Origin of the sequence: Fictibacillus arsenicus, assembly GCF_001999465.1 — a bacterium.
Taxonomy (GTDB): Bacteria; Bacillota; Bacilli; order Bacillales; family Fictibacillaceae; genus Fictibacillus; species Fictibacillus arsenicus.
This window is the reverse complement of record NZ_MQMF01000001.1, coordinates 115,343-173,013: the sequence shown is the minus strand read 5'-3', so window position 1 is coordinate 173,013 and position 57,671 is coordinate 115,343. Positions and strand designations below refer to the sequence as shown.

Below are 57,671 nucleotides of genomic sequence, written 5' to 3'. Positions count from 1 at the left end.
ATGCTAAAAGAGGGAATTGGCGAATATTATGATGTTCTTCAAATCTATTTAAGTATACTTGTCCAATTATCAGAATACATAACGGTCGTCTCAGTAATTGAAGCTGTTTTAGAAGAACAAAAAATTCCGGCTGATAAAGCAGAAACCTTCTATCAGCTTCTTCAATTCAGCAGAAAGGTCATCGAACAAGAAGGAGTTCCGGAAGTAAAGATCAATCCTGAAGAAACAGTTTCAAGGGAAAATCCTGATTTAAGCATTTTAAAGGATATGCTCCAAAGTGAAAGAGCGGACTCTCAATGGATGGCGGTTCAGCAGCTAAAAAAATTAGGACCCGAGTTAACTGTGCCTTTATTTGAATCTTTTTTGCTTGATGAATCTAAACACCCGGCTGTAAAAAGTTTAATTCTCCAGTATCTAAAAGAGAATGAAATTAAAAAAATCGTCAAGCTTGAAAAGTATGGGCAGATTGAAGATGTTAGTATCCAGGAATTAATGGATTGGAATGAACATCCTTTTTATAAGGAAGTAAAAGCTTTAATTCAAGATGAATTAGAACAAGAAAACCCATCTTTACTAGATATAGCATTGGCTGTATGGAAGGATTACACGTTAGCACTGTATCCATTCGTTCCACAGCCTGAAAATAAACTTTTATGGTTCGAAGCATCTGTAATAGCAGCATCTGTCTTATGCGGAATGGAAGAAGACGTGGAAAATGAAGACGCTGAAATACAGAAAGCAGTAAAGCTTCTGGTCGAACTGGAAAGATTTTATTTGCAGACTTAATGAGAAAGTGATGTAACTTGTTGAAATACAGTACGTCTATGCTATAATGGAATGGTTGTAATCTATATGATATTTATGGAAATACCGATGTTGGAGGGAATATATTAATGAGTGCTAAATGGGAAAAGTTAGAAGGCAATCAAGGTGTCTTGACTGTTGAAGTTGAGGCTTCTGAAGTAGATACAGCGCTAGACCAAGCGTTTAAAAAAGTGGTTAAACAGGTAAACGTGCCAGGTTTCCGCAAAGGGAAAATGCCGCGTAAACTTTTTGAACAACGTTTTGGTGTAGAGTCTCTTTACCAAGATGCTTTAGACATTTTATTGCCAAAAGCTTATGGCGATGCAGTTGAAGAAACAGGAATCGAGCCTGTAGATCGCCCAGAAGTTGATATCGAAAAAATGGAACAAGGCAGCAACCTTGTATTCACTGCAAAAGTTATTGTTAAACCAGAAGTTAAACTTGGTGAGTACAAAGGTCTTGAAGTTGAAAAGACTAAAACTGACGTAACTGATGAAGATGTTCAAAATGAACTTACTCGTTTACAAGAACAACAAGCAGAACTAGTTGTTAAAGAAGATGGCGCTATCGAGAATGGCGACACTGTAAACTTGGATTTCGAAGGATTTGTTGACGGAGAAGCTTTCGAAGGCGGAAAAGCTGAAAACTATTCATTAGAAATCGGATCTGGTTCTTTCATTCCAGGCTTTGAAGAACAACTAGTTGGTGAAAAAGCTGGAGCGGAAAAAGACGTTAACGTTACTTTCCCTGAAGAGTACCATGCTGAAGAATTAGCTGGTAAGCCTGCAGTTTTCAAAGTGAAAATTCATGATATCAAATCAAAACAGCTTCCAGAACTTAACGATGAGTTCGCAAAAGAAGCTGAAGGCGATGCTGAAACACTTGAAGACCTGAAGAAAGAACTTCGTACAAAGCTTGAAGAAAGCAAAAAACAAGAAGCTGAAAATCAAACACGTGAAACTGTGATTGAAAAAGCTTCTGAAAATGCTGAAATCGAAATTCCAGAAGCTATGGTTAACACTGAGTTAGACCGTATGGTACAAGAGTTTGGTCAACGTCTTCAAATGCAAGGCATGAACCTTGACCTTTACTATCAGTTCTCTGGAACAAGTGAAGAAGCACTTCGTGAGCAAATGAAAGAAGACGCTCAGAAGCGTGTTCGTACAAACCTTGTATTAGAAGCGATTGTTGAAGCAGAAAACATTGAAGTTTCTGAAGAAGAAATCGATGCAGAGCTTAACAAGATGGCTGAAATGTACAAGATGGAAGTTGAACAAATTAAGCAAATGCTTGCTATGCAAGGTGGAAACGATGCTGTTGCTGCTGACTTAAAAGTCCGCAAAGCAATCGACTTCCTTGTTGATAACAGCAAAACGGCTTAATTAAAATAATATTAAATGCAAGAAATGAAACAAGGCGCGATCCTTACTATCGTGCCTTGTTTTGCAATACATAACATTATTAAGGTAATTTCTCCTGCTATTTGAAAAATAGGTTTTAAAACACGCAGGATTGTTCATACTTATATAGAGCCATACCATACATATTGAATAAGGGTTTTTATTTCCGTTTTATAATGGAAGTGTGATACAATCCATTATAATCAACGGAATGCTTAAGCAGTAGAAATAAATACAGACCTGTACTATAGAAGTTGCAAAAAAGGTCAAGCGTTTCATCCATATTATCGTTTTAGGGGTGATATCATTGTTTAAATTTAATGATGAAAAAGGGCAATTGAAGTGTTCTTTCTGTGGTAAAACACAAGATCAAGTTAGAAAACTGGTTGCTGGACCAGGTGTATATATTTGTGATGAATGTATCGAACTCTGTACTGAAATTGTAGAAGAAGAATTAGGTACAGAAGAGGATGTAGAACTAAAAGAAGTACCAAAACCAGTAGAAATCCGTAAAATTCTCGATGAGTACGTAATCGGTCAGGATCAGGCGAAGAAATCGCTTTCTGTAGCCGTTTACAATCATTATAAGAGAATCAACTCATCTCAAAAATCAGATGAAGTTGAACTGGCAAAAAGTAACATCGCTATGATCGGACCGACAGGAAGCGGAAAAACGCTTCTTGCGCAGACTTTAGCACGAATATTGAACGTGCCTTTTGCTATCGCTGATGCAACATCTTTAACAGAAGCTGGTTATGTAGGTGAGGACGTAGAAAACATCCTTCTTAAATTAATTCAGTCTGCTGATTATGATGTTGAAAAAGCAGAAAAAGGAATCATTTACATTGATGAGATCGATAAGATTGCACGTAAATCAGAAAATCCATCAATTACACGTGATGTTTCCGGTGAAGGTGTGCAGCAAGCCCTTCTTAAAATTTTAGAAGGCACTGTTGCGAGTGTTCCTCCGCAAGGCGGAAGAAAACACCCACATCAAGAATTCATCCAAATCGATACTACGAATATTCTGTTCATCTGTGGCGGAGCATTCGATGGAATCGAGCAAATTATTAAACGCCGTTTAGGTAAAAAAGTTATTGGGTTCAGTTCAGATTCAAAACAAGCAGATTTAAAAGCAGGCGAATACTTATCTAAAGTACTTCCTGAAGATTTACTTCGTTTTGGATTAATCCCAGAGTTTATCGGCCGTTTGCCAGTAATCTCTAACTTGAATCCATTGGATGAAGATGCACTTATTGAAATCCTGACAAAACCTAAAAATGCACTGGTAAAACAATATCAAAAACTTTTAGATATCGATGGAGTAGAGCTTGAGTTTACAGATGAAGCGCTTCGTGAGATTTCAGCTCAAGCCATTGAACGCAAAACAGGTGCGCGGGGACTTCGTTCGATTATTGAAGGTGTCATGCTTGATGTAATGTTTGAGCTTCCTTCTCGCGAAGATGTTGTAAAATGTATTGTTACAAAAGAAACTATTTCTGATAAGGTTCCACCAACTTTAGAACTTGAAGATGGTACCGTTATCGAACAATCAAAAGAAACTCCTAAAGAGAGTGCTTAATAGAGGCTGGCTCATTGGCTGTTAATTTAACGGCTGATTGAGTCAGTCTTTTTTTCTTTGCCATATTTCATCGGCTAAACCAAATCAAATTTATTAAAATGGAACGAAGGATCAAAATTTTTTTTAAAGACCATAAATAAACTTTTACGGACCATAAAACTTTTTTAAGGCTCATAAGTTTTTTTTCGAAGGCTCGTAATTAGAAATTTATAGAATGAGCTTGTCTCTTTTACGTCATAACTTCTAAATTTATTTCCATCTACACGCAAACTTCCATATTAACAAAATTTGTTTTAACATTATTACCGTTTAGGTCCTTATATCCTCGGAGATACTATGGTTATCACTACATATGTATCGGGAGGAAAACGATGAACTGGACAGGGATAGCGTTAATCATTCAATTATTCTTTGGGATTATAATAGGTCTGTATTTTTGGAACTTGCTGCGAAACCAGCGGTCTCAAAAAGTGAGCGTAGATAAAGAATCAAGAAAAGAGATGGAACAACTAAGAAGACTGCGGTCTATCACACTCTCTGAACCATTGTCTGAACGGGTGCGTCCAGGCAAATTTGAAGATATTATTGGCCAAGAAGATGGCATAAAGGCGTTAAAAGCAGCATTATGCGGTCCTAATCCACAGCACGTGATCGTATATGGACCGCCAGGGGTTGGTAAGACGGCGGCAGCAAGATTAGTTCTTGAAGAGGCAAAAAGGAATAAAACGTCGCCATTTCGTTCAACAGCAGTATTTGTAGAATTAGACGCAACGACAGCACGATTTGATGAACGCGGAATAGCTGATCCGCTCATTGGTTCCGTTCATGACCCTATTTATCAAGGGGCAGGTGCAATGGGGCAAGCAGGTATACCTCAGCCAAAACAAGGTGCTGTAACAAATGCACATGGCGGTGTTCTATTTATTGATGAGATAGGAGAACTGCATCCTATTCAGATGAACAAACTATTAAAAGTATTAGAAGATCGCAAAGTATTTCTTGAAAGTGCTTATTATTCAGAAGAAAATGCAAACATACCGCACCATATTCATGATATTTTTCAGAATGGACTTCCGGCTGATTTTAGAATGATCGGTGCCACTACTCGTATGCCGGATGAGATTCCTCCAGCAATCCGTTCAAGATGTCTCGAAGTCTTTTTTAGAGAGCTTCAACCCATGGAAATAGAGCAGATCGCCAAACGTGCAGCAGATAAAATACAGCTTGGTATTGACGATGAGTCTTTAAAATATATGGCACAATATGCTAAAAACGGACGTGAGGCAGTGAATATGATTCAAATTGCTGCCGGGCTGGCTATTACAGAACAGCGGAAGAGCATTACAAAAGGTGACGTCGAATGGGTTACTCATTCAAGCAGAATGGCACCTAGACCTGAGAGAAAGATTGGCAGTAAACCGAAAGTCGGTTTAGTAAATGGACTGGCGGTTTACGGTCCGACAAGCGGTGCGCTTCTTGAAATAGAAACAACAGTACTTCCAGCCAAGAAGCAAGGATCCATTACGATTACAGGAATTGCTGAAGAAGAGAGCATCGGTAATCAGTCTAAGTCTATTCGAAGAAAAAGTATGGCTAAAGGATCTGTTGAAAATGTTATAACAGTCCTTCGATTTATGGGTGTTGATGCTTCCATGTACGACATTCATGTGAACTTCCCTGGAGGTGGTCCAGTGGATGGTCCATCTGCAGGTATCGCGATTGCTTCTTCCATCTATTCTGCAATCCATAAAGTGCGTGTTGATCATGAAGTAGCCATGACAGGTGAGATAAGTATTCATGGGAAAGTAAAGCCAGTTGGCGGAGTTATGGCAAAAATATTAGCTGCCAAGGATGCTGGAGCAAAACGTGTGCTTATACCATTTGAGAACAATCAAAAGATATTTGAGAGCATAGAAGATGTAGAAATTATTCCGGTAAAAAAACTCTCAGAAGTGTTTCAATATGTGTTTCTAGATGACAGCACTGAAGAATCAATTCCTGCTTCAGCCGCTTTAAATTCCCCTCCTTCTTCAGTTTAAGGAGAAGAAGGGGTTTCTTTTTTGTTTAATAAAAGTTTCCGGATAGCAAACATTAGACAAAGTTAAGCATTATCGGTAGAATTGTACAAAGACTATGCATATAAATAATGATTACACAGTAGTTTTCGGAGGTGTTTTTAATGGGGGAAAAACGAGTTCTTCCGCTCCTCCCTCTACGCGGATTGTTGGTCTATCCGACAATGGTGCTTCATTTGGATGTTGGAAGAGAAAAGTCGATTCAAGCACTTGAAAAAGTGATGCTCGATGACCAGATGATTTTTCTTTCAACACAAAAGGAAGTTTCTATCGAAGATCCAGCTGAAGAGGAAATTTACAATGTCGGGACTTTATCAAAAGTCAATCAGATGCTTAAACTGCCTAATGGCACGATTAGAGTATTGGTAGAAGGTATTCAACGTGGAAAAATTACTTCTTTTATGGATGAAAAGACACATGTTGAAGTAGAAATAGAGCTAACAGATGATGTGGAAGAGAAAGAAGCTGAAACGGAAGCGTTGATGCGAGCAGTTTTGGCGCAATTTGAACAATACATAAACCTTTCTAAAAAAGTAACTCCTGAAACCTTGGCGTCTGTACAAGATATAACAGAACCTGGCAGACTTGCTGACGTTATTTCTTCACATCTTTCCTTGAAGATTAAAGAAAAACAAAAGATTCTAGAGATCTTTAATGTTAAGGATAGACTCGAACACTTGCTGGCACTATTAAATAACGAAAAAGAAGTGCTTGGACTTGAAAAGAAAATTGGCCAGCGGGTTAAAAAGGCGATGGAAAAAACGCAAAAAGAATATTATTTGCGCGAGCAGATGAAGGCCATTCAGAAGGAATTGGGAGACAAAGAAGGCAAGATAGGTGAAGTCAGCTCATTAAAAGAACGAATCGAAGCGTCTGATATGCCTGAAAACGTTATGGAGATTGCAAAGAAAGAATTAGACCGTTATGAAAAAATGCCTAATTCTTCTGCGGAAAGTTCTGTAATCCGGACTTATATTGAGTGGCTTGTGAACTTGCCTTGGAAACAAGAAACTGTAGATAATCTGGATATCCCGCATGCTGAAACAGTTCTGAATGAAGACCATTACGGGCTTGAAAAAGTGAAGGATCGTGTTTTAGAGTATTTAGCTGTCCAAAAATTGACGAATTCTTTAAAAGGTCCTATCCTCTGCCTTGTAGGACCGCCAGGAGTTGGTAAAACTTCTTTAGCGCGTTCTATTGCCCGTGCCATCGGCCGCAACTTTGTTAGAATCTCTTTAGGCGGAGTCAGGGATGAAGCCGAGATCAGAGGCCACCGCAGAACATATGTAGGGGCAATGCCTGGCAGACTCATTCAAGGAATGAAGAAAGCTGGAACAGTAAATCCTGTGTTTTTGCTGGATGAAATCGATAAGATGTCGAGTGATTTTAGAGGTGACCCATCTTCAGCAATGCTTGAAGTGTTGGATCCTGAGCAAAACAGCACATTTAGTGATCACTACATCGAAGAGCCGTATGATCTATCAAAAGTAATGTTTGTGACAACTGCAAACTCGCTTTCTACGATTCCTGGACCGCTATTAGACAGAATGGAAGTTATTTCGATTGCCGGATATACAGAAGTTGAAAAGCTTCATATCTCCAAAAATCACTTGATTCCTAAACAGTTAAAAGAGCATGGTCTTAAAAAGAGCCAGATTCAGTTCAAGGATGATTGTATTTTAAAGCTCGTACGTAATTACACACGTGAAGCTGGTGTACGTAATCTAGAGCGTCAGATTGCTGGTCTATGCAGAAAGGCTGCTAAACAGATTGTATCGTCTGAAAAGAAAAAGGTTATCTTATCTGCAAAAAACATTGAAGATTACCTTGGAAAACCTCGTTTCCGATATGGTCAGGCTGAGCTTGAAGATCAGATTGGAGCAGCTACAGGATTAGCCTATACTACAGCAGGCGGAGATACACTTTCTATTGAAGTTGCCCTGTCTCCTGGAAAAGGCAAGCTTATTTTAACTGGTAAGCTAGGCGATGTCATGAAAGAATCTGCACAAGCAGCATTGAGTTATGTACGTACGAAAGTAGAAGAATTGGGGATTGCTCCAGACTTTTACGAAAAAACAGATATTCATATTCATGTTCCAGAAGGTGCTACTCCAAAAGATGGACCTTCTGCAGGGATTACAATTGCCACTGCCCTTGTTTCTGCCCTTACAAAGAGAGCGGTCAGGCGTGATGTTGGCATGACAGGCGAGATTACGCTAAGAGGGCGTGTTCTGCCTATTGGCGGTTTGAAAGAAAAATCTTTAAGCGCACACCGAGCGGGGATAAAGACGATCATTCTTCCTAAAGAGAATGAAAAGGATATTGAAGAAATTCCGGAGACTGTAAAAGAAGGTCTTTCATTTATTCTTGTCTCTCACTTGGATGAAGTGTTAAAAGTAGCATTAGCAGGTGATGAAAAGTGAAAGTAAATACAGCAGAGATCGTCATATCAGCGGTAGGTCCTAAACAATATCCGGAAGGTAATCTTCCGGAAATTGCATTGGCAGGCCGTTCAAACGTAGGGAAATCTTCCTTTATCAATAAAATGATCCACCGTAAAAATTTGGCGCGTACTTCTTCAAAGCCAGGAAAAACGCAAACTCTTAATTTTTATATTTTAAATGAAAGCTTTTATTTTGTAGATGTGCCAGGCTATGGATTTGCTAAAGTTTCTAAGACGGAAAGAGAAGCTTGGGGCAAGATGATCGAACAATACCTTGTTGAAAGGGATCAGCTGAAAGCGGTTGTTCAGCTTGTCGATCTTAGACATCCTCCTTCAAAGGATGATTGTTTAATGTATGATTGGCTTAAATATCACGAACTGCCCGTTATCGTTGTGGCTACCAAAAGTGATAAAATTCCAAAAGGAAAATGGGATAAGCACAAAAAGGTAGTAAAAGAAACATTAAACATGGATCCAACCGACAAGATCGTTCTTTTTTCTTCTGAAACAGGTCACGGGAAAGACGAAGCTTGGGGAATTCTGAACTCTTATTTAACAAAATAAAAGGCTGTTTTCTAAGAGGTTGCTACTTTTGAACGTTTTGTTGAGTACGCTTCATTGACTAGTTGATTGGAGTGCAAGGTGCGAGACTCTTGCGGGACTAGCGGGACAGGTGAGACCCTGGAGGCTTGAAGAGCCTAGGGGGCTCACCGCACGCCCCGCGGAAAGCGAGCACCTGGAGCGGAAATCAACATCTTTACATAGCTAACAATAGCCAAAAGAATAAAAGCAGCGTTCCTCTACAGGAACGCTGCTTTTATTTTTTCTTGAAAAATATGAAATAGGCTCCTAGAACCATTAGGATGATCGGCCAGAAATTCTCTGCTTTCGCAAATATATTCTCTACAGAAGGGGTATTATGGTTAAAAAAGATAAGCCAAAGTGACAAACTAGTTAACAATAGTCCAGGTATAAGACCCTCTTTCGCCTTTTTATACTGGATTAAGAAAGCAATCCCTGTAAGCAATGTTATCATTTGCAGCGGCTCTGGCCAGGAAGGAATTTTTGAAACAGCATGAAAATGGATGCCGAGTCCTGTTAGGAAAACACCTGAAAACAGACTTGCTGGGTCTTTTCCTGAACCTGCTTGCATTAGAAGTGCCAGTCCAATAATTAGAATCAAAGTTGGCCAGGTCAGATAAGGCTGTATCATTTCAATATTCATCTGAATTGCAAAAAAGAATAAACCGATACCAATTAATATAAATCCGCTGAATTTGCTCTGTTGTTTCATAAGTCCTCCAATATTGCGTATAACCTTTGCTAATTTGGTCGAAATTTGTTATTTTAAATAATGGTGCTAAGTTTTAGAAATTCAGGAAATCCTAAGACGGTTACATACCTTAAATTAATAACCCTATCATAGCATAAACGTTTAAATTCTGTTCACAATATACCGGCAATTTGCATTTTTGTCCATGGTATAATGAACATAGAAAACATACATAAAAAGGAGGTGAGCGCATGCATATCTTAGTGGTAGGACTTAATTACAAAACGGCTCCCGTGGAAATCAGGGAAAAAGTTGCGTTTCAGCCCGCTGAAATACAGGATGCGATTTCTTTACTCCGCAAACAAAAAAGTATACTTGAATGTGTAATCGTTTCTACCTGTAACCGTACTGAAATTTATGCGGTTGCTGATCAGCTTCACACAGGAAGATACTACATCAAATCGTTTTTAGCAGATTGGTTTAACATTGAAAAAGAAGAACTTTCTCCTTTTTTAAGCATAAGAGACGGTGAAGCAGCTGTAGAGCATTTATTCCGTGTATCAGCTGGCTTGGATTCGATGGTAATCGGAGAGACTCAAATTCTTGGACAGGTAAAAGACAGCTTTCTTGAATCACAAAAGCTATCGGCTACAGGTACCATTTTTAATAAATTAATGAAGCAAGCAATAACATTTGCGAAAAAATGCCATTCCGAAACTGATATTGGCGAAAATGCAGTTTCAGTCAGCTACGCAGCTGTTGAACTTGCAAAGAAAATCTTTGGCGGACTGCAGAATAAGACGATTTTGATCGTTGGCGCAGGGAAAATGGGCGAGTTAACGGCTAAGCACCTTCATGCCAGCGGCGGCAATGAAGTGCTGGTAATTAACCGCACATTCGAAAAAGCAAAAGAAGTAGCAGAAAAGTTTCATGGTGTCGCTCACCCTTTTAACGATTTAGATAAACTGCTAGTGAAAGCGGACATTGTTATCTCATCTACAGGAGCAAGTGATTTTGTTATCACAAAAGAAATGGCTGCGCCTGCTATTAAGAAACGAAAAGGGCTTCCGCTGTTTATGGTGGACATTGCGGTTCCGAGGGATTTAGATCCTGCATTGCATGATATGGACAGCGTTTTCTTATACGATATTGATGATTTAGAAGGAATCGTTGAATCAAACTTGGCAGAGCGAAAAAAAGAAGCGGAAAAGATTGAGATTCTCATTGAATCAGAAATCGTTGATTTTCAATCTTGGATATCAATGCTTGGTGTAGTACCTTTGATTTCTGCTCTTCGTGAGAAGGCATTGAACATCCAAGCTGAAACGATGCAGAGTATTGAACGCAAAATGCCTGATTTAACAGATCGAGAGAAAAAGATTTTAAGCAAACATACAAAGAGTATTGTAAACCAGCTTTTGCGTGATCCTGTTACGAGAGCTAAAGAAATAGCTGGACAAGCTGATGCAGAAGAGCAGCTGCAGTTATTTACTGAGATTTTTGCATTGGAAGATTATTTGGATAAACAAAAGCAGTCGGAAACAGGTTTTGCTGCAAACAGAGAAGACAAAGCATCATTAGCTGATGAGGCTGTCAATCCTTTTACGGCAAGAACATAACTTATTGTTTCCCTCGGGCTCATGGAGTGTGAGCAAAATGAATTGGATATATGATCTTACAATTGTCTTATATGCACTAAGCATCACGGGATATTTTATAGATTTTCTTCAAAACAACCGGAAAGCGAACCAGTTTGCTTTCTGGTTGCTTTCTATTGTCTGGGTACTGCAAACGGTCTTCTTTGTGTTACGGATGCTGGAAGATCAGCGGTTTCCAATCTTAACACCGTCAGAAGGCCTGTTTTTTTATGCTTGGATACTTGTTACTTTTTCTGTTGTAATGAGTAGGTTTTTCAGAGTCGACTTCCTCGTGTTTTTTACGAACGTACTTGGTTTTTTGCTCGTTTCCATACATTTATTTGCACCAACCGGTCAAGCAAGTGCAGTTATTGAAAAACAGCTCTTTTCAGAACTATTAATCATTCATATTACGATGGCTTTTATATCATATGGGGCTTTCTCTTTATCTTTTATTTTTTCTTTTATGTATTTAATTCAGCACGGTATGCTTAAAAAGAAAAAATGGAGTAAACGGCTTCAGCGCTTCGGAAGTCTTTCTTATCTCGAAAAGCTTTCGTTCCGTTTAAATACAGTAGGTGTTCCGCTGCTGCTGCTTAGTTTAATATTAGGCGTGATATGGGCATTCTGGAAGATAAATAACTTTACACTTCTTGATGTGAAAGTAATCTCATCGTTTATCGTACTTTTGGTTTACAGCACTTACTTATATCAAAAAGTAGCCAGGGGTGTTCAAGGTAAAACCCTTGCTCTCTGGAACACAGCAGCCTTTCTAGTAGTCCTTATAAATTACTTTTTAGCATCTACATTTACTGAGTTTCATCTTTGGTATAAGTAAAGAGATAGGAGTTTTATAAAATGAGAAAAATAATAGTAGGTTCAAGAAGAAGTAAACTGGCTCTTACTCAGACGAACTGGGTTATCGACCAGCTAAAGAACACCGGTCTTCCTTTTGAGTTTGAAGTAAAAGAGATTGTAACAAAAGGTGATGTCATCTTAGACGTTACCTTATCTAAAGTAGGCGGAAAAGGTCTTTTTGTAAAAGAAATTGAGCAAGCTATGTTAGATAAAGAGATTGATATCGCAGTCCATAGTATGAAGGATATGCCAGCAGCTCTGCCAGAAGGTCTAGAGATCGCTTGTACGCCTAAACGTGTAGATCCGCGAGATGCTCTTATTTCTGAAAAATATTCTTCTTTGCGTGAATTGCCAGAAGGTGCAGTTGTTGGAACAAGTTCTTTAAGAAGAGCGGCACAGCTTTTACATACTCGCCCTGATTTATCTATTAAATCTATTCGAGGAAATATTGATACTCGATTGGAAAAGCTGAAATCTGGTGAATTTGATGCTATTATCCTTGCTGCTGCTGGATTAGAGAGAATGGGCTGGTCTAAGAATGTTGTAACGGAATTTCTGGATACAGATCTTTGTTTACCTGCAGTAGGACAAGGATCGCTTGCGATTGAATGCAGAAGTGAAGATGATGAAGTAAAAGAGTTATTAGCCACTTTAAATGACTCGTATACATTTCAGACCGTTCTGGCGGAGCGGGCATTCTTGGATACTTTAGAAGGCGGATGCCAAGTACCTATCGCTGCATACGCAACTCTAACCAATGATGAAGTTACATTAACAGGGCTAGTTGCAGATCCTTCAGGAAAAAAAGTACTAAAAGAAGTGAAAACAGGAAAAGACCCTCAACAGGTAGGGGTTGAACTCGCTCAGGAATTAAAAGAAATCGGTGCAAAAAAGATTCTTGATGATGTGAAAAAGGACCTGGATATTTAATGAAGACAACAGAAGGTCCATTAGCAGGTAAAACTGTACTTGTTACCCGGCCTAAAGAGCAAGCAGATTCATTACTATCACTAATTAAAGAAGAAGGGGGCATCCCGCTCCCTTTTCCGGTTGTGACAATAACAGGAACGGATAATGTGTTTTCGATCCATCACATATCCCGCTTTAAGTGGATAATTTTCACCAGCAAGAATGGTGTTGATCATTTTTTTAGTATTATCAAAGATTATAATTTATCGTTTGATCATCATAAATTTGCTGCAGTTGGAGAGAAAACTGCGCAAGCGTTACATGAGCGAGGAATCGATTCAATCCTAGTTCCGAAGCGGTATGATGCTGAAGCACTAGTTGAACTTTTAAAAAGAGAAATTAAAGTTGGAGAAAATGTACTTTTTCCAAAGGGAAGTCTCGCTCCTTCTTACATTAAAGATCAACTAAAAGATAATGCAGAAGTGGAAGAACTGGTTGTCTACGAGACAAAACCCGCTGAGGACGTTGATTGGGGTTTAGTCTTAAAAGCGGATTGCTTCTTTTTCTTAAGTCCTTCTGCTGTCTCATTTATGACTTCGAATTATGAAAAGAAACAAAACAGCAGGATTTTGAAAACCCCTGCTTTTTGTATTGGACCGACTACAAAACAAGCAGCTCTTGAGATAGGGTTCCAACATGTTTTTATGCCTGAAAGATATACAGCTGAGGACATGGTGAAACTTGCTGCAAATTATTTTCAAGGAGGAAGCTAGTATGAATTTCCAGCGTCATCGCCGTTTAAGAAGAACTGCCTCAATGCGTTCACTTGTACGAGAAACACATCTGTATGTATCAGATTTTATTTATCCACTATTTTTTGTAGAGGGTGAAAATGTTAAGAAAGAAGTGCCTTCAATGCCAGGCGTTTATCATCTTTCACTTGATTTATTAGAAGAAGAAATTAAAGAAGTTGAAAGCCTAGGTATTCAATCTATTATTGCTTTCGGTGTACCTGGTGAGAAAGATGAATGCGGCAGTTCTGCATATGACCATAACGGGATTGTACAAAAAGCCATTCGGCTGATTAAAGAGATTGCACCCTCTCTAACTGTTATCGCAGATACTTGTCTTTGTCAGTTTACAGATCATGGCCATTGCGGAGTTATTGAGAACGGCTATGTACTTAACGACGAAACCCTTAAACTATTGGCAAAAACAGCAGTTTCTCAAGCAGAAGCAGGAGCTGATATTATAGCTCCTTCTAATATGATGGACGGGTTTGTTGCAGCGATAAGAGAAGGGTTGGATGAAGCGGGTTATACAGAAATTCCGATTATGTCTTATGCAGTAAAGTATGCTTCATCTTTTTACGGTCCGTTTCGTGATGCTGCACATAGCACACCGCAGTTTGGTGACAGAAAAACCTATCAAATGGATCCTGCAAACCGCCTGGAAGCTCTTCGTGAAGCAGAGTCAGACATTGCTGAAGGAGCGGACTTCTTGATGGTTAAACCAGCACTTTCGTATTTGGACATTCTTCGTGAATTAAAGGATAGATATCCACTTCCTCTTGTTGCTTATAACGTGAGCGGTGAATATTCAATGATTAAAGCAGCAGCCATAAATGGCTGGGTAGATGAAAAAAGTATCGTCCTAGAAAAATTAATTTCTATGAAAAGAGCTGGAGCAGATCTCATCATCACATATTTTGCTAAAGATGCAGCAAGATGGCTGAAAAATAACCATTAAACAGGAGAGGGTGTCAATATGAGAAACTTTGAAAAATCAATCGCTGCGTTCAAAGAAGCAAAGGAATATATGCCTGGCGGCGTAAACAGTCCTGTACGTGCTTTTAAATCAGTGAATATGGATCCTGTATTTATGGAACGCGGCAAAGGATCTAAAATTTATGATATCGATGGAAATGAATATATTGATTACGTTCTATCCTGGGGGCCATTAATTTTAGGTCATGCAGATGAAACAGTGGTAAAAGCTCTTAAAGAGACTGCTGAACGAGGAACTAGCTTTGGAGCTCCTAACGAGATGGAAACGAAACTGGCGAAGCTTGTTATTGACCGTGTTCCCTCTATAGAAGTGGTTCGTATGGTCAACTCCGGAACAGAGGCAACGATGAGCGCACTTCGTCTTGCTCGAGGATATACAGGAAGAAGCAAGATAGTAAAGTTTGAGGGCTGTTACCATGGTCATGGCGACTCATTGCTGATCAAAGCAGGCTCAGGTGTCGCCACACTTGGCCTGCCGGATTCTCCAGGTGTACCTGAAGGGATAGCACAGAATACGATCACTGTTCCGTACAATGATCTAGAAAGTCTGCAGATTGCATTCGATCAATTCGGAGAGGATATTGCCTGCGTAATCGTTGAGCCTGTAGCTGGAAACATGGGAGTTGTTCCTCCACAAAAAGGATTCCTTGAGGGTGTCCGCAAAATGACTGAACAGCATGGCTCACTATTAATCTTTGATGAAGTTATGACAGGATTCCGTGTGGATTATGAATGTGCACAGGGTTATTTTGGTGTAACACCTGACCTTACATGTTTAGGAAAAGTAATAGGCGGAGGATTGCCAGTAGGGGCTTACGGAGGCAAGCGTGAAATCATGCAGCAAATTGCACCTAGCGGACCTATTTATCAGGCTGGAACTTTGTCTGGAAATCCATTAGCCATGGCTGCAGGTTATGCTACTCTTTCTCAGTTGACAAAAGAAAGCTATGATTATTTTAAAAAGCTTGGTGATCAGCTTGCTTCAGGAATATCTGAAGCAGCAGAACATTACGGGATCGACCATACGATCAACCGGGCAGGTAGCATGATTGGTTTCTTCTTTACTAATCAAGATGTAATTAACTACGAAACCGCTAAATTATCAAACTTGGATCATTTTAATTCTTGTTTCCGCACAATGCTGCATGAAGGGATTTCTCTTCCTCCTTCGCAATTTGAAGGGTTATTCTTATCAACTGCACATACTGAAGAAGATATTAACAAGACAGTTGATGCATTCAGAAAAGCTTTTTCATTATTGAAATAGGCTGTTTTCTAAAAGATTGTTGCTTTTGTTTGTTTCTTTACTCACCAAATGCAAGTTGATTGGAGCGCAAGGTGCGTGCCTGCCACCTGGGAAGCTTCTCGCTAGGTATGCGACGAGGAAGCTCACCGCACGCCCCGTGGAAAGCGAGCAACCTGGAGCAGAAATCAACTACTTTCAATAGCTACAATTTATGCGAAATAGCGTCCGTTTATCAAAACGGACGCTATTTTTATTTTTACTGATTGAACTCTGAATCATATTTCGTCCTGTTCTCTCATACACCTATATTGTATAACTATATGCAACCTGAAAGGAGGAGAAGGGCATGAGTCAATCGAAGCTGCGTTTCTCCATTGAGGAGTCTGTTTGGCTTAAGAAAGGACAGGAAGTAGCTGAAGTTTTGTCGATGTCACTTAATCCTGAAATAAACATCAGTGAGGAAGCCGGACAGGTTTATATCAAGGGAGCTCTGATTTTAAACGGTAAATACCGTGGAGAAAAACAGGATGAAAACAGCGGGTCAAATTTAGAAGGGAATCCTTTATCAGAAGGTGTTTCATATCGTTCCCTTACTCAGCTGAATGTTGCAGAAGATGGGGTTACAGAACTGGTTCATCGCTTTCCTGTTGACATTACGATTCCATCTTACCGTGTTGAAGATTCAAACCAGGTAAAAGTTGAAGTAGAGTCTTTTGAATATGAACTTCCTAACTCGACTTGCTTTGAACTTTCAGCATCAATCTGTATTTTTGGAATAAAAGATGAAAAACAGCGCCAGGAAAGTCAAGCCTTTGAACTGCCTAAAGAGACAGTACGTTCTGCTGTTGAGGAACGTTCTGACCAAAATGAAGAAAAGTCAGAGATATTTACTCCTTTTCAATTTGAAGCTCGCCAAAGTGGAGGAGTACCTTCTCAGCCACAACAAAATGAATTTCAAGCAAGTTTTAGAGAGGAAGCCTCTGAAGTCCGATCTGAGAAGAAAACATCTTTTGAATTCAAACCGCATTTTGAAGAAATAGATGATACAACAATGGATGCTACCTTTGATTCGTTAAAATCAATTGCCTTCTCTAATGAGGATATGAGGAATTCGAATAATGAGGAAGAAGCAGAAGAACAAGAAACTGAGGAACATTACCTGCCGGAATATGAAGACGCTCATGAAGAATCTGTTTATAATGAGAGCCATTCAGATGAGCAGGAGTATGTGAATGATGATCAGCTGTATGCAGAGCAGAATTATCACGCTCAAGATGCCTATAATTATCAGCAGAACCCTTATCAGAATCAGCAATCCTACCAGCAGCAAGAAAGACCATATGAATATAATCCGTATCAGCAGCAGCAATCTTACTCGGCGCAAGAAAACAATTATCAGGAGTATCAGACGCAAGAATACGGAGATCGTCCATATAATGCTGAAGAGTATGGAGAACAAGCGTATCATGATGAACAGAATTACGATGATCAAAGCTATCAGTATACAGAAGAACAAGATCAGTCATATGAATATGAAGCAGAAGCCAGCAGCTACGAAGAACAAGAAGAGCAAGCCGAACGGGAAGAGGATGAACCTAGGGATGAAAATGCCTTGTATTTAACAAAGATGCTGTCAGGAAAAGAAGATCGCTTCTCAAAAATGAGAATGTATATTCTTCAGCGCGGAGATTCTTTAGAACATATTTGCGAAAGGTATGATATCTCCCTTAATACGCTGATGCGCATGAATCAATTGCAGCAGGGTGAAGTATCTGAAGGGCAAATTATCTATATACCTGTTAGTTCACGCTAAAATGAGGTGCTGCCATGGGGCTCATTAACCTCTTAGAAAATGAATATGATTTATATGGGGTAAGATGGAAGCAGGAGCCTCATATTATCATGACAGATTTTGGTGAGAAACGATTAAGGTATTGGAAAGATGAAGAGATGCTAAAATGGCATGTCAGATGGCGCGATGAGTCTTCAAAAGGCTCTAGCGCCGTTCCTGACAGAATGATCCGAACAAGAGACGGAGAATCAGCAGTGTTTGATGGCAAGCACTGGATTACCCTTCATGACTATGCAGAGACACTTTTTGGCTGTGAAGAAGTAGAACGGTGGGGACAGTTTATTGGTCAGCTTTTAACAGCTTCTGTACAAGGAAACTATAGAAAAGATCTATCTGTTGAATACCCTGTATTTGATTATAATCATTGCTTGGAACTAGCTCAAAATTACACAGATGGAACTTTCCAAATTTTAAATACAAGTTTAGCCGAAGCAAAAAAGAGGCTTCGTTTTGCGGATGCGCTTCATAAAAAAGTTCAAAACACACAAGTACCGATTTTGGAGAAAGAAATATGTATTGCCAATGGAAAACGAATCTTTCACTTTTTATTTTACCAAGGTGGTGATTCCAAACCGGTACAAAGCTACCTACCGATACGTAATTTTTTATTCGAATGGCTGGAACACAATTCACCCTTGTCATTAAAAATGCTTCTGACAGAGATTGATCGTATATTCCCGTTAAGTGGTGATAATGGGCTGCTCTTGTTAGCCGAAATTACAACACCGTGGGAACTAACTGATTGTCTTAATCGATTAGACAACACCAGTTTAGAAAAGATGGTTGAAGGAATGAATATGTACGAAGCCATTTGGGATGCGAACCGGACTTTTCTAAAAACAGTTACTGAATGGTTTGATGAAAAACGAAGGAAGGTGGCCCTATGACAACGGAAAAGGAGACACTAAATTACGGGCCCGTACTTTTTCATTATGATCTTTTTCCTGAAAAGCTTGAACGTCATGGGAAAGTTAAGAAGGTCATAACGAAAAGAGGAACTTTTGCACTTAAAGAAGCAGAAATGAACGAGGAAGAACGAAGCTGGTTCACACATGTTATTCAAAGGCTTTCAGAAATTGGTTTCCATCAAGTAGTACCCTTGTATCCAACCAAATTTGGTGACTATACTGTTCAGCTTGGACCAAAAACCTATTACCTCATGCCATGGTTCGCATCTGATGAGAGAAATGAAAGAGCAAAGGATGAGGTGCTGCTTGATCATCTTGGTAAAGTGCATGCTCTGACACTCAAAGAACAAGACTTTTCAAATGAAGTCGTTGAACATTCTTACCAATATTTAATGAACAGATGGGAAAACAGGCAGTTCGAAATGGAAAGATTTACGGAGGAAGCTGAGCAGAAAACGTATATGTCTCCTTTTGAGTTAACGTATTTAAGCCATTTTCATCAAATAATGAGAATGACTGAAGAAGCGAAAAGAAGATTGAAAGACTGGTACGATACTTGTCAGCGTGAAAAGCGATATAGAAGTGTCCTGTGCCATGGCAAAGTTTCCCGTAATCATTTGATATTTAATCCTACAGGGGAAGGCCATCTGCTGAACTTTGAAAAAGCTGTGCTGGACACACCAGTAAGAGATTTGGCTGTATATTTTAGGAGAGCTGCGCATCAGAGAGACTGGACGATTGAAGAAGGAAAGGTATTATTAGATTTATATGAGAAACATGTACCGCTTTTAAATGAAGAACGAGGATTATTAATTAGTTATTTATCCTATCCTGAACCGGTATTTAATGCAGTAGATCTATACAGCAATAAAAGAACACAATTTTCTCAAATCGAGTTGGTGCACAGACTTGAAAGCAGAATAAGAGCGATGAAAAAGATACGTGATTTTTGTGATGCTATTATGATAGCTCCTCCTCCTGCTTTTGAAGAAAATGCATCAAATAAAATTCATATAAATAATGAAGAAGATCACATATAGCACCATATATGTGATCTTCTTGTTTGATTTGAGCTGTTTAAAATGACCAAGTGTTATACGGGACAGGGTATATTCAGGTTTTATTACAGGGTAATTAATCATTTATCCACGGTAATTGTTATTTTATCAACGGTAATTCGAATTAATTCCACACATAAAAAATTTTAAACAAACTTCGACAACATCTCACAATGTTCACTTATCATATACCCTCCAGTTTCTAAACATAACCAATCATCAGAAAAAATCATTCGCAAAACCAAAATGCAATGCAAGGAGAATCAAGATTATGAAAAAATCTGCTGCTGAAGGAAATAATAAAGTCCGGATCAGCTGAAAGATAATAAGCGGAACTGTTAATTGTCTAATTGTGTTCTTAACGGTTAGAAGCCAGCCAGGAAAGCGGGCTTTCCTAAAATATCTCCGAGCCAAGAAGAAGCCCCCCATTCGCCCCTTTTTAATAACTTATGCAACACGGATAAAGACGTGAAAGACGGGCTTCACCAAATATATTTTTGTGCATAGAATAACTTTTACAAGTTAAGGTTATCCTATTGACTAAAATTAGCACTCTTGTATAAAATATAATCAGATTCTATATTGTGCGTAGACAGGGAATAGTACAAATGCAACACCTTTTAGAGAGAGGATTCATCTGCTGAAAGAATCCTTAAGGCCAGTTGGTTGGAAGTCGCCCTTGAGCATCTTCTTTGAACAATGAAGTAGAAGAAGACGGTAAATCCGTTATCAATTAAGAGTACAGCATGTTTATTTAAACTTGCCGTAAATTAAGGTGGTACCGCGGAACAGTCCTTTCGTCCTTTATGACGATTGGGCTTTTTTTGTTTTTTAGCAATAAAAGGAGGAGAAATGATGACGAACGAACAGAAAGAACTGACCATGCCGACAAAGTACGATCCGAAGGCAACAGAAGAAAACCGTTATGAATTCTGGTTGAAGGGTAAATTTTTTGAAGCAAAAGGCGAAAAAGAGAAAGAGCCATATACGATTGTAATTCCCCCGCCGAATGTTACTGGAAAGCTTCACCTTGGTCATGCTTGGGATACTGCATTGCAAGACATTCTTACACGTACAAAACGCATGCAAGGCTATGATGTTTTATGGCTGCCTGGAATGGATCACGCAGGTATTGCAACTCAAGCAAAGGTGGAAGGAAAGCTTCGTGAAGAGGGAATTTCCCGCTATGATCTTGGCCGTGAAAAGTTCCTTGAGAAGTCATGGGAATGGAAAGAAGAATATGCTGAATTTATCCGTCAGCAATGGGCAAAACTTGGTCTTGGATTAGACTACTCCCGTGAACGTTTCACATTAGACGAGGGCCTTTCAGAAGCGGTAAAAGAAGTATTTGTAACGCTATATGAAAAAGGTCTGATTTATCGTGGCGAATACATCATCAACTGGGATCCCCAAACAAAAACAGCACTTTCTGATATAGAAGTTATTCACCAGGACGTTCAAGGTGCTTTCTATCATATGAAATATCCTCTTGCAGATGGTTCTGGACATATTGAAGTAGCTACAACTCGCCCTGAAACAATGCTCGGTGATACAGCTATCGCAGTACATCCGAAAGATGAGCGCTATCAGCACCTAATCGGCAAGAAAGCAATCTTGCCAATCGTTGGACGTGAGATTGAAATCGTAGGTGATGATTACGTAGACATGGAATTTGGTTCAGGTGCAGTCAAAATTACACCTGCTCATGACCCGAACGACTTTGAGATTGGAAACAGACACAATCTGGAACGTATCTTGGTAATGGACGAAGGCGGAAAGATGAACGAAAACGCCGGGAATTATCAAGGGCTTGACCGTTTCGAGTGCCGAAAGCAAATTGTAAAAGATCTCCAGGATCAAGGAGTTCTGTTTAAAATTGAAGAGCATATACATTCGGTTGGACACTCTGAAAGAAGCGGTGCTGTTGTAGAGCCGTACTTATCTACACAATGGTTCGTAAAAATGAAGCCGTTAGCAGAAGAAGCAATCAAGCTTCAAAACAGCGAAAACAAAGTTAATTTCGTACCAGATCGTTTTGAAAACACGTATATGCGCTGGATTGAAAACATACGTGACTGGTGTATTTCACGACAGCTATGGTGGGGACATCGTATCCCGGCTTGGTTCCATAAAGAAACAGGTGAAATCTACGTTGGAAAGACAGAACCTAGTGACCCTGAAAATTGGGAGCAGGATACAGATGTTTTAGATACTTGGTTCTCATCAGCTCTTTGGCCATTTTCAACAATGGGCTGGCCGGATGAAGAATCGGCTGATCTTAAACGCTACTTCCCTGGCAATGTCCTTGTAACGGGATATGATATTATTTCGTTCTGGGTATCAAGAATGATCTTCCAATCGCTTGAGTTCACTGAACAAAAGCCATTTAATGATGTTTTAATCCATGGACTTGTTCGTGATTCAGAAGGGCGCAAGATGAGTAAGTCTCTTGGAAACGGTGTTGATCCGATGGATGTTATCGAGAAGTACGGTGCAGACGCATTACGCTTTTTCTTAACAACCGGAAGTTCTCCAGGAAACGACCTTCGATTCTATTGGGAAAAAGTTGAGTCTACATGGAACTTTGCCAATAAAATTTGGAACGCATCGCGTTTTGCACTTATGAACATGGATGGCATGCAATACGATGAGATTGACTTAAGCGGCAAAAAGTCACTTGCTGACAAATGGATTCTGACTCGATTGAACGAAACGTCAGAAAACATTACAAGACTTATCGATGCTTATGAGTTTGGAGAAGTTGGACGTCTTCTTTATAACTTCATCTGGGATGATTTTTGTGACTGGTATATCGAGATGGCAAAACTTCCGCTGTATGGAGAAGATGAAGAAGCTAAGAAAACTACTCGTTCTGTTTTGGCTTATGTGCTTGATCAGACACTTCGATTACTTCACCCGTTCATGCCGTTTATTACAGAAGAAATCTGGCAGCATCTGCCTCATGAAGGCGAATCTATCACTGTTGCCTCTTGGCCGGTAAAACGAGATGACCTTCATTTCCCGGAAGCTGCAAATGAATTTGCTCTTGTTACTGAAGTGATTCGTTCTGTTCGTAATATACGCTCAGAAATGAATGTTGCACCGAGTAAACCGATCGAACTTCAGATCAAGCCGAAAAATAAAGAGATCTTAAAAGCTCTGGATACAAATCGCAGCTATTTAGTACGTTTTTGCAATCCTAGCGAGCTGTTAATATCTGATGAGATCTCTGCACCAGAAAAAAGCATGAGTACTGTTTTAACTGGGCTTGAAATGTATCTTCCACTTGAAGGATTGCTGAATATTGAAGAAGAGGTTAAGCGTCTTGAAAAAGAAGCAGAAAAATATTCAAAAGAAGTAGAGCGTGTACAGAAAAAATTAAGCAACGAAGGTTTTATGAAAAAAGCACCTGAAAAGGTTATTGCTGAAGAACGTGCAAAAGAAAGCGATTATCAAGAAAAATATGATAATGTTCAGGCACGTATTAAAGAGCTTCAAAGCTAACAGCATTGATGATTATGAGGCGGATCCTTTTTATGCAGGATTCGCCTTCTTTTTAGGTTATGAAAGGCGGGCTTAAATTTGAATTCTTATAATGAAGCATTAACATGGATACATGGTTTATTGAAGTTTGGTATAAAGCCAGGATTAAAGAGAGTGGAATGGCTGCTGCAAAGAACAGGGAACCCTGAGGGGAAAATTAAATGTATACATATTGCCGGAACAAACGGAAAAGGATCTACTGTTGAATATTTACGAAGCATTTTTAATGAAGCTGGCTACAATGTTGGCACCTTTACTTCACCATACCTCATCACTTTTAACGAAAGAGTTTCAATTAATAAAATACCTATTAAAAATCAGGATCTGCTGGAATACGCAAAACTGCTTAAACCATTAGTAGAAGAACTATCTGAAACCTCACTGGGAAGTCCGACAGAGTTTGAAGTGATTACTGTTATATCATTGCTATATTTTGCAGATAAGCAGCCGGATATTGTTATTTATGAAACAGGATTAGGCGGTTTATATGATTCCACAAATGTGATTACACCGATCTTGAGTCTGATTTCAAATATTGGATATGACCATATGGGGATTTTAGGGAACACCATTGAGGAAATTGCCTTTCAAAAAGCAGGGATCATAAAAAAAGAAGTGCCGGTAATCACATCCGTTGAACAGATTGAAGCTTTAAAGGTGATAAAGAAAAAGGCTAATACAATGGATTCGGATGCCTTTATAATTGGCAAACATTTTTCAATCCATCACATGAAAAGTTCTGACTGGGGAGAAGAGTTTTTATACACAGGACTTGAGGAATCAAATTTCTCTGCGGAAATATCGATGAAAGGAATCCATCAGGTGAAAAATGCCGGGCTTGCGCTGGCTGCTGTTGAATATTTGGCAGAAAAGGATTTTTATAGAATTGATCACGAACAAATTAAAACCGGATTATTTCGTGCAAATTGGGCGGGAAGGTTTGAAAAAGTTTCTTCTTCACCCGATATAATCATTGACGGTGCTCACAACCATCAAGGGATACAAGCACTCAAACAAACAATTGAAAATCATTATAAAGACAGAAAGATCTATTTATTGTTCGCGGCATTGCATGATAAGGCTTATAAAAACATGATGATAGAGCTTGAGAACATTATATATGAGGCTTATTTCACTACATTTAATTTTCCGAGAGCAGCGTCTGCAGAACAGTTGCAGGAAGAAAGTCCTTTTCAAAGGTCATATTCAAACTCTAATTGGAATGCAGCTTTAGAAGAGATAAAGAAGAAACTCAAAAATGAGGATGTTCTGATCATTACGGGATCTCTTTACTTTATTTCAGAGGTTAGAAAAAGTTTTCAGAATATGGAATAACATTTATTGTAATTTTTTGAACTTTTGATAAAATAAAAAGATAAGATAAATGTACTAGTAAAATAGATGTGTATATAAACCTTAATAGGGGAGGGAAAAGCCATGGAATCACAGATGAACAATATGAGAAAACGCAAATATGTAATAGCTGCATGGCTGATTTTATTCCCTTTGGCTTGGTGGACTGCCGTTCAAATGACCAATAACCAGCCGGATTTAAAATTGATCGACTTGGGCATAATTGCGGTTTTAGCAATTATTGTTTCTATGTTTCCTATTAGGGTTCTTAATACAAATATCTCTTTTATGTCAGGTATAAATTTAGCTGTCTTTTTATACTATGGTTTAACAGTTGCTTTATCTATGACACTTATATCTGTAATTGCTATGTTTTTATCACTTAAAGTTCATATTTTCAAAGAGTATTACAGATATATGGCCAATACGCTTATGTTTTCATGGATTATCATTTGCGAAGCGAGTGTTTTTTACTTTCTTGGCGGGGAAACAGGAGCATTTGACTTAAATGAATCGATCAATTTAATACCTGTGTTTGGGTATGTTCTCACAGGATTAATACTGAATCATGTTGGATTGTACTTCATTATTACTGTGCTTTACGAGCAATCCAGTCGTTTTATTGAACGAGATGCATTATGGGATCTAGTTTCAGAAGTCCTTGCTATACCAGTTGGATTGATGCTTTACGTTCTATACTCCCAATTAGGACAGCCTGCTATTTTTTATGTAGGGCTACCGTTTGTATCACTTTCATTTATCATTAAACTCTATCATTCGAGTGAACAGATCAATGTTTCTTTGCAAAAAGCGAGCGAAATTGGACAGCAGCTTTCGGAACATTTAAAAGTAAATCCTATTTTAGATATTTTTATTGAAAAACTTGTTGCATTTATGTCTGTTGATTTTGCCTTTATTTATGACGCAGATGCGGGTGAACATTTGAAAATTATAAGAAAGTATGAAAGTGAAGAAGGTATTTTAGCTTCTGTCCCTATTAAAAAGCATGAAGCGATCAGCGGAAAAGTCTGGTCTACAGGTAAAAGTATAAGATACTGCAAAATCAAAGCCTGGAGAGAAATATCTGAAACCTTTTTTCAGAGTAAAGCAGAATCTGTAGTGGCAGTTCCTATGATCCGAAACCAAAAAATTGTTGGCATTATTACTTTTGCTTCTAAGAAAAAACATGCCTATCAAAAACATCACCTGATTATTTTAGAGATTTTAGCAAACTATTTAGCAGTTGCCATTGATAATGCTAGAAACTATGAATCCACAAAGCTCAAAAGTGAGCAGTGTCCATTAACAGGTCTCTATAATTACAGGTACTTTGAGGATCTTCTGGCAAATATGTATAACAACTACGAATATTTCAGAAAACAATTCTCTGTTATATTGCTAGATATCGATCATTTTAAAGCAGTAAATGATTCGTACGGTCATCAAAGCGGTAATGATGTACTCATAATGCTCGCTCGAAGGCTGGAGGATTTTATTGGTGAACGAGGAACAGTAGCGCGATATGGCGGGGAAGAATTTATTATTCTTCTGCCTGAATCTGGCGAAAAAGAATGTTTAGAAATAGCGGAACAGCTTCGTTCTGTGATTTCGGACAATGGATTTGAAATCCACAACGATTTAACCGATCAGAGTAAACATAAGATATACATAACTGCGAGTATTGGAGTAGCTACCGCCCCTCATCAAGGAGAAGACCCTTTAACATTAATAAGAAATGCCGACAGAGCCATGTATACAGGTGCAAAACAGCAAGGCCGCAACAAAGTGGCAGCTTATATAGGATAATAGTGAAGACTTCAGGAATTGATCTGGGGTCTTTTTTTATGCCTCTTTTTTAAGGCTCTTTTTTAAAAGATTGTTGCTTTTAAGTACTTTTGTTTATTTCCTTCACTGACAAGTTGATTGGAGTGAAAGGTGCGTGCCTACCACCTGAGAAGCCTCTCGCTAGGCATGCGACGAGTAAGCTCGCATCGGTAGCATTTACTTGTAGACGCAGGAGCCTGGATACTTCCATGAAGCGGTCAGGTGAGACCACTCAATGGCGCAAAGCGGCGAGGGGGCTCACCGTACGCCCCGCGGAAAGCGAAGCAAACCTGGAACGGAAATCAACTACTTATAAGAACAACAATGTTTACGAAAACAGCCTTTTTTTGAATTAGAATCTGCTTTTTCAGTTCTATTAAATTTTAATTTGCATATGATTTAGTAGATGCTAGAGAGGAGCGGATGAGCTTGAAACACGAGATTTCGATATTAATAAATGGGAAGGAACAACGATATAGTGAAAGTAAATCCCACAACGATCAAGAGCATTCGAGCAATGAGGTAGCAGCGGCTATTGAAGTTCTAGATAAAGATAAATACATGGTGCTTGCAGAACCGTTAAAGAAAAATGAAATAGTATTTAAAAGGAATAAAATGAATTTGTTTTCTAAAAAAGGGACAGGCTTTTATCTTCCTCAAAAAGGAAAAACATTGTCAAAACAGATCTTAGCAGCAGTTATGGCTGCCGTAGTAACAGGTACCGTTTTAGGAATTATGGTTTTGATGGTATTTTCAACTGATATAACAGAAGCAGGTAATCTTAAAGCAGAAACGGCTCCTGTTCAAAAAGAAGAGTCTTCATCTGGAAAAAAACTTGTCACATTGCCTCCCATCAACTTAGAATTCTCAGCCCTGCAGGCTGGTGTGTTTTCAACAAAAGAAAGAGCTCAAGACGTTGTGAAATCCATTGAAGATAATGGCTTTTCTGCAGTGATCATTCCAGCTGGTGATGAAAAATCTGCGGTAATTGTAGGGATAGCAAATGAAAAACACCAATTAGAAAGCTATGGTGAAATCTATCAAAATAAAATGGAAAAACCAATCGTAAAAAAACTGTCTTTCTCATTCGATAACCTAAAAACACCAAGCAGCTTAGACGAAACATACTTCACTAATGGCAAGATTCTTTTGCAGAATGTATTAACCCTTTCGCAAATGCCCGGCACTAAGGATTCCGGACTTGATCAAACTTTAAGTGGTTTTAATAAATGGAAACAATACGGACAGAACCAAAAGAAAAACTGGAAGGGCGAAACAGCTAAAGCTGCTTCAGATTTTGAAAAACAGCTTGAAGGTGCTTTTCTAGCATTGAAAGATACAAAGAAAGGCGAGCTTAACTGGGCGTTTCAGCAAAAGGCTATGGATAGTCTTCAATCTTATAAACAGTTGCTTCAAACATTAAAATAGAAAAGTTTTTTAGAAAAGCAGAGATACCTCCCCTTTCTCTGCTTTTATGTCTGCTGTAGTTTGTAACTGCTTTGTCTGTCTTTTTAGGCACTTTCGAGAAATTTGTCAAAAATCGTCTATAAATGTTGCCATTTGCCCACATAAAAAAGCCAAAAATGCCGAAAAACTAATAGAAGTAAGTTTTTGACGCTGTTTGTCTATTTTTTACAAGTTTGTTATTGTAAAACTGTACAAATTTAACATCAATGAACGAATTGAAAGGTGATTACATGAAACACCTCATTTTAGCCTCTTCTTCACCTCGGAGATATGAACTTCTGTCATTAACGCTTCTTCCATTTGAAACATATCCTAGTACACTCGAAGAAAAAATGGATCCTAATCTCAGTCCAAGTCAATTGGTAGAATCACTTGCAGAACAAAAAGCATCAGATGTACTTACATATAAACCAAATGATGTTATTTTAGGTGCTGATACAATTGTTGTTTATGGCAACAAGCGACTTGGGAAGCCTCAAAATGAACAAGAAGCAGCTGAAACGCTAAGGATGCTGTCAGGTCAGACACATGATGTTTACACGGGTGTTTGTATTATGGATCAAGAAAAGAAACGTTTATTTTCAGTTAAGACAAGTGTGGCATTTTATCCGCTAAGCGAAGAAACGATTCGCTGGTACATCAGTACAGGTGAACCTTTTGATAAAGCAGGAAGCTACGGCATTCAAGGTTCAGGTTCTTTACTCGTAGAAAAGATTCATGGCGATTATTTTAGTGTTGTAGGTTTGCCGTTATCCAAAGTGGCAAGAACACTTAGTGATTTCGGATTTTCTTTCACCGGGTCAGTCATAAAGACTGAATAAACGAGGGAGGAACGTAAGTGGCAACAAAACCGCTTATGATTAAAGATTATCCTTTACAGGAAAGACCGAGGGAAAGGCTGTTGCAAGACGGTCCTGATACCCTGTCCAACTATGAATTATTAGCCATCCTTTTACGTACCGGAACAAAACAGATGTCTGCCATACAGTTGTCACACCATATCATTCAGCATTTTGAAGGATTAAGACATTTGAAAGATGCTTCGATTGGCGAGCTGAAAGAAATTAACGGCATCGGGCCTGCAAAAGCAGTAGAATTAATTGCTGCTATTGAAATAGGCAAACGGATCAGCCGTCTTCAATTTGAAGAGAGGTACACGATCCGGTCACCAGAAGATGGGGCAAGATACTTAATGGATGAACTGCGCTTTTTGCACCAGGAACATTTTGTCTGTTTGTACTTGAACACAAAGAATCAGGTTTTGCATAAGAAAACAGTTTTTATCGGCAGTTTAAACACTTCTATCGTACATCCGCGTGAAGTGTTCAAAGAAGGCTTGAAGCGATCAAGTGCTTCTATCATTTGTTTTCACAACCATCCCAGTGGAGATCCTGCTCCAAGCCGTGAAGATATAGAAGTTACTAAAAGGTTAGTAGAGTGTGGAAAAATGCTGGGAATTGAAGTGCTGGATCACATTATTATTGGTGATCAAAAATACGTAAGTTTAAAGGAAAAAGGATATGTTTAACATTGTCTTTTGATTCTTTTATAGCGTATAATCAAACGTATGAGTTTTGCTTGATGAAAGGAGTTTACATAAATGTTTGGTGGATTTTCAAGAGATTTAGGAATTGATTTAGGAACTGCAAACACACTTGTTTACGTGAAGGGCAAGGGTGTTGTTGTGCGTGAACCTTCCGTTGTTGCTTTGCGTACTGACACAGGTTCAATTGAGGCAGTAGGTAATGCTGCTAAAAATATGATCGGACGTACACCGGGGAATATTGTAGCTGTAAGACCAATGAAGGACGGGGTTATTGCGGACTTTGAAACTACTGCTACTATGATGAAGTATTTTATTCAGCAAGCACAAAAGAACCGTTCTGTTTTCGCGCGCAAACCTTATGTAATGGTTTGTGTACCGTCTGGAATTACAGCTGTGGAAAAACGTGCTGTTGAGGATGCTACAAAGCAAGCTGGTGCTCGTGAAGCTTATACGATTGAAGAACCGTTTGCGGCTGCAATCGGAGCTGATCTTCCTGTATGGGAGCCAACAGGTAGCATGGTTGTTGATATCGGCGGAGGTACGACAGAAGTTGCGATTATCTCTCTTGGAGGCATCGTAACGAGTCAATCAATTCGCATCGCTGGTGATGAGATGGATGATGCAATCATTGCTTACATTAAAAAGCTTATAACTTAATGATCGGTGAAAGAACTGCCGAAACTCTTAAACTTGAAATCGGATCTGCTGGTACGCCTGAAGGTATCGAAGACATGGATATCCGCGGGCGAGATTTATTGACAGGTCTTCCAAAAACGATTACGATTACGGCGGAAGAAGTTTCCAGCGCGTTGCGTGATACGGTTAACAGCATTATGGATGCTGTAAAAGTAACTCTTGAAAAAACCCCGCCTGAGCTTGCTGCTGATATTATGGATCGCGGTATCGTTCTTACTGGTGGAGGAGCTTTATTGAGAAACTTGGATAAAGTGATAAGTGAAGAGACAAAAATGCCTGTAATCGTGGCGGAAAACGCATTGGATTGTGTAGCAGTAGGAACTGGCCGTGCGCTTGAAAATCTGCACCTTTTCAAATCTAAAGCTGGTATTACTTCTCGATCTAAATCCAAGTAAGTAGGTGTATTTTCATGCCACATTTTTTTTCGAATAAACGGCTTATCATTCTGCTAGTCAGTATTATTATTCTAGTAGCTTTGATTGGTTTTTCGATGAAAAAAAGGGAAAGCCTAACCTTACCTGAACAGTTTTTAAAAGATTCTGCAGGACTAGCACAAACGATTTTCTATAAACCCGCTAATACAATAGCGGGTTTCTTTGAGAATTTAGCTGAAATGAAACAGCTTTACAAAGAAAATCAAATGTTAAAAGCAAGGTTAGATGAGTACGCAAAGTTATATGTACAGTACGAGGAAGTTAAGAAAACAAATCAAACGTTAAAAGCGCAGCTTGATAAAGAAGAAGATCTAACAGACTTCAAAGTGCGGGAAGCAACAGTAATCGGCAGATCTCCTGATCAATGGAATCAATTTATTTATATCAACAAAGGGGAAAAAGACGGGATCAAGCCAAAGATGGCCGTAATTTCACCCCAAGGTTTTATAGGTAAAGTGACGAATGTTTCTCTGTTCCAATCCACTGTTCAGCTTATAAGTGATAATGATCGGACAAATCGTTTTTCTGCAATTGTTCAGGGAGAAAGAAATATTTTTGGAACGATTGAAGGATACGATCCGAAACGCCAGGCTTTGCTGTTTAAAAAAATCCCAGTAGATGCAAAGATTAAAAAAGGTCAAAAAGTTATTACTTCAGGACTCGGAGATGTTTTTCCTCCTAACCTTCTAATCGGTGAAGTTATTGATATTGAACCAGATGAAGTTGGTTTAACTCAAACTGCTTATTTGAAGCCTTCTGCTGATTTGTATGATTTGGATCATGTGATGGTTCTCGAAAGAGAGATGCCGGCAGTAGATGAAAGTTTAAAAGAAAAGGAGGAAGAATGATGAAAAAAATCTTTCTTCCTTTTCTTATCTATTTAGCATTTATTAGTGAAAGTTCCTTGATGCAAGCTCTATTGCCGCAGGAGAATAATATGGAATGGCAATTTATTCCTCGGTTTTCAATGGTAATGATTTTATTTATCGCCATGTATTTAAATTCAACATATGGACTGGTCTATGGATTAGGATTTGGACTTCTTACTGATTTGCTTTATACGGATATTATCGGCGTGTACTTATTTTCGATGGCTGCAACTGCCTATATAACATCAGTCTTTTCAAGATATCTTTTCGGAAATCTTATTGTTACACTCCTTCTTTCCATTGTGGGTGTTTCTATCCTGGAGTTTTTTGTCTATGGCTTAAACAGTCTTATCGGGATCAGCAATCAAATGATAGATATGTTTCTGTATAAAAGATTATTGCCTACCCTCATCTTAAACGGTTTCTTTGCGATACTCATTTATTATCCATATGTAAAGCAACTAAACCTGCTGAAGGATACTCTAAAAGAAAACTAACAGCAGCAAAGAGGAATTTAGACCTAGCTGTCGAATGTTAGTACGTTGAGGTGAACAATGCCAATGGTACAGAAACTGCAGCACAACGTAACAATTAAAGGTACAAAAGACGGCCTCATTTTGTTATTGGATGATAAATGTTCCTTCGAAAAGATTATTGAGGAACTCTATGATAAATTAACTGCAAACAGTGGACAGCTGCTTAATGGTCCAGTTATTTCTGTTAAGGTGAAGGCAGGAAAGAGATATGTTACTGCTGAACAAGAAGAGAAATTGCGGGAAGTTTTAAAACAAAAAGAGAATCTGGTCTTAGAACATATTGAATCAGATGTGATCACCAAGACAGAAGCTGAGGAACTGAGAAAAGATGCTCAGGTTGTAACCGTTTCAAAGATTGTTAGATCTGGACAGGTTTTAGATATTCAAGGCGACCTGCTCCTGGTAGGCGATGTGAACCCGGGTGGAACTGTTATCGCTACTGGTAACATTTATATTCTCGGAGCATTGAAAGGAATCGCTCATAGCGGAAGTAAAGGGAATGAAGAAGCAATCATTGCTGCTTCTGTTATGAAACCTTCTCAGTTAAGGATTGCACATCATATTAATAGAGCACCAGACTCGTATCCAGATTTGGGAAATGAGATGGAGTTTGCTTACATATCCAAAGAAGAACAACAGATTCGTATTGATCGGATCAGTGCTGTTCACCGACTTAGACCGACGTTGAACAGCTTGGTATAGAAAGGGGAATGAAGCATGGGAGAAGCGATTGTCATTACGTCTGGGAAAGGTGGGGTCGGGAAAACGACGACTTCTGCCAATATAGGGACTGCTCTAGCTCTTTCTGGGAAAAAAGTATGTCTCGTAGATACCGATATTGGATTGCGTAACCTTGATGTTTTAATGGGACTTGAGAACAGGATCATTTATGATCTGGTAGATGTTGCAGAAGAACGCTGCAAACTTAATCAAGCCTTGATTAAAGATAAACGCTTTGAATGTTTGTATCTGCTGCCAGCAGCGCAAACAAAAGATAAGTCTTCTATTCAGCCTGAACAAGTTAAGAAAATTGTGCAGGAGCTAAAACAAGATTATGATTATGTGATTATTGATTGTCCAGCAGGCATTGAACAAGGTTTTAAGAATGCTGTAGCAGGGGCAGATAAATCGATTGTTGTAACAAATCCAGAAATTTCATCTGTTCGCGATGCTGACCGTATTATTGGTTTGCTTGAACAAGAAGAAGTAGAAGCACCAAAACTAATCGTAAACAGACTGCGTAATCACCTGGCAAAGAGCGGTGATATGCTCGATGTGGACGAAATCGTATCAGTACTATCCATTGAACTTTTAGGTGTAGTTATTGATGACGAAAACGTAATTAAAGCAGCAAATAAAGGCGAACCGGTAGCAATGCAGCCGGATTCTAAAGCATCAATCGCCTATAGAAATATTGCTAGAAGAATTTTAGGAGAATCAGTTCCTCTTCTGTCTTTAGAAGAAGAAAAAGGATTCTTTGGCAAGATTAAAACACTATTAGGAATGAAATAAAGCATTGGCTCAGGCCAGTGCTTTTTTATTTCTATAAGGAGACAGAAAGTTTTATGGGTGGTGTGTCGTTTTAGACTGACATTTTTTATAAAAGTGTTTTTTTGTTCCTTTAATAGGAAAAAATGTTTGGTCGATCTGCTTTTTTGTACGGTTAGCTGCATTTTTGTTCGGTCTGTATTCATTTTTCCTAATAATCGCTCATACAGAATCTCATTTTACTCATAACTTCAGCGGACAAGTCATAGGATTACATATATATGAGAAAAAAATGGAGGAACGGTTATGAAAAATAGAGCAGATGAAATCCGTAAAAAGTATGGAAATTTATCCCGAAAAGGAACATCAAAAGAAAAAAATGTGTCTATTAGCAGAGATGACTCGGAGAAAAATCATCCTCTATTTAACCGTCATGCCCTATTAATGCAAGTGATGTTTTCTATTATTTTATTCTTGATCGTTGGCATTATCTTTAAAAATAATGGAGAACAGACGGCTAAAGCTCAAAATTTCATAAAGCATGTATATGAAGATGAATTCCATTTTGCAGCAGCAAAAGACTGGTATGAAAATCAATTTGGTAAACCACTTGCTTTGCTCCCGAAAGATAAATTAATTAAAAATGAACCAGAACAAGCCAGTGAGGTATACGCTGTTCCAGCTGATGGAAAAGTATATGAATCATTCAGTTCTAATGGCAAAGGAATATGGATAGAGACAGGCAGCAAAGAAGAGGCAGTAGAAACTGCAAAAGACGGATATATCGTTTTCGCGGGCAAAAAAGAAGATCTCGGATATACGGTTATCATACAGCATTCTGATGAACAAGAATCCTGGTATGGTGATTTGAAGGAAATCGATAAATCCATTAAACTCTATAACTATGTTGAAAGCGGAACAAAGCTAGGGAAAGTATCAGAAAATGACGGCGGTAAAACAGGAAAATTTTATTTCGCAATAAAAAAAGACAAAAGCTTTATTGATCCAAGCAAGGTGATTGATATTGATTAACCTGATTGTACAATTTATCCGAAAAATAAAGGTTAATCCTGCATTCTGGATTGTTATTTTCGGTGCTGTTTTTACAGGACATTTTAGGGAGATAATCGTATGGTTTTTCGTTGTACTTATACATGAGATGGGTCATTTCGCCGGGGCCCATCTTTTTAAATGGAGAATTTCTAGAATTGATCTGCTTCCTTTTGGCGGGGCCGCCGTTGTAGAAGAACATGGTACACGGCCCTTTCATGAAGAGATCTGGGTAGCTGTGCTTGGTCCGCTGCAGCATGTATGGATGACAGGATTGGCTTTGATTCTTAACAGTATGGGCATCATATCTCCAGACGATTTTACTTGGTTCCTGCTTTTGAATTTTACTTTATTCACATTTAACTTATTGCCTATCTGGCCATTAGATGGCGGAAAGATAGCTTTTGCGTTATTTACGAAGTGGATGCCTTTTAAGTTTGCGCAGCGTCAATTTCTGCTCTGGTCAGCATCCCTTTTAATAGCTGGGGGAGCTTGGCAGCTTTATCTGCAGCCAAACCATTTAAACCTTTGGGTGATTTGTGCCTTTTTATTAGTTGCTCATTTTTTAGAATGGAAAAGAAGACATTATGTGTTTATACGTTTTTTATTAAGCAAATTGCAGCAGAATCCCTCAAAGCAAACTCGTACACTTATCGTACCCCCAACAATGCCAATATCCAAAGTCGCTAGCCGATTAATTAAAGGAATATCACACTCCATAGTTGTCAAAGATCACAATCCGATAACTGTAGAAGAAAAAGAACTATTAGAAGCGTATTTTCATAAACATTCTCCTGAATGTGCAATTGGCCAGGTTTTTCGTTAAAATAGAGAAACGAACCATGGACAGGGAGATGGGTTATAAATATGCAACAGGTAGTAATCAATGCGGCTGGTCTGGAAAAAAGAACGGCGCTGCTTCAAAACGGAAAGCTTGTAGAATGCGGCTATCATAGACCAGATGAAAAGCCTTCAACAGGCAGTATTTATAAAGGAAGAGTTCAAAAAGTGCTTCCAGGCATGCAGGCTGTCTTTGTAGATATCGGAACGGCAAAGAACGGATTTCTGCATAGAGATGACCTGCCAGCTTTTCAGATGTTATCTAATGAAGATAAGAAGAAAATATCAATTTCCAGCCTGATCAAAGAAGGCGAATCTGTCCTCGTTCAGATTGCAAAAGAAGAAAGCGGCCATAAAGGGGCAAAACTTACTGCTCTATTATCTTTTACAGGACATCTCCTCGTATATTTCCCTTACACTCCGCATGTCGGAGTTTCAAAAAAAATAAAAGAAACTGAGCGAGAGACTTTATTAAACTGGGGCTCGGAACAAATTAATGAAACAGAAGGAATGATTATCCGTACCGGCTGCGAAACCTTTCCTGAAAAAGAAATGAATTTGGAATTAAAAAGCTTAAAGAAACAATTTTCAGAAGCCGTTAAAATGGCTGAGGGGATAAAAGCACCAAGCTTAATTATCCATCCGCCATTTTATTATACTTTCTTAGAAAGATGGCTTAATTCAAATGTGGAAGAGATCGTTGTAGATGATCATGATACATATTTCCGCATTAAAGAGTATGCAGCTACTTATCGTACACCTTTTGAAGTTAAGCTATATACCGGAAAAGAACCAATTTTTAAAAAGTATGGTATTGATGTAGAAATTCAAAAAAGTTTGCTGCCTCATATTTGGCTGAAAAATGGTGCTTCACTGTATTTCAATGTTACAGAAGCTTTAACAGTTATTGATGTGAATACTGGAAAATTCACCGGAAAAAAAGATCGGTCAAAAACTGTGGCAGAGACAAATGTTCTAGCTGCTAAAGAAATTATGAAGCAGCTGCGGCTGCGCAATTTAGCGGGAATGATCGTGATTGACTTTATTACTATGCAATCTAATTCAGACAAAGACATGGTCTTCACTTTGTTAAAGGAAGAAATCAAAAAAGATTCTTCAACAATTAGTTTGTACGGCTTTACAAAAATGGGGCTTTTTGAACTCACCAGGAAAAAAGAGCGGCCATCGTTATTAGAAACGCTTACCGAAAAATCAAGAAGTGATATTATGGATAGTCACCAGCTGCGGCCGGAAACTTTTTATTATGAGCTTGAAAGAATAGCTATGGAATATGAGTATCAGGATAATGAAGCAATTTGGCTAGAAGTTCCGTCATATTTTGCTGAGTGGCTCCAAAATCATCCGGATAAGCTCTCTTATATTGAGAAAAGATACGGAAGTTTGTTATTTGTCACTCCTGGTTCGTTAAATCGTGAAATAATTGTTAGGCAGACAGGCGCTGTGAATGATTTAAAAAAGCGATTTTCAGATTGACACAGCAGTCCCAAACATGGTAAACTTTTTTCGTTAGTGTTTGGAGCACCCGCTCCAACCGCACAGACTAGGTTTTAAGTATTTTATATACACCTAGGATGGCGAGTCTGAGTATAAGAGGAGGTGCACGTTGATGTACGCAATTATTCAAACTGGTGGTAAGCAAGTTCGAGTTGAAGAAGGTCAAGCAATCTATGTTGAGAAACTAGATGTTGAAGCTGGTGAAACAGTAACTTTCGAAGATGTATTGATGGTCGGTGGAGACAGCTTGAAAGTAGGAGCTCCTTTAGTTGAAGGTGCTACAGTTACGGCAAAAGTTGAGAAACATGGCCGTGGCGAGAAAGTAGTTGTCTACAAGTTTAAGGCGAAGAAGAACTATCGCCGTAAGCAAGGACACCGTCAACCATACACAAAAGTTGTGATTGACAAGATTAACGGGTAATTCTCATGATTTCAGTTTCTATTTTCAGAAACAGTAATCAAAACATACTTTCGTTTACGATGGATGGACACGCTGATTTTGCTCCACATGGCCAAGATTTGGTTTGTGCAGCCGCAACAGCCGTGTCGTTCGGTACAATTAATGCTATTGAAAAACTTTGCGGCTATGAGCCTGAAGTGACCACTCATGAAGATGGTGGGTTTCTAAAGTGCAAAGTACCGAATAATCTTGATGATTCGACCTATCAAAAAACGCAATTGCTTTTGGAAGGCATGATTGTATCTCTTGCTTCGATTGAAGAAGGATACAGTGAGTATATAAAATTGACTGAACATGAAGGAGGTGCAACGAATGCTTAAATTAAACCTTCAATACTTTGCCTCTAAAAAAGGGGTAGGTAGCACAAAGAATGGTCGTGATTCACAGTCTAAGCGTTTAGGCGCTAAGCGTGCTGATGGACAATTCGTTTCTGGTGGTTCAATTCTTTACCGTCAACGCGGTACTAAGATCTATCCTGGTACAAACGTTGGTAAAGGCGGAGATGACACTCTATTTGCTAAGGTTGACGGAATCGTTCGTTTCGAGCGTTATGGCCGTGACCGCAAAAAGGTAAGTGTTTACCCAATCGCGCAAGAAGCGTAAGAGGGAGATAAAAACTCTAACCAGATTGGTTAGGGTTTTTTCTTTGCACTATAGCAAAGTAAGCCAAGTTTTCTTTATAATTACAAAAGTTTGAGTACTGCGCTAAATTTGTTGGTGTAAGGTATAGCCATATTAAAAGGAAAGGCTGGAAGTGCGATGATGCCAAAAAAATGGACGACTGTCGATCTTTTGCGCCATGCCAGGCATGACTGGCTAAACCAGCTTCAGCTTATAAAAGCAAATCTGTCTCTTGACCGCACGGAGCGGGCAAAAGAGATAATGAATGAAGTTATTGAATTATCCCGGGAAGAATCCAGAATCTCTAACCTGAAGACCCCGAATTTATCAGAGTACTTACTAACCTATAATTGGCTGAAGCATCCGGTAAAATTGTATGGCAAAGTTAAAGGTGAAAGCGGAGATTTTAGTTTATTTGAAGATGAATTGTTACATACAACGGATGAGTTATGCGCTGTGCTGAACAATTCGATTTCGGGATATGAGGAATACTCACTTACTGTTACATTTGAACCTGAAGATCTTCATGTTAGTTATACATTTGTGGGTAATCTCTCCGATCAGGAGAATACACTCGAAAAAATGAAGAATATTTTTTCAACACATAAAAGCATGGCACTCATCGAAAGCTATATTCAGGAGAATAAGTGTTATTTTGAATTTCAGTTAACTTCCTAATGAAAGGAGGAGAATTAAATGTTTGTCGATCAGGTCAAAATTTATTTGAAAGCTGGTGACGGCGGTAACGGGATGGTTGCATTCCGCCGCGAAAAATATGTGCCAGACGGCGGTCCTGCCGGTGGTGATGGAGGAAAAGGTGCGAACGTCATCTTTGAAGTAGAAGAAGGACTTCGTACACTGATGGATTTTCGTTACAACCGCCATTTTAAGGCACCACGGGGCGAACATGGAATGTCTAAAGGCATGCATGGAAAAAAAGCTAACGATATGATCGTAAAGGTTCCTCCTGGAACAGTTGTAACGGATGCGAATACGGGAGAAACGATTGCAGACTTGGTACATCATAAGCAGCAAGCAATTATCGCAAAAGGCGGGCGAGGCGGCCGAGGCAATACTCGTTTCGCGACTCCTGCAAACCCAGCACCTGAAATTGCTGAAAATGGGGAACCAGGTGAAGAACGTGAAGTGACATTAGAATTAAAGGTTTTAGCAGACGTTGGGCTTGTTGGATTCCCGAGCGTAGGGAAATCAACTTTCTTATCTATCGTTTCTGCAGCAAAACCCAAAATTGCAGCTTATCACTTTACAACAATCACACCTAATTTAGGAGTTGTACCGGTTGAGGACGGCAGAAGCTTTGTTATGGCTGATTTGCCGGGATTAATTGAAGGTGCTCATGAAGGTGTAGGGCTTGGACATCAGTTCCTGCGCCATATCGAAAGAACACGTGTAATTCTTCACGTTATCGATATGTCCGGTATGGAAGGACGAGACCCATATGAGGATTTTGTGAAGATCAATGAAGAGCTTAATCAATACAACATGAGATTGATGGAACGTCCTCAGATTGTGATTGCCAATAAGATGGACATTCCTGGAGCGGAAGAAAACCTAGAGGCGTTTAAGGAAAAAGCAGGAGACGACGTAAAAGTTTTCCCTGTTTCAGCCATTACTCGCCAAGGAATTCGTGAAGTATTATTTACAACAGCAGATATTCTTGAAGTTACTCCTGAGTTCCCTCTTATCCATGATGATGGGGTTGAACAGCAGCGTGTACTTTATAAGCACGAGAAAGAAGATGCAGGATTCTATATTACTCGAGATCCTGCCGGAATATTTGTTATTAATGGGCCGAAGATAGAGAAATTGTTTAAGATGACAGATTTCTCTAGAGAAGAAGCAACTAAGCGCTTTGCGCGTCAAATGCGTACGCTCGGTGTTGACCAAGCACTGCGAGATCGTGGTGCAGAACATGGTGATGTTGTACGAATCCTTAAATATGAATTTGAATTTATTGATTAAACAAGGCAGCCCTTATGCAGGGCTGTTTTTTTTTAGGTTGTTCTCTAAAAGGGTTGATCTACGTTCCAGGTACTGGTTTTTCGGGGGACGTGTGGTGAGCCCAGCGGAACCGTTTCTGATAAATGTCCATGTGGAATAGACATTTACATTTGCATTTATTATAATGAGTGTAAGATTTACACCGGAGGAAATTCTTATGAAAAATGACAAACAGTACTATATGGTAAGAGAAGATGTATTATCAGAATCCATGCAAAAAGCGTTAGAAGCTAAGTCTTTATTAGACCGAGGTAAAGTAAAAACTGTAGCTGAAGCTGCTGAAAAAGTAGGTTTAAGCCGCAGTGCCTTTTATAAATATCGTGATGGGATTTTTCCGTTCCATACGATGGTGAAAGAAAAAATTATTACACTGTCCATCCATCTAGAAGACAGATCCGGTGCTCTCTCAAGTCTTCTTACCGTCGTTGCTTCTCAAGGATGCAATGTATTAACCATTAATCAAACCATTCCTCTCCAAGGACGTGCGCATATTACACTGACGATCGAAACGAATATGCTGCAAGGAGATATGAAAGACTTATTAGCAACATTAAATCGAATGGAAACTGTTGAAAGAGTTGAAGTGGTAGGAACAGGAGCTTAATTTAAAGAAACGGGGCTGTCCCCAAAAGTAAGGTAAACTTACTATTGGCAGCCCCTAATTTTTTATTTTTGTCAAAATAAAAAATAAATAAAATCGCCAAAATTTCGTTATTTAATCGAGTTTATTAGATAACCTACTGTTTTATAACGATGTACGTTATCTAAATAGGTTTAAATAAAACGAGGCTGACTAAAAAGTTTTTATACTTTTTAGTCAGCCTCGTTTCTGTTTGTTTTGCTTTATAATAAGTATCCTTTTTTGCGCAATGCAAAACATGCTTTATCTAGCTTTTCTTTAGAATCTGCAGATAGGGTGTGCATGTGTATTCCATCAGTAAGCTCACTTAGAAGAGGAGCATTGGTTTCCTTTAGTCGATTCATTAAATCCTCTACATCGTTACGATTTGACAGCTTAAGCGATGCTTTAATATCGCCGTAAACAGGGTGGTCAACAGTTACATCTTCAACCGTTACTCCATGATCTACAATTGTATACAATTCTTCAATGGTTTCTTCGGGAGAATGGACAGATGCGACAACACAAGAGAAAGAATTGCCCTTATCAGGTTTCATGTAAATATAACCTTGAGCAGTTGCCATAATAGGTTCACCGCTTGCTTTTAAGAGAGACATATCCTGTACAATCACTTGTCTGCTTACATTCGTCTTTGCTGCAAGTGATGAACCGCTCAAGGGCTCTGAAGTTTCCTTTAGCCAGTTCATAAGCTTTGTTCTTCGATCATCGCCTTTTAATTTTTCTGATTTATTCATTTTAATGCAACCTCTCTAACTGATAAAAATTGATTCGTTATCTCATTTAGCGCTTTGCAGAGCCTATAAATATCTTCTGAAGTAGTAAGGTGACTTAACGAAACTCTTACAAGACCATGGGCCTCGCTATCAGTCCTGCCAAGAGCAAGTAAGGTTTTAGAAGGGGATTGCAGTCCATTCTTGCAGGCGGATCCTGTAGAAACAGCAATCTTTCGCCTGCTTAGTTCCTGCATAACGATTTGTCCCTCTATTCCGCTAACTCTAAATGGAATTATATATGGCGAACCGGCCTTACTTCCTTCTAAAATAACATCTTTGTTATTTAGTATAAGCGAAATAAACAGTTTTCGCATTTTTGCTACATGAACATAATGTGATGATTGGTTATTTATAGATTCTTCAGCAGCCGTCACAAAAGAAACGATAGATGGCAGATCAACTGTTCCAGGTCTAAACCCGCGTTCATGTGTGACCCCTGCAAGAAGTGGTGATATGTGAATAGTTGGTGATATATATACAGCTCCTGTCCCTTTTGGACCATGGATTTTGTGTGCTGAAACAGTAAAGGAATCTATGTTTATGGAATGAAAATAGTCCATGTCTACTTTTGCAAAAGACTGAACACAGTCACTGTGAAAGAAGATATTGTTTCTTTTAAAAAAATCACTCATAGATTTTAAATCTTGTATGATGCCCGTTTCACTGTTTACATGCTGTATTGTAGCTAATATAGTGTCAGGTCTCAGGTTTTTCTTTATGCGTTCAATGCTGATCGTACCTGAGGAATCTAAAGGAATTCGAGTAACTGCAAACCCTTGGTCCTCTAAAAACTTGAGAGCGTAATCGACAGATGGATGCTCCACATTTGATGTAATGATGTGTCTTCCATTTTGTTGTGCACCAAAAGCTAAAGATGTGATAGCTAAAAAGTTCCCATCCGAGCCTCCCCCCGTAAAATAAATGCCGTTTGACTCTTTGCCAGAAACCTTTGCAAAAGCAGTTCGAGCATGTTCTAACAGTTCTTTCGCGCGTAGTCCTCCATCGTGCAAACTCTCTGTATTTTCAAAGTAGTTTCTTGATGTATGAATAAAAGCTTCAATAGCATTTTCTGACATAGGTGTCGTAGCTGCATAATCCAAATATATCAAGGCGTTCACCTCATTAAATAATAAAATTCTTGTAACAAGTTTAATTCTATGTAAATATAGGTGTCAAGACAGATGTAAAGTCGAGGTGTTTACTGATGGATATAGTTGAAGCTGAAGTAATAATAATCGGAGGTGGCATAGCCGGTTTAATAGCTGCTGAATATTTAAGTATGAAAAAGAATGTGATCGTTATCACAAAGTTCGATATTAAGCATTCAAATTCATATTTGGCTCAAGGCGGAATTTCAGCTGTTATTGATAAGAACGATACATGGCAAGAACATTATATGGATACCCTTCAGGCCGGGCATTTTCATAACGACCCTGAAATGACGGAGTTTCTTGTGAAAGAAGGAAGCAAGGTTATAGATTCTCTTTCCTGTTGGGGAGTTCCGTTTGACCGTAACTTGAATGGACAGTTTCTGTTAGGAAAAGAAGGCGGCCATCACCGCAATCGTATTGTACACGCAGGCGGTGATCAGACAGGCAAGAAAATCATGGAAGCCTTAATTCGTCGTATAAGTGACAAAGTGAGAATTGAAACAGGACAATATGCGGTTGAATTGCTTGCAGCAAACGGAATGTGTTATGGCGTTTATTGTAAAGATAACGACGGCTGTGTCACTTTATACAAATCCACACATACCATTTTAGCCGGAGGTGGATATGCAGGAATCTATTCTGCAACATCAAATGCAAATGGATCTGACGGAAGTGCAATATGTATGGCTTACCGGGCTGGTGCTGAACTTGCAGACTTAGAATTTGTTCAATTTCATCCTACATTATTAAAAAGTGAAAAAATAAGCGGGTTGATTACTGAAGCTGTAAGAGGTGAAGGTGGGGTTCTTGTTAACTCAAATGGCTCTCCTATTATGGATGGGGAACATCCGTTGAAGGACTTAGCACCAAGAGATATTGTTTCGAGAAGAATTTTTGATGAGATTCATAATCAGAGAGGATCTGTTTTTTTGAATATAAAAGATGTATCTGATTTTGAAAATAAATTTCCCGGTGTAACAATTTTATGTGGAAATGCTGGAATATCTTTAGATGCCGGTTTAATCCCGGTAACTCCAGGAGCCCATTTTACGATGGGAGGAATTAAAACTGACCTTTTTGGAAGAACATCTTTAGAGGGTTTGTATGCTGTTGGAGAATGTGCAAACACAGGTGTTCATGGAGCGAACAGACTTGCGAGCAATTCTTTACTGGAAGGTGCAGTTTTTGCTAAACAAACAGCTCAATATATTCTTTCTGAAAAGAATGAAAGGATACTGTCATTCTCCTTTTCATTAATACAAGAATCCTATTCAGCTGGTAACTATTCAAATGATGCACTTCTTGAAATAAACGACATACAAGAAATAATGGATAAATATGCCGGAATTTGCAGGGATGAAGAGGGTCTGAAAAAGGCTGAAAATAAATTCCAGCTAGGGAATTTCAATCCTGCTCTCCTTGATCAGCCTATAGCATTAATCAAAAGATTTAATATGCAGACAATGGCTTGGTTAACGGTAACAAGCTGCCTAAAACGAAAGGAAAGCAGAGGCAGTCATTTTCGAAGAGATTTTCCCTTCGCTCTAAAAGAGTGGGAACAAAAAAAGATAATAAGGAGTGTACTGCGTGATGAATCATTTATTGCTAAAAAAGCAGCTGCAGGAATTCTTAATTGAAGACGTTGGGACTGGTGACTTATCAGCAGATCTTTTTAATGATGAAACAGAGATCACAGCTTCCATAATAGCAAAAGAGAGTGGAATATTTGCTGGGTATCAAGTTTTGATTCTTGGTTATGAATTAATTGATTCAAAAATCGGAACAAAGCTATATATAAAAGACGGTGATTATATTGAACAAGGAATGATTTTGGCAGAAATCAGAGGCAATAGAAAAAGTATCTTGACTGGTGAGAGAGTATTATTAAATTTAATACAGCGGCTTTCTGGAATTGCAACAGTCACGGCACAAGCAGTTTCAATTGCAAACGGAAGAACGCGCATATGTGATACAAGAAAGACAACTCCAGGATTAAGGATGCTTGAAAAATATGCTGTACGCTGCGGCGGCGGATATAATCATCGATTTGGATTGTATGACACGGTTATGTTAAAGGATAATCATCTTGCAGGATTTTCATCTATCCAAGAAGCGGTAGAGACAGCTCGTGAAAAATTAGGCCACACAATAAAAATTGAAGTGGAAACAGAAACAGAGGAGCAGGTGTTAGAAGCAGTTTCCGCAGGTGCAGACATCATAATGTTCGACAACTGTACACCTGAAGAAATCACTCAAAGACTAAAATATGTACCACATGGAATTGTAACAGAAGCTTCAGGTGGTATTGATCTTGATGCAATAGATGCATACTCCCGGACTGGGGTTCAATATATATCTTTAGGTTTTCTCACACACTCAAACAAAGCGCTTGATATTAGCTTAAATGTTAAAGGAGCCGTAAAAGCATGACTATTCTAGAAACATTTATTAAGACTGCTGCAGCCATACCAAATCATTACTCCCACATGACTTCATCCGAAATGGAGATGAGGATTCGTGAAATTAAGGATCAATTAAAAGATAAATTATTTTTACCAGCCCATCATTATCAAAAAGATGAAGTCGTTCAATTTGCTGATGTTACAGGTGATTCTCTGCAACTCGCTAAAATTTCTGCAGAAAACAGTAAAGCTGATTATATTGTATTTTGCGGTGTTCATTTTATGGCAGAAACAGCTGATATGTTAAGTCACCCTAATCAAACAGTCATACTTCCTGATCTGAAAGCAGGATGTTCAATGGCTGATATGGCTGATATTCATCAAACAGAAAGAGCTTGGATAGAATTAAATAAATTATTTGGCGATACCATTCTTCCTTTAACTTATGTCAATTCAACTGCTGACATTAAAGCGTTTTGCGGTAAAAATGGAGGGGCTACAGTTACTTCTTCAAATGCTAAATCTATGGTTAGATGGGCATTTCAACAAAAGGAGAGACTTCTCTTCTTACCTGATCAGCACTTGGGACGAAATACAGCGTTTGACCTTGGTATTAAACTTCAAGACATGGCTGTTTGGGATCCCATCCAAAATAAATTAATCTATGAAGGTTCTGATCTGGAAGATGTTAAAGTGATTTTATGGAAAGGGCATTGTTCAGTCCATGAAAAGTTTACAGTCGAACAAATTCATGAATTTAGACAGAATCATTCAGACTTTAAAATCATTGTACATCCAGAATGTACTCATGAAGTTGTAAGAGCAAGTGACTACAATGGTTCCACTCATTACATTATTGAAACGATTAAAAATGCAAGCCCAGGGACGAGATGGGCGGTGGGGACTGAAATGAATCTAGTTAATCGTCTGGCAGCACAATTCACTGATAAGGAAATTGTATCGCTTAATCCAAATCTTTGTCCATGTCTGACGATGAATCGAATTGATCTGGCGCATTTGTTATGGTCATTAGAAAACATCATTGAAGGAAAACCGCAAAATATTATCTCTGTAGATGAGGAAACAAAAAAGTATGCAATAATCGCGTTAAACCGCATGATGTAATGGACTTACCTCCTGTCATATCCTCCTTTTAAAAGGCATAAATTGATAAAGGAATAAATATTGACACTTCATTAAGATGTAGCAATATGCCCAAATGTTCATATACTGTAAGGAAATTTGGCAGGAGGGAGTTTTGCAGCGTGAGAATTCACATTGTGCAAAAAGGGGACACACTTGACAAAATAGCTGAAAAATATGATGTTCCTGTGAATGAACTAAGAAAAGCAAATCCTGGATTTTCTAGAACGGATGTAATCGAACGGGGGGAAAAGATTAAGATCCCTATAAAAATGCCGGGAGTAAAAAAAGAAGCACCTATAAAGGAACAGCCTAAACCTGTGGCTCCTGTTCAAGAGGCACCGGTTGCACCTGTTCAGGAAAAACCAAAGCCCGCACCAATGAAACCTGCACCACCAAAGCAAGAAATGAAACCGGCGCCAATGAAGCCAGCGCCGATGAAGCCTGCACCGATGAAGCCTGCACCAAAGAAAGAAATGAAGCCCGCACCAATGAAGCCAGCGCCCATGAAACCGGCACCGGCAAAAAAAGAAATGAAGCCATCACCGTTGAAGCCATCACCGATGAAACCATCACCAAAGATGGAACATAAAGATGTTCCAATGAAAAAAGATACCTATACTGCTCCAATGAAAGCACCAATGGCGCCTTTGCATGATAAAGATTTTGCAGGAATGATGGAATCCTCAAACCTTGGTCATTATGTTCCTATGGGCTACCCTAATGCAGCAAACCAGCCTAATATGGCAAACCAGCCTAATATAGCAAACCAGCCTAATATGGCTAACCAGCCCAATATGGTTAGTCAGCCCAATATGGCTAATCTACCAAACATAGCAAAACAGCCGAATGTTTCAGGTAAACATGGTTTATATCCTTCCGGGAAAGACAGCTATCAACCGAATAAACATCCATTTTTGATGGAAGAATCTTCAGGGATGATGCAAAATATGTATGGTTCAATGCCGCCGATGTTTCCTAAACCTCAAACATATTCACCTATTCCACAAGGCTATGGGATGATGCCTCCGCAAGGGTTTAGCGGAATGCCGCAATTATATGGCGGTGGATACCCTCAAGGTGGTCAGGAAGGTACTGGGATGCAGCAGGGCGGAATGCCGTTTGGTGAATTTCCTGACACAGATATGGATTTAATGCCAGCTGGTGAATATACCCCTGGTGGGCCGCAATCTCAGCAAGGTATGCCGATGGGCATGCAGCCAATGGGTATGCCAGGCGGTGATATGTCACAAATGGGTCAAATGGGTATGATGCCAGAAATGCCGCAAATGGGCCAAATGAGTATGATGCCAGGAATGCCGCAAATGGGCCAAATGGGTATGATGCCAGGAATGCCTCAAATGGGTCAGATGGGTATGATGTCAGGAATGCCTCAAATGGGTCAGATGGGTATGATGTCAGGAATGCCACAGATGGGTCAGATGGGTATGATGCCAGGAATGCCGCAAATGGGTCAGATGAGTATGATGCCAGGAATGCCGCAAATGGGTCAGATGAGTATGATGCCAGGGACGTCACAAATGGGTCAGATGGGTATGATGCCAGGGACGTCACAAATGGGTCAGATGGGTATGATGCCGCAACAGAATGGCGGATCGCCAATGGGTATGATGCCAAGTATGCCTCAATTAGGTCAGATAGGAATTCCTCAATACGGTGGAATGCCTCAAATGGGTATGATGCCACAAGGTCAAGATTTAGGTAATATGCCAAACCCTTATTCTGAAGCACAATTCCGTGAATCTGAACAAGGTGATGCAGAGGAATTGGAAGAAAATGAATAGGGATAATAGAGACGGTTTCCATGGAGATCGTCTTTTTTTAAAAAAAATGAAAGAGGTCGGTCTCGATATTATTGATTTTGGCTTTTTTCGTGATAATGTAATATGGATAAAAACATTAGAAGGAAAGTATGTTTTAAAAGGATTTCGCCGAGAAGAAACATGCAGAAAACAATTAAAGATCTCAAAATTATATAAAGGCCAGAAACCGAAAATTATGGGTACTTATACCGTTTTTCCAAACGATAAACGGTATATAGGATTTGGAGAATACTTTTGGGCAATCATGCCTTTTTACAAAGGTGATGGTCTTCATTTTGGCAATCAGAAAGACGTTATTGCTGGAATGGACGCTATAAGCAGATTTCATTCCTTTTCAAAAAATCTTCCGTACGATGTATACAACAGTCTTTCAACTTATTCACTCTATAAAAAATGGAGTGAACGGTATGATGCATTTAAATATCATGCTAAAAAAGCTAGATGGAGCAAAGAGATGCAGCCTTTGATATCAGATATCCTCATGTGGGGAAAATGGTGTCTGGATCACTTTGATCACTCTGCAGTTGAATCCCTAGAAAAAAAAGCATATAAAAGAAGGGAAATCACCCATGGTGATGTTGCACCTCACAATTTTGTTTTGAATAAAGAAAAGTCAAAAGAAGCATATCTAATCGATTTTGACCTTTTTGCAGCTGTTCCCCAAGCCTACGACTGGCTTCAATATGCAAATCGAATACTTCCTTTTTGGTATTGGTCTTATTCAAAAATGGAAGAGATGGGCAATCAGGATTATTTGAAATGGTTTAATAAAAAGTGGTTCGTTATTTGCTTGGTCTTCCCAACGGATTTATATAGAGAGTGGAACCGTGCACTGAAATCCGGAGATCAAGAGATGATTGAAGGTGTCGAAAAGTTTACGCTGCGTGATTTTTCGCACAGAAAAAAATTTGTAGATAGGATACTAAAAAAGATAAATTGATTTCATCCTACATTTAACAGATTATTTTATGCCTCCTCATGCCACCCTAATAGGTGAAAGGAGGTTTTTCCATTGAAAACAATAGCGAAAACGCTCGCTTTTACTATCCTCGCTGGAGGTCTTGTGGGCTGTAACGGTGTAAATGAATCTCAGGACAGGAATGACAATGATGTTCGCCCAATTGGATATTATTCTAATGAGGGTGATAATCGCGGTGATCTTGACCGAGGCAGTGGATTCATTTCTGATATGGCAGATCGAGATACAAAAGATCATACCACAACCTATCACGAGGATTATGATGGTGCTCTTGCTGAACGTATCGCCAATAAGGTGAATGACATTCGTGGAGTAGACGATGCTCACGTTATTCTTGAGGATAACAACGTCATTGTAGGAGTAGACACGAAGGAAAACAAAAAGGAAGAACTGACGAAAAAAGTCAGGGAAACCACAGCAAAGATGACACCAGATCGTGATGTAAAAGTTGTTTCAGATCAAAAGATTGTTGATCGTATTGAGAATGTCGATAATGACCTGCGTGATGGCCGTGCCTACACGGAAGTAGAAACTGATGTACGCGGAATCATGGGAGACATCGTAGATGCTGGAAGCAACCTTGGGAATGCGATAAAACGTCCTTTCGAGAATAATCGTTAAATATTAAGGGAACAGTTCGCTGTTCTCTTTTTTTGTTCATTGATAAGGAATTAGGGGGTGTGCTATGTTACAATAAGAAATAGAAACATACGCTCGGGTAAAGAGTTTAAGGGGAGAAAAAGTTGATAGAAAGCATTACAGGAAATGTAGAATACATAACAGCGGAATACATTGTCATAAATAATAACGGTATCGGATATAAAATAATTTGTCCAAACCCATTTATATATAAAATGAACGAACAAAAAAGTGTTTACACGTATCATTATGTCAGAGAAGATGTACTTGCTTTATATGGGTTTAAAAATAGAAAAGAACGGGATCTGTTTTTAAAACTTTTAAATGTTTCTGGAATCGGTCCAAAAGGCGCTTTAGCGATTGTGGCATTTGGACAGCCGGAACAAGTTGTAAATGCGATTGAACATGAAGATGAAAAGTTTTTAACTAAGTTTCCTGGTGTTGGCAAAAAGACAGCTCGCCAAATGATACTAGATTTGAAAGGCAAGCTGTCAATATTTGCTGATGCTGATATAACGGAAGGTCTTTTTGCAGAAGTTGAGACTACAGGTGACGAACTCGATGAAGCGATTGAAGCTCTTACTGTTCTAGGTTACGGAAGAAAAGAGATTCAAAAGGTTTTACCGGAGTTAAAGAAAGAAAAAATGTCTGCCAATGAGTACGTAAAAGCAGCTTTAAAAAAGTTAATGAATGCATAAGGACGTGAGGATGGATGGAAGAGAGAATAGTTTCTTCAGAAGAACGCAAGGATGAAGCGGTCATGGAACTAAGTCTGCGTCCGGAGGCTCTGGATGAATACATCGGTCAATCATCAGTTAAGGATAACCTTAAAGTATTTATTAAAGCTGCCAGACTGAGGAATGAGCCGCTGGACCATGTGCTCCTTTATGGTCCTCCTGGTCTTGGAAAGACGACACTTGCTTCAATTATCGCAAATGAAATGGAAGTTAATCTTCGTACAACAAGCGGTCCCGCTATCGAGCGTCCTGGAGACCTGGCTGCCATACTGACATCTCTTGAACCGGGTGACGTCCTCTTTATTGATGAGATCCATAGACTTTCTCGTGCGATAGAAGAGATATTGTATTCTGCGATGGAAGATTTTTGTTTAGACATTGTGATTGGAAAAGGTGAAGTTGCCAGATCAGTTCGTTTGGATCTGCCTCCATTTACTCTTATAGGTGCAACTACGAGAGCTGGTTCATTATCTGCGCCGCTTCGAGATCGTTTTGGAGTGATGGCAAGACTGGAGTATTACAAACCAGATGAACTTTCTGAAATCGTGAGACGTACCGGTGATGTGTTTGGAATAAAAGTTGATGATCTCTCAGCTGAAGAAATAGCTAGAAGATCGAGAGGAACACCAAGGATTGCAAATAGGCTTTTAAGAAGAGTGCGGGATTTTGTTCAAGTCGAGGGCAAAGATATGATTTCACTGCCGATTTGCCAAAAAGCACTTGAGCTGCTTCAGGTTGACCGTTTAGGTTTAGATCATATTGACCATAAATTATTACTAGGGATCATTCATACTTACAAAGGTGGTCCTGTAGGCCTTGAAACCATATCTGCAACGATCGGTGAGGAATCCATGACGATTGAAGATGTTTATGAACCATATCTTCTGCAGATTGGTTTTTTGCAGCGGACTCCTAGAGGGAGAATGGTAACCGAACAGGCCTATCAATACTTTGGACTGGAGGCGTACACTGAATGAACCGGCTTTTTATTATTGCAGGGATTGTTCTGATTATTATAGGATTAATAGGTACGTTTATTGGGAAACTCCCTGGAGACATGGTGTGGAAAAAAGGAAACACGACGGTTTATTTCCCTATAATGACCTCTATTATCATTAGCGTTGTACTTTCCCTTATCTTTATGATTATTGGACGATTTAAATAGAAAGCAGGAATTATATCAATGAAAGTAAATGATTTTGATTTTCTTCTGCCAGAGGAACTGATTGCTCAAACACCGCTAGAGAACAGAACTTCATCAAGGCTGATGGTTTTAGATAAAGAAAATAAAAGTATAGAACATGAACATTTTTACGATTTGAAGAACTATTTAAAAAAGGGAGACTGCCTCGTATTAAATGATACACGAGTCCTTCCAGCCAGATTATTTGGCCAAAAGGCGGATACGGGAGCTAAAGTTGAAATTCTGCTTTTAAAAGAAGAAGGTCAGGATACTTGGGAAACGCTGGTTAAACCAGCTAAAAGGGTAAAACCTGGTACAGAAATCACGTTTGGGGACGGAAGATTGAAAGCGGTTTGTGTAGGCGAAAGTGATCATGGTGGAAGAAATCTTAAATTTATTTATTCGGGAATTTTTTATGAACTTTTAGATGACCTCGGTCAGATGCCGCTGCCTCCTTATATTAAGGAACAGCTTGAAGAAAAAGATCGTTATCAGACCGTGTATGCTGTTCATCAAGGATCTGCTGCAGCCCCTACTGCAGGTTTGCATTTTACTGAAGAGATGATTGAAGAAATTAAAGCTTCTGGCGTTCACGTTACTTTTATTACGCTGCACGTAGGTCTTGGGACATTCAGGCCTGTTAGTGTTGAAGATATTTTTGAGCATGATATGCATGCAGAATTTTATCAAATAACTAAAGGGACAGCTGAACTGTTAAATCAAGTACGTGAATCAGGCGGAAGAATTATTACGGTTGGGACTACAAGTACACGCACTTTAGAGACTGTTGCAAATAAATTTGATGGAAAGTTTGAAGAGGACTCTGGATGGACTGATATATTTATTTATCCAGGATATGAATTCAAAGCTATTGATGGATTGATTACGAATTTCCACTTGCCCAAATCGACTTTAATTATGCTGGTAAGTGCTTTTGCAAGTAAAGAGTTTGTTATGGAAGCATACAAAGAAGCCGTTGAAGAAAAGTATCGTTTTTTCAGTTTCGGTGATGCGATGCTTATACTTTAAGGGGGATAATCTTTAAATGAAACCAGCTGTAACCTATGAATTAATTAAAACATGCAAACAGTCAGGTGCAAGACTCGGAAAAGTTCATACACCTCATGGCTCGTTTGAAACTCCTATCTTTATGCCTGTTGGCACGTTAGCTACTGTAAAAACAATGAGTCCCGAAGAGCTAAAAGAACTAGGTGCTGAAATTATCTTGAGCAATACGTATCATCTATGGCTAAGACCAGGCCATGATATTGTTAAAGAAGCCGGCGGCCTGCATACTTTTATGAACTGGGACCGTCCTATTCTTACCGATTCTGGAGGCTTTCAAGTCTTTTCATTAAGTGATCTAAGAGAAATAAAAGAAGAAGGCGTTCATTTTAGAAACCACCTTAGCGGTGAGAAGCTATTCCTAAGTCCTGAGGGTGCTATGGAAATTCAAAATGCTTTAGGTTCTGATATAATGATGGCTTTCGATGAATGCCCTCCTTACCCAGCAGAATATGAGTATATGAAAGCTTCAGTAGAACGGACAAGCCGATGGGCAGAACGCTGTTTAAAAGGACATGCCCGTCCACAGGATCAAGCGTTATTCGGCATCGTACAAGGTGGGGAATATGAAGAACTTCGAAAACAGAGTGCTCGTGATCTTGTTTCATTAGATTTTCCTGGTTATGCAGTTGGAGGTTTGTCTGTTGGGGAACCGAAAGATGTGATGAATCGCGTTTTGGATTTCACAACGCCTCATTTACCTGAAAACAAGCCTCGCTACTTGATGGGTGTTGGATCTCCAGACTCATTAATCGACGGAGCTATTAGAGGGATAGACATGTTTGATTGTGTACTGCCAACACGTATTGCGAGAAATGGAACATGTATGACAAGTGAAGGAAGGCTTGTCGTGCGAAATGCAAAATATGCCCGTGATTTCCGTCCGATCGATGAAAATTGTGACTGTCACGTATGCCGTACTTATTCCAGAGCATATATTCGTCACCTTGTGAAAGCAAACGAAACTTTTGGTTTTAGATTAACAAGTTACCATAATCTTTATTTTTTGGTAAACTTAATGAAGCAAGTCAGACAAGCGATCATGGAAGACAGACTTCTTGATTTTAGAAATGAATTTTTTGAAATGTATGGGTTTAACAAACCGAATGCTCGTAATTTTTAACCAATAGAAAGGGGTGAAGAAAGAATGGATGCAATTAAAAGTTTATTGCCGATTATTTTTATGTTTGCAATTTTTTATTTCCTGCTAATCCGTCCACAGCAAAAGAGACAAAAAGCTGTTAGAGATATGCAGTCTAACCTGAAAAAAGGCGACAAAGTTGTAACAATTGGCGGTTTACACGGAACATTAGAGAGTATTGATGATACGATCGCAGTTATTCGTTCAAATGATGGAGCTAAATTAACATTTGACCGTAACGCTATCCGTGAAGTGAAAGAAGAAGCTGCACTATAACGAAAAAATAAGACCCGTCGATCGACGGGTCTTATTTATATGATTGTTTATGACTGCTTAAATTAACACCCATTATTCCTCCGATCATCGCTAATACAAGGAACAGAGCATGATACATATATTGCGATGAGTTAAATGTGCTTTGATACCCTAAATACTGTATGAGAAAAACAAGAAAAGAAAACAGAAGACTTGTTCCGCCTCCGAGCAGCCAGCCTTTGCTTTGTCCCTTTTTCCCTGAAATAAATCCTCCGATAAATAAAGATAAAAAAGATAATCCAATTGTTACCCATTTTAAAGATGACTCTGTCAGGCCTGTAAACCGCAATAAAAGTGAAAGAACCAAACTGCAAACCATAATCATAAGAAGAATTGCAGCCAAACCGCGTCCCATTGAAGAAAACGTATGTTTCATCCCCATTTTGATCCTCCTTATCCTGCAAGCTTTCTATATACCTTATTCATCTCTAATTAAAAATAGAAGTACAAGCAATTGATTTTCCCTCTACTTTCCATAATTTCAATACTGGCAAAACCTTCGTATCATTATTTTTCATATCTGTGCCACACTAACAAAGAAAATAATATGGAAGGAGGGGAATTTATGGAGTTATATACGATTATATTCAGGACGCTTTTTATATATTTTTTGATTGTTGTCGTTTTTCGTATGATGGGTAAAAGGGAAATTGGTAAATTATCAGTGATCGATTTTGTAGTATCCATCATGATTGCTGAACTAGCCGTTATTTCGATTGAAGATCCGAAAATTCCAATGGTAAATTCCCTGGTTTCCATATTTGTTTTACTAGGAATTCAGCTTATCTTGGCGATTATCTCTTTAAAAAGCAGAAAGATGAGAGAGCTTGTTGACGGGAAACCTTCTGTCATCATTAAAGAAGGAAAAGTAGATGAACAAGAAATGCGAAAACAGAGGTATAACTTTGATGATCTACTAACGCAGTTAAGGGAAAATAATATTAGAAGCCTGAATGAAGTCGAATTTGGCGTATTAGAAACGACGGGTAAATTGTCAGTAATAAAAAAGAATGAAGATACTGAAAGAAGTCCTCTGCAGATGATCCTTCCTCTTGTACTGGACGGAAAAGTTCTTGAAGACAACTTGGAGAAAGTCGATAAGACAGCATTTTGGCTAAGGCAGGAATTAAAGAAAGCGGGATTTAAAGATATAAAAGGCATTTCTTTCTGTACGTTAAATGAGGATGGTTCCTTGTACGTGGACGAAAAGAATGAAAAAAAATAGACTGTTTTCGCAATCATTGGTGTGATTGTAAGTGGTTGATTTCCGTTTCAGATGCTCCCTTTCCGCGGGGCGTGGGGTGAGCCACCTTGTCGCTGTGCACCCGCTGTGTCTCACTGTCCCGCTTCTCCCGCAGGAGTCTCGCGTCTTACACTCCTATCAACGTGTCAATGAAGAGTATTAAATGACATAAAAGCAACAATCCTTAGAAACCAGCACAAAGAAAAAACAGCCTAAATTGGCTGTTTTAAACCCATTTTTTGATTATGGGTATATGCTTTAGATCATCTTTACCTAAAAGCCTGAAAAAGATGAGTGTGAATAAATAAATACCGCATGTAGCTGTAACGCATATTACAAGCCCTTGGACAGAAGGGAATTTCGGCATCATGAACCTATATAGATAGACTGCACCTGCTCCTGTAATAAATATTGAAAACAGAGAATATGCAAAATCCTTAATCACAATCGTATAGCTTATCGCTTTAATAACGGTGGCAAAATGAAGCAATGTTACGACTACAATGCTAATGACGATAGCAAGCGCGGCACCCATTATGCCGAATTCAGGACGGGTGGCAAGGGCAAAGATAGCTGCAAGCTTTACCAGAGCTCCAATTAGGCTGTTAATCATAGCGGATCTTGCAAGATCGAGTGCCTGAAGAACGGCTTGAAGAGGTCCTTGAAAATAAAGAAAAAAGAAAAATGGCGTCATGATTTTTACATATGAAGCTGATGCCGGAGAATTGTACATTAAATCCATGATTGGCACCGCAAAAACATATAAGATAACTACTGCAATACCACCTGAAAGCATTGACAATTTTAATGCCTGATTAAGTCTATGTTCGATAAGATGGTATTTTTTTTGTGCGTTTGCTTCACTGATAGCAGGGACTAGAGAAACAGAAAGCGAATAGGTTATGAACGTTGGTAAAAATAATAAAGGAATTACGTAACCTGCCAGTTCGCCATATTGTGCAGTTGCGACAGCAGTTGTAATACCTGCGATCGCTAAACTGTTAGCAACAACGATTGGTTCAAAAAAGTATGATACTGATCCAATCAGTTGACTTCCTGTGGTGGGCAGTGCGATATTTAACAAATCCCTAAGTGTTTGATGGCCTTGTTTTAACTGCTTGAAAAAACCTTTTCGAATGCGCATCTTCTTTTTAACTTTGAACATAGAAAACATATATAAGAGAGAAGCCAATTCACCGATAATTACAGATATCATGGCTCCGGCTGCAGCGAAATGTACACCATATGGAAGGAATAATCCTGTAAGGAGTGCAACCAGGGCGATTCTTACAACTTGTTCAATGACCTGTGAATAAGCAGATGGCCGCATATTTTGAAGACCTTGAAAATACCCCCGCAAGACGGAGGAAACGGCGACAACAGGAACAACAGGTGCTATTGCAAGTAAGGGCCATATCGTGCGATCGTCGGTAAAAAAGTGCTCGGCCAACAATGGAGCAGCAATAAACAAGCCTACTGTTATAATGAAGCTTAAAACTCCTGTAATCGCTAACGATACGATTAAAATTTTCTTTACCTTTGATCGATCCCCTGTTGCATCAGCTTCAGCGACGAGTTTTGAAATGGCGATGGGAAGTCCTAGCCGGGTCAGAGTTACAGCAAGCAAAAAAGTCGGAACTGCCATCATGTATAGTCCGACACCTTCATGTCCCATGACCCTGGCCATAACAATGCGGTTAACGAAGCCAAGAATTCGCGTGATCAGCCCCGCTAAAATTAGCAATAAAGTTCCTTGTACGAGTGTTTGTTTAGTCATGTTAACCTGTCCTTTCTGGGACAATCTCATAATTAACTATATGCATGATGAGTGAACCATCATGACAGCTTGTTTCATTTTGAAGGAGAGTGTAAATATGGAAAACATACATTTTACAGAATGGAAAGATGAAGTTCAGCCCGCAGTTAAGAGTAAAAAAGAGGAATTTCATTATATGGGATATGAAAGTGTTACTGAGGAAGAGATTTGGAATTGTGTTTTGGCAAGGTTAAAGAAAAAGAAAGAAGATCCTCGTCTGCACATACTAGTAGATTACATTTTGTCACTTTCACTTAATGATTTTATGACTTGGCTTACGATCCAGTCCTATAAAGAGGACGCAAAGAAATAAAAGGGGCTTTCTAAAAGTAAGGTAAACTTACTTTTGGCAGCCCAATTTTTTATTTTTACAAAATAAAAATATATAAAATCCTCGGATTCCAGCTAACTTACAAAAGTTTTTGGCCAAATTATCCTCATTGAATAAACACTCATATCACTAATGATTGGTGCTATTGAGGTATTTTTATTCTCTTCATTGAC

At 38.9% G+C, this 57,671-nt stretch carries 54 protein-coding genes, 1 pseudogene and 2 other annotated features (1 of these 57 cut by a window edge); of the genes and pseudogenes, 49 read left to right on the top strand and 6 right to left on the bottom strand.

Features of this window, described 5'->3' with window-relative positions:
* The 6 genes from UN64_RS00850 to yihA all read left to right on the top strand — a co-directional run.
* Window positions 1-786: the 3' portion of a tetratricopeptide repeat protein gene (locus UN64_RS00850; protein ID WP_077359226.1), read on the top strand. It extends 231 nt beyond the left edge of the window; only the last 786 of its 1,017 coding nucleotides appear in the window; the start codon falls outside the window, past its left edge; its stop codon occupies window positions 784-786.
* Window positions 787-893: 107 nt separating this feature from the next.
* A complete protein-coding gene (gene tig / locus UN64_RS00845) occupies window positions 894-2,186 on the top strand; it encodes a trigger factor (RefSeq protein ID WP_077359225.1) in 1,293 nt (430 codons plus the stop codon).
* 325 nt (window positions 2,187-2,511) lie between these two features.
* Window positions 2,512-3,786 carry an ATP-dependent protease ATP-binding subunit ClpX gene (gene clpX / locus UN64_RS00840; protein ID WP_066291429.1) on the top strand — a complete coding sequence of 425 codons (1,275 nt, stop codon included), beginning with the start codon at window positions 2,512-2,514 and terminating at the stop codon, window positions 3,784-3,786.
* Between the two features lie 371 nt (window positions 3,787-4,157).
* Entirely contained in the window at window positions 4,158-5,825 is a 1,668-nt protein-coding gene (gene lonB / locus UN64_RS00835) for an ATP-dependent protease LonB (RefSeq protein WP_077359224.1), read from the top strand.
* A gap of 140 nt (window positions 5,826-5,965) precedes the next feature.
* The gene (gene lon / locus UN64_RS00830) at window positions 5,966-8,284 is read left to right on the top strand and encodes an endopeptidase La (RefSeq protein ID WP_077359223.1); all 2,319 of its coding nucleotides are present in this window, start codon (window positions 5,966-5,968) and stop codon (window positions 8,282-8,284) included.
* Complete coding sequence (yihA, locus tag UN64_RS00825) at window positions 8,281-8,868, top strand: ribosome biogenesis GTP-binding protein YihA/YsxC (RefSeq protein WP_077359222.1); 588 nt, start codon at window positions 8,281-8,283, stop codon at window positions 8,866-8,868. The genes lon and yihA overlap by 4 nt, the downstream gene beginning before the upstream one ends.
* Before the next feature lie 253 nt (window positions 8,869-9,121).
* Here yihA and UN64_RS00820 read toward each other — a convergent pair whose 3' ends face one another.
* Entirely contained in the window at window positions 9,122-9,598 is a 477-nt protein-coding gene (locus UN64_RS00820) for a hypothetical protein (protein ID WP_077359221.1), read from the bottom strand.
* Between the two features lie 230 nt (window positions 9,599-9,828).
* Here UN64_RS00820 and hemA point away from each other — a divergent pair, with 230 nt between their 5' ends.
* The 9 genes from hemA (at window position 9,829) to ysxE (ending at window position 19,814) form a co-directional block, all read left to right on the top strand.
* Window positions 9,829-11,196: a glutamyl-tRNA reductase gene (hemA, locus tag UN64_RS00815; protein ID WP_077359220.1), complete on the top strand. Its 1,368-nt coding sequence runs from the start codon at window positions 9,829-9,831 to the stop codon at window positions 11,194-11,196.
* A gap of 37 nt (window positions 11,197-11,233) precedes the next feature.
* Entirely contained in the window at window positions 11,234-12,052 is an 819-nt protein-coding gene (locus UN64_RS00810; RefSeq protein WP_077359219.1) for a cytochrome C assembly family protein, read from the top strand.
* A gap of 20 nt (window positions 12,053-12,072) precedes the next feature.
* Window positions 12,073-13,002 (top strand): hydroxymethylbilane synthase, encoded by a 930-nt coding sequence (gene hemC / locus UN64_RS00805; RefSeq protein ID WP_077359218.1) that lies wholly within the window; start codon window positions 12,073-12,075, stop codon window positions 13,000-13,002.
* Window positions 13,002-13,754, top strand: coding sequence for a uroporphyrinogen-III synthase (locus UN64_RS00800; RefSeq protein WP_077359217.1), 753 nt, complete (start codon window positions 13,002-13,004; stop codon window positions 13,752-13,754). Before hemC ends, UN64_RS00800 begins: the two co-directional genes overlap by 1 nt.
* 1 nt (window position 13,755) lies before the next feature.
* Window positions 13,756-14,730 carry a porphobilinogen synthase gene (hemB, locus tag UN64_RS00795; RefSeq protein ID WP_077359216.1) on the top strand — a complete coding sequence of 325 codons (975 nt, stop codon included), beginning with the start codon at window positions 13,756-13,758 and terminating at the stop codon, window positions 14,728-14,730.
* 18 nt (window positions 14,731-14,748) lie between these two features.
* On the top strand, window positions 14,749-16,035 hold the full coding sequence (hemL, locus tag UN64_RS00790; protein WP_077359215.1) for a glutamate-1-semialdehyde 2,1-aminomutase: 1,287 nt from the start codon (window positions 14,749-14,751) through the stop codon (window positions 16,033-16,035).
* A 325-nt stretch (window positions 16,036-16,360) separates the two neighbouring features.
* The gene (locus UN64_RS00785) at window positions 16,361-17,827 is read left to right on the top strand and encodes a LysM peptidoglycan-binding domain-containing protein (protein WP_077359214.1); all 1,467 of its coding nucleotides are present in this window, start codon (window positions 16,361-16,363) and stop codon (window positions 17,825-17,827) included.
* A gap of 14 nt (window positions 17,828-17,841) precedes the next feature.
* Window positions 17,842-18,753 (top strand): hypothetical protein, encoded by a 912-nt coding sequence (locus UN64_RS00780; RefSeq protein ID WP_077359213.1) that lies wholly within the window; start codon window positions 17,842-17,844, stop codon window positions 18,751-18,753.
* The gene (gene ysxE / locus UN64_RS00775; RefSeq protein WP_077359212.1) at window positions 18,750-19,814 is read left to right on the top strand and encodes a spore coat protein YsxE; all 1,065 of its coding nucleotides are present in this window, start codon (window positions 18,750-18,752) and stop codon (window positions 19,812-19,814) included. Before UN64_RS00780 ends, ysxE begins: the two co-directional genes overlap by 4 nt.
* Window positions 19,815-20,051: 237 nt before the next feature.
* Here the strand turns inward: ysxE and UN64_RS00770 are convergent, their stop codons facing one another.
* On the bottom strand, window positions 20,052-20,246 hold the full coding sequence (locus UN64_RS00770) for a hypothetical protein (protein WP_077359211.1): 195 nt from the start codon (window positions 20,244-20,246) through the stop codon (window positions 20,052-20,054).
* Between the two features lie 166 nt (window positions 20,247-20,412).
* Window positions 20,413-20,640 (top strand) — a binding site (T-box leader).
* A gap of 47 nt (window positions 20,641-20,687) precedes the next feature.
* On the opposite strand from UN64_RS00770, the gene UN64_RS00765 reads away from it, so the two are divergent.
* The 20 genes and pseudogenes from UN64_RS00765 to UN64_RS00670 all read left to right on the top strand — a co-directional run bounded on the left by UN64_RS00765 (window position 20,688) and on the right by UN64_RS00670 (window position 40,700).
* The gene (locus UN64_RS00765) at window positions 20,688-23,336 is read left to right on the top strand and encodes a valine--tRNA ligase (protein WP_077359210.1); all 2,649 of its coding nucleotides are present in this window, start codon (window positions 20,688-20,690) and stop codon (window positions 23,334-23,336) included.
* 78 nt (window positions 23,337-23,414) lie between these two features.
* Window positions 23,415-24,710 carry a bifunctional folylpolyglutamate synthase/dihydrofolate synthase gene (locus UN64_RS00760; protein ID WP_077359209.1) on the top strand — a complete coding sequence of 432 codons (1,296 nt, stop codon included), beginning with the start codon at window positions 23,415-23,417 and terminating at the stop codon, window positions 24,708-24,710.
* Between the two features lie 102 nt (window positions 24,711-24,812).
* Entirely contained in the window at window positions 24,813-26,534 is a 1,722-nt protein-coding gene (locus tag UN64_RS00755) for a sensor domain-containing diguanylate cyclase (RefSeq protein WP_077359208.1), read from the top strand.
* 447 nt (window positions 26,535-26,981) lie between these two features.
* A complete protein-coding gene (locus UN64_RS00750; RefSeq protein WP_077359207.1) occupies window positions 26,982-27,980 on the top strand; it encodes an SPOR domain-containing protein in 999 nt (332 codons plus the stop codon).
* 269 nt (window positions 27,981-28,249) lie between these two features.
* Window positions 28,250-28,840, top strand: a complete 591-nt coding sequence (locus UN64_RS00745) for a Maf family protein (RefSeq protein ID WP_077359206.1) — start codon at window positions 28,250-28,252, stop codon at window positions 28,838-28,840.
* Window positions 28,841-28,875: 35 nt separating this feature from the next.
* On the top strand, window positions 28,876-29,547 hold the full coding sequence (radC, locus tag UN64_RS00740; RefSeq protein ID WP_139343039.1) for a RadC family protein: 672 nt from the start codon (window positions 28,876-28,878) through the stop codon (window positions 29,545-29,547).
* 72 nt (window positions 29,548-29,619) lie between these two features.
* Window positions 29,620-30,656: pseudogene (locus tag UN64_RS00735) on the top strand (rod shape-determining protein).
* A gap of 14 nt (window positions 30,657-30,670) precedes the next feature.
* A complete protein-coding gene (gene mreC, locus UN64_RS00730; RefSeq protein ID WP_077359205.1) occupies window positions 30,671-31,543 on the top strand; it encodes a rod shape-determining protein MreC in 873 nt (290 codons plus the stop codon).
* Window positions 31,543-32,061, top strand: a complete 519-nt coding sequence (gene mreD, locus UN64_RS00725; RefSeq protein WP_171978766.1) for a rod shape-determining protein MreD — start codon at window positions 31,543-31,545, stop codon at window positions 32,059-32,061. The genes mreC and mreD overlap by 1 nt, the downstream gene beginning before the upstream one ends.
* A 63-nt stretch (window positions 32,062-32,124) precedes the next feature.
* Window positions 32,125-32,802, top strand: coding sequence for a septum site-determining protein MinC (gene minC, locus UN64_RS00720; protein WP_077359203.1), 678 nt, complete (start codon window positions 32,125-32,127; stop codon window positions 32,800-32,802).
* 15 nt (window positions 32,803-32,817) lie between these two features.
* Window positions 32,818-33,612 (top strand): septum site-determining protein MinD, encoded by a 795-nt coding sequence (gene minD / locus UN64_RS00715; RefSeq protein ID WP_077359202.1) that lies wholly within the window; start codon window positions 32,818-32,820, stop codon window positions 33,610-33,612.
* Window positions 33,613-33,894: 282 nt separating this feature from the next.
* Window positions 33,895-34,620 carry a M23 family metallopeptidase gene (locus UN64_RS00710; RefSeq protein WP_077359201.1) on the top strand — a complete coding sequence of 242 codons (726 nt, stop codon included), beginning with the start codon at window positions 33,895-33,897 and terminating at the stop codon, window positions 34,618-34,620.
* Window positions 34,613-35,464 carry a site-2 protease family protein gene (locus UN64_RS00705; RefSeq protein WP_077359200.1) on the top strand — a complete coding sequence of 284 codons (852 nt, stop codon included), beginning with the start codon at window positions 34,613-34,615 and terminating at the stop codon, window positions 35,462-35,464. Before UN64_RS00710 ends, UN64_RS00705 begins: the two co-directional genes overlap by 8 nt.
* A 41-nt stretch (window positions 35,465-35,505) precedes the next feature.
* Window positions 35,506-36,972 carry an Rne/Rng family ribonuclease gene (locus tag UN64_RS00700; protein WP_077359199.1) on the top strand — a complete coding sequence of 489 codons (1,467 nt, stop codon included), beginning with the start codon at window positions 35,506-35,508 and terminating at the stop codon, window positions 36,970-36,972.
* A gap of 46 nt (window positions 36,973-37,018) precedes the next feature.
* Window positions 37,019-37,091 (top strand) — a sequence feature (ribosomal protein L21 leader region).
* 14 nt (window positions 37,092-37,105) lie between these two features.
* Entirely contained in the window at window positions 37,106-37,414 is a 309-nt protein-coding gene (gene rplU, locus UN64_RS00695; protein WP_066291353.1) for a 50S ribosomal protein L21, read from the top strand.
* Between the two features lie 5 nt (window positions 37,415-37,419).
* Window positions 37,420-37,773 (top strand): ribosomal-processing cysteine protease Prp, encoded by a 354-nt coding sequence (locus UN64_RS00690; protein ID WP_077359198.1) that lies wholly within the window; start codon window positions 37,420-37,422, stop codon window positions 37,771-37,773.
* Complete coding sequence (rpmA, locus tag UN64_RS00685) at window positions 37,766-38,056, top strand: 50S ribosomal protein L27 (protein WP_066291343.1); 291 nt, start codon at window positions 37,766-37,768, stop codon at window positions 38,054-38,056. Before UN64_RS00690 ends, rpmA begins: the two co-directional genes overlap by 8 nt.
* Window positions 38,057-38,215: 159 nt before the next feature.
* Window positions 38,216-38,752: a Spo0B domain-containing protein gene (locus UN64_RS00680; RefSeq protein WP_425590092.1), complete on the top strand. Its 537-nt coding sequence runs from the start codon at window positions 38,216-38,218 to the stop codon at window positions 38,750-38,752.
* A gap of 18 nt (window positions 38,753-38,770) precedes the next feature.
* Complete coding sequence (gene obgE / locus UN64_RS00675) at window positions 38,771-40,057, top strand: GTPase ObgE (RefSeq protein WP_077359196.1); 1,287 nt, start codon at window positions 38,771-38,773, stop codon at window positions 40,055-40,057.
* 196 nt (window positions 40,058-40,253) lie between these two features.
* Window positions 40,254-40,700 (top strand): ACT domain-containing protein, encoded by a 447-nt coding sequence (locus UN64_RS00670; protein ID WP_077359195.1) that lies wholly within the window; start codon window positions 40,254-40,256, stop codon window positions 40,698-40,700.
* Window positions 40,701-40,939: 239 nt separating this feature from the next.
* On the opposite strand, the gene UN64_RS00665 is transcribed toward UN64_RS00670, so the two are convergent.
* Entirely contained in the window at window positions 40,940-41,476 is a 537-nt protein-coding gene (locus UN64_RS00665) for a transcription repressor NadR (RefSeq protein WP_171978816.1), read from the bottom strand.
* Window positions 41,467-42,618, bottom strand: a complete 1,152-nt coding sequence (locus UN64_RS00660) for an IscS subfamily cysteine desulfurase (RefSeq protein WP_077359193.1) — start codon at window positions 42,616-42,618, stop codon at window positions 41,467-41,469. The genes UN64_RS00665 and UN64_RS00660 overlap by 10 nt, the downstream gene beginning before the upstream one ends.
* A 95-nt stretch (window positions 42,619-42,713) precedes the next feature.
* Between UN64_RS00660 and nadB the strand changes: the two genes are divergently transcribed.
* The 12 genes from nadB to yajC all read left to right on the top strand — a co-directional run bounded on the left by nadB (window position 42,714) and on the right by yajC (window position 54,069).
* Window positions 42,714-44,297, top strand: a complete 1,584-nt coding sequence (gene nadB, locus UN64_RS00655; protein WP_077359192.1) for an L-aspartate oxidase — start codon at window positions 42,714-42,716, stop codon at window positions 44,295-44,297.
* Complete coding sequence (nadC, locus tag UN64_RS00650) at window positions 44,251-45,090, top strand: carboxylating nicotinate-nucleotide diphosphorylase (RefSeq protein WP_077359191.1); 840 nt, start codon at window positions 44,251-44,253, stop codon at window positions 45,088-45,090. The genes nadB and nadC overlap by 47 nt, the downstream gene beginning before the upstream one ends.
* Window positions 45,087-46,187: a quinolinate synthase NadA gene (gene nadA, locus UN64_RS00645; protein WP_077359190.1), complete on the top strand. Its 1,101-nt coding sequence runs from the start codon at window positions 45,087-45,089 to the stop codon at window positions 46,185-46,187. The genes nadC and nadA overlap by 4 nt, the downstream gene beginning before the upstream one ends.
* Before the next feature lie 140 nt (window positions 46,188-46,327).
* On the top strand, window positions 46,328-48,010 hold the full coding sequence (locus UN64_RS00640) for a LysM peptidoglycan-binding domain-containing protein (protein ID WP_171978765.1): 1,683 nt from the start codon (window positions 46,328-46,330) through the stop codon (window positions 48,008-48,010).
* Window positions 48,003-48,989 (top strand): phosphotransferase, encoded by a 987-nt coding sequence (locus tag UN64_RS00635; protein ID WP_171978764.1) that lies wholly within the window; start codon window positions 48,003-48,005, stop codon window positions 48,987-48,989. The genes UN64_RS00640 and UN64_RS00635 overlap by 8 nt, the downstream gene beginning before the upstream one ends.
* Before the next feature lie 72 nt (window positions 48,990-49,061).
* The gene (locus UN64_RS00630; RefSeq protein WP_077359187.1) at window positions 49,062-49,649 is read left to right on the top strand and encodes a YhcN/YlaJ family sporulation lipoprotein; all 588 of its coding nucleotides are present in this window, start codon (window positions 49,062-49,064) and stop codon (window positions 49,647-49,649) included.
* A 122-nt stretch (window positions 49,650-49,771) separates the two neighbouring features.
* Window positions 49,772-50,365 (top strand): Holliday junction branch migration protein RuvA, encoded by a 594-nt coding sequence (gene ruvA, locus UN64_RS00625; protein ID WP_077359186.1) that lies wholly within the window; start codon window positions 49,772-49,774, stop codon window positions 50,363-50,365.
* A 14-nt stretch (window positions 50,366-50,379) separates the two neighbouring features.
* The gene (gene ruvB / locus UN64_RS00620) at window positions 50,380-51,381 is read left to right on the top strand and encodes a Holliday junction branch migration DNA helicase RuvB (RefSeq protein WP_077359185.1); all 1,002 of its coding nucleotides are present in this window, start codon (window positions 50,380-50,382) and stop codon (window positions 51,379-51,381) included.
* On the top strand, window positions 51,378-51,569 hold the full coding sequence (locus UN64_RS00615; protein WP_077359184.1) for a DUF2905 domain-containing protein: 192 nt from the start codon (window positions 51,378-51,380) through the stop codon (window positions 51,567-51,569). Before ruvB ends, UN64_RS00615 begins: the two co-directional genes overlap by 4 nt.
* Before the next feature lie 18 nt (window positions 51,570-51,587).
* Window positions 51,588-52,616: a tRNA preQ1(34) S-adenosylmethionine ribosyltransferase-isomerase QueA gene (queA, locus tag UN64_RS00610; RefSeq protein WP_077359183.1), complete on the top strand. Its 1,029-nt coding sequence runs from the start codon at window positions 51,588-51,590 to the stop codon at window positions 52,614-52,616.
* A gap of 16 nt (window positions 52,617-52,632) precedes the next feature.
* Window positions 52,633-53,775, top strand: coding sequence for a tRNA guanosine(34) transglycosylase Tgt (gene tgt, locus UN64_RS00605; protein WP_077359182.1), 1,143 nt, complete (start codon window positions 52,633-52,635; stop codon window positions 53,773-53,775).
* A 24-nt stretch (window positions 53,776-53,799) separates the two neighbouring features.
* On the top strand, window positions 53,800-54,069 hold the full coding sequence (yajC, locus tag UN64_RS00600) for a preprotein translocase subunit YajC (RefSeq protein WP_077359181.1): 270 nt from the start codon (window positions 53,800-53,802) through the stop codon (window positions 54,067-54,069).
* Between the two features lie 31 nt (window positions 54,070-54,100).
* Here the strand turns inward: yajC and UN64_RS00595 are convergent, their stop codons facing one another.
* On the bottom strand, window positions 54,101-54,490 hold the full coding sequence (locus tag UN64_RS00595) for a TIGR04086 family membrane protein (protein WP_306460347.1): 390 nt from the start codon (window positions 54,488-54,490) through the stop codon (window positions 54,101-54,103).
* A 183-nt stretch (window positions 54,491-54,673) separates the two neighbouring features.
* Here UN64_RS00595 and UN64_RS00590 point away from each other — a divergent pair, with 183 nt between their 5' ends.
* Window positions 54,674-55,333 carry a DUF421 domain-containing protein gene (locus tag UN64_RS00590; RefSeq protein WP_077359180.1) on the top strand — a complete coding sequence of 220 codons (660 nt, stop codon included), beginning with the start codon at window positions 54,674-54,676 and terminating at the stop codon, window positions 55,331-55,333.
* Between the two features lie 244 nt (window positions 55,334-55,577).
* On the opposite strand, the gene spoVB is transcribed toward UN64_RS00590, so the two are convergent.
* On the bottom strand, window positions 55,578-57,128 hold the full coding sequence (gene spoVB / locus UN64_RS00585) for a stage V sporulation protein B (RefSeq protein ID WP_077359179.1): 1,551 nt from the start codon (window positions 57,126-57,128) through the stop codon (window positions 55,578-55,580).
* Between the two features lie 97 nt (window positions 57,129-57,225).
* Between spoVB and UN64_RS00580 the strand changes: the two genes are divergently transcribed.
* Window positions 57,226-57,480, top strand: a complete 255-nt coding sequence (locus UN64_RS00580; RefSeq protein ID WP_077359178.1) for a post-transcriptional regulator — start codon at window positions 57,226-57,228, stop codon at window positions 57,478-57,480.
* Window positions 57,481-57,671: the final 191 nt, after the last annotated feature.

Bases quoted from the DNA above. Each gene is read 5' to 3' on its own strand.
- UN64_RS00595 (WP_306460347.1), bottom strand. From the start codon at position 54,490: ATGGGGATGAAACATACGTTTTCTTCAATGGGACGCGGTTTGGCTGCA.
- hemC (WP_077359218.1), top strand. From the start codon at position 12,073: ATGAGAAAAATAATAGTAGGTTCAAGAAGAAGTAAACTGGCTCTTACT.
- UN64_RS00590 (WP_077359180.1), top strand. From the start codon at position 54,674: ATGGAGTTATATACGATTATATTCAGGACGCTTTTTATATATTTTTTG.
- UN64_RS00745 (WP_077359206.1), top strand. From the start codon at position 28,250: ATGAAACACCTCATTTTAGCCTCTTCTTCACCTCGGAGATATGAACTT.
- radC (WP_139343039.1), top strand. From the start codon at position 28,876: ATGATTAAAGATTATCCTTTACAGGAAAGACCGAGGGAAAGGCTGTTG.
- tig (WP_077359225.1), top strand. From the start codon at position 894: ATGAGTGCTAAATGGGAAAAGTTAGAAGGCAATCAAGGTGTCTTGACT.
- mreD (WP_171978766.1), top strand. From the start codon at position 31,543: ATGAAAAAAATCTTTCTTCCTTTTCTTATCTATTTAGCATTTATTAGT.
- UN64_RS00635 (WP_171978764.1), top strand. From the start codon at position 48,003: ATGAATAGGGATAATAGAGACGGTTTCCATGGAGATCGTCTTTTTTTA.
- mreC (WP_077359205.1), top strand. From the start codon at position 30,671: ATGCCACATTTTTTTTCGAATAAACGGCTTATCATTCTGCTAGTCAGT.
- spoVB (WP_077359179.1), bottom strand. From the start codon at position 57,128: ATGACTAAACAAACACTCGTACAAGGAACTTTATTGCTAATTTTAGCG.
- hemB (WP_077359216.1), top strand. From the start codon at position 13,756: ATGAATTTCCAGCGTCATCGCCGTTTAAGAAGAACTGCCTCAATGCGT.
- UN64_RS00615 (WP_077359184.1), top strand. From the start codon at position 51,378: ATGAACCGGCTTTTTATTATTGCAGGGATTGTTCTGATTATTATAGGA.
- rplU (WP_066291353.1), top strand. From the start codon at position 37,106: ATGTACGCAATTATTCAAACTGGTGGTAAGCAAGTTCGAGTTGAAGAA.
- yajC (WP_077359181.1), top strand. From the start codon at position 53,800: ATGGATGCAATTAAAAGTTTATTGCCGATTATTTTTATGTTTGCAATT.
- UN64_RS00755 (WP_077359208.1), top strand. From the start codon at position 24,813: ATGGAATCACAGATGAACAATATGAGAAAACGCAAATATGTAATAGCT.
- lon (WP_077359223.1), top strand. From the start codon at position 5,966: ATGGGGGAAAAACGAGTTCTTCCGCTCCTCCCTCTACGCGGATTGTTG.
- ysxE (WP_077359212.1), top strand. From the start codon at position 18,750: ATGACAACGGAAAAGGAGACACTAAATTACGGGCCCGTACTTTTTCAT.
- ruvB (WP_077359185.1), top strand. From the start codon at position 50,380: ATGGAAGAGAGAATAGTTTCTTCAGAAGAACGCAAGGATGAAGCGGTC.
- UN64_RS00810 (WP_077359219.1), top strand. From the start codon at position 11,234: ATGAATTGGATATATGATCTTACAATTGTCTTATATGCACTAAGCATC.
- nadC (WP_077359191.1), top strand. From the start codon at position 44,251: ATGAATCATTTATTGCTAAAAAAGCAGCTGCAGGAATTCTTAATTGAA.
- hemL (WP_077359215.1), top strand. From the start codon at position 14,749: ATGAGAAACTTTGAAAAATCAATCGCTGCGTTCAAAGAAGCAAAGGAA.
- UN64_RS00700 (WP_077359199.1), top strand. From the start codon at position 35,506: ATGCAACAGGTAGTAATCAATGCGGCTGGTCTGGAAAAAAGAACGGCG.
- UN64_RS00710 (WP_077359201.1), top strand. From the start codon at position 33,895: ATGAAAAATAGAGCAGATGAAATCCGTAAAAAGTATGGAAATTTATCC.
- UN64_RS00820 (WP_077359221.1), bottom strand. From the start codon at position 9,598: ATGAAACAACAGAGCAAATTCAGCGGATTTATATTAATTGGTATCGGT.
- tgt (WP_077359182.1), top strand. From the start codon at position 52,633: ATGAAACCAGCTGTAACCTATGAATTAATTAAAACATGCAAACAGTCA.
- hemA (WP_077359220.1), top strand. From the start codon at position 9,829: ATGCATATCTTAGTGGTAGGACTTAATTACAAAACGGCTCCCGTGGAA.
- UN64_RS00690 (WP_077359198.1), top strand. From the start codon at position 37,420: ATGATTTCAGTTTCTATTTTCAGAAACAGTAATCAAAACATACTTTCG.
- minD (WP_077359202.1), top strand. From the start codon at position 32,818: ATGGGAGAAGCGATTGTCATTACGTCTGGGAAAGGTGGGGTCGGGAAA.
- nadB (WP_077359192.1), top strand. From the start codon at position 42,714: ATGGATATAGTTGAAGCTGAAGTAATAATAATCGGAGGTGGCATAGCC.
- minC (WP_077359203.1), top strand. From the start codon at position 32,125: ATGGTACAGAAACTGCAGCACAACGTAACAATTAAAGGTACAAAAGAC.
- obgE (WP_077359196.1), top strand. From the start codon at position 38,771: ATGTTTGTCGATCAGGTCAAAATTTATTTGAAAGCTGGTGACGGCGGT.
- UN64_RS00780 (WP_077359213.1), top strand. From the start codon at position 17,842: ATGGGGCTCATTAACCTCTTAGAAAATGAATATGATTTATATGGGGTA.
- nadA (WP_077359190.1), top strand. From the start codon at position 45,087: ATGACTATTCTAGAAACATTTATTAAGACTGCTGCAGCCATACCAAAT.
- UN64_RS00765 (WP_077359210.1), top strand. From the start codon at position 20,688: ATGACGAACGAACAGAAAGAACTGACCATGCCGACAAAGTACGATCCG.
- UN64_RS00670 (WP_077359195.1), top strand. From the start codon at position 40,254: ATGAAAAATGACAAACAGTACTATATGGTAAGAGAAGATGTATTATCA.
- UN64_RS00580 (WP_077359178.1), top strand. From the start codon at position 57,226: ATGGAAAACATACATTTTACAGAATGGAAAGATGAAGTTCAGCCCGCA.
- UN64_RS00680 (WP_425590092.1), top strand. From the start codon at position 38,216: ATGCCAAAAAAATGGACGACTGTCGATCTTTTGCGCCATGCCAGGCAT.
- lonB (WP_077359224.1), top strand. From the start codon at position 4,158: ATGAACTGGACAGGGATAGCGTTAATCATTCAATTATTCTTTGGGATT.
- rpmA (WP_066291343.1), top strand. From the start codon at position 37,766: ATGCTTAAATTAAACCTTCAATACTTTGCCTCTAAAAAAGGGGTAGGT.
- queA (WP_077359183.1), top strand. From the start codon at position 51,588: ATGAAAGTAAATGATTTTGATTTTCTTCTGCCAGAGGAACTGATTGCT.
- UN64_RS00785 (WP_077359214.1), top strand. From the start codon at position 16,361: ATGAGTCAATCGAAGCTGCGTTTCTCCATTGAGGAGTCTGTTTGGCTT.
- UN64_RS00800 (WP_077359217.1), top strand. From the start codon at position 13,002: ATGAAGACAACAGAAGGTCCATTAGCAGGTAAAACTGTACTTGTTACC.